At 48.6% G+C, this 57,671-nt stretch carries 51 protein-coding genes, 1 tRNA gene, 1 pseudogene and 1 riboswitch (2 of these 54 cut by a window edge); of the genes and pseudogenes, 31 read left to right on the top strand and 22 right to left on the bottom strand.

Annotated features, from left to right (window positions below):
• From ICL07_RS14165 to ICL07_RS14175, 3 genes are all read left to right on the top strand, one after another.
• Nucleotides 1–146 carry the final stretch of an NUDIX domain-containing protein gene (locus ICL07_RS14165; protein WP_188088544.1) on the top strand. The gene continues 760 nt to the left of window position 1, outside the view, so 146 of the gene's 906 nt are visible here — the last part of the coding sequence; its start codon lies beyond the left edge, outside the window; it ends in the stop codon at nt 144–146.
• An 18-nt stretch (nt 147–164) separates the two neighbouring features.
• Complete coding sequence (locus tag ICL07_RS14170) at nt 165–1,580, top strand: nicotinate phosphoribosyltransferase (RefSeq protein WP_188088545.1); 1,416 nt, start codon at nt 165–167, stop codon at nt 1,578–1,580.
• Between the two features lie 95 nt (nt 1,581–1,675).
• Entirely contained in the window at nt 1,676–3,262 is a 1,587-nt protein-coding gene (locus ICL07_RS14175) for a class I SAM-dependent methyltransferase (RefSeq protein ID WP_188088546.1), read from the top strand.
• Here the strand turns inward: ICL07_RS14175 and ICL07_RS14180 are convergent.
• The 7 genes from ICL07_RS14180 to ICL07_RS14210 form a co-directional block, all read right to left on the bottom strand.
• Entirely contained in the window at nt 3,245–4,129 is an 885-nt protein-coding gene (locus ICL07_RS14180) for an SMP-30/gluconolactonase/LRE family protein (protein WP_188088547.1), read from the bottom strand. The two genes, ICL07_RS14175 and ICL07_RS14180, sit on opposite strands and share 18 nt — an antisense overlap.
• Nucleotides 4,130–4,302: 173 nt before the next feature.
• Complete coding sequence (locus ICL07_RS14185) at nt 4,303–7,485, bottom strand: efflux RND transporter permease subunit (RefSeq protein ID WP_188088548.1); 3,183 nt, start codon at nt 7,483–7,485, stop codon at nt 4,303–4,305.
• Nucleotides 7,486–7,506: 21 nt separating this feature from the next.
• Nucleotides 7,507–8,583, bottom strand: a complete 1,077-nt coding sequence (locus tag ICL07_RS14190; RefSeq protein WP_188088549.1) for an efflux RND transporter periplasmic adaptor subunit — start codon at nt 8,581–8,583, stop codon at nt 7,507–7,509.
• A 66-nt stretch (nt 8,584–8,649) separates the two neighbouring features.
• Nucleotides 8,650–10,008, bottom strand: coding sequence for a TolC family protein (locus tag ICL07_RS14195; protein WP_188088550.1), 1,359 nt, complete (start codon nt 10,006–10,008; stop codon nt 8,650–8,652).
• A gap of 10 nt (nt 10,009–10,018) precedes the next feature.
• The gene (locus tag ICL07_RS14200) at nt 10,019–10,633 is read right to left on the bottom strand and encodes a TetR/AcrR family transcriptional regulator (protein ID WP_188088551.1); all 615 of its coding nucleotides are present in this window, start codon (nt 10,631–10,633) and stop codon (nt 10,019–10,021) included.
• Between the two features lie 12 nt (nt 10,634–10,645).
• A complete protein-coding gene (locus ICL07_RS14205) occupies nt 10,646–11,251 on the bottom strand; it encodes a TetR/AcrR family transcriptional regulator (protein WP_188088552.1) in 606 nt (201 codons plus the stop codon).
• Between the two features lie 423 nt (nt 11,252–11,674).
• Nucleotides 11,675–12,934, bottom strand: coding sequence for a pyridoxal phosphate-dependent aminotransferase (locus tag ICL07_RS14210; RefSeq protein WP_188088553.1), 1,260 nt, complete (start codon nt 12,932–12,934; stop codon nt 11,675–11,677).
• Nucleotides 12,935–13,316: 382 nt separating this feature from the next.
• Between ICL07_RS14210 and dnaN the strand changes: the two genes are divergently transcribed.
• From dnaN to ICL07_RS14225, 3 genes are all read left to right on the top strand, one after another.
• Nucleotides 13,317–14,435, top strand: a complete 1,119-nt coding sequence (gene dnaN / locus ICL07_RS14215) for a DNA polymerase III subunit beta (RefSeq protein ID WP_188088554.1) — start codon at nt 13,317–13,319, stop codon at nt 14,433–14,435.
• A gap of 312 nt (nt 14,436–14,747) precedes the next feature.
• Nucleotides 14,748–15,590, top strand: a complete 843-nt coding sequence (locus ICL07_RS14220; protein ID WP_188088555.1) for a sterol desaturase family protein — start codon at nt 14,748–14,750, stop codon at nt 15,588–15,590.
• Nucleotides 15,591–15,627: 37 nt separating this feature from the next.
• Complete coding sequence (locus tag ICL07_RS14225; protein WP_188088556.1) at nt 15,628–15,879, top strand: hypothetical protein; 252 nt, start codon at nt 15,628–15,630, stop codon at nt 15,877–15,879.
• 7 nt (nt 15,880–15,886) lie between these two features.
• Here ICL07_RS14225 and ICL07_RS14230 read toward each other — a convergent pair whose 3' ends face one another.
• Nucleotides 15,887–16,360 carry a lipocalin-like domain-containing protein gene (locus ICL07_RS14230; protein ID WP_188088557.1) on the bottom strand — a complete coding sequence of 158 codons (474 nt, stop codon included), beginning with the start codon at nt 16,358–16,360 and terminating at the stop codon, nt 15,887–15,889.
• A 148-nt stretch (nt 16,361–16,508) separates the two neighbouring features.
• Nucleotides 16,509–16,613: riboswitch (TPP riboswitch) on the top strand.
• Nucleotides 16,614–16,665: 52 nt separating this feature from the next.
• On the opposite strand from ICL07_RS14230, the gene thiS reads away from it, so the two are divergent.
• The 7 genes from thiS (at nt 16,666) to thiH (ending at nt 22,660) form a co-directional block, all read left to right on the top strand.
• The gene (gene thiS, locus ICL07_RS14235) at nt 16,666–16,869 is read left to right on the top strand and encodes a sulfur carrier protein ThiS (RefSeq protein WP_188088558.1); all 204 of its coding nucleotides are present in this window, start codon (nt 16,666–16,668) and stop codon (nt 16,867–16,869) included.
• 86 nt (nt 16,870–16,955) lie between these two features.
• Nucleotides 16,956–18,812 carry a phosphomethylpyrimidine synthase ThiC gene (gene thiC, locus ICL07_RS14240; RefSeq protein WP_188088559.1) on the top strand — a complete coding sequence of 619 codons (1,857 nt, stop codon included), beginning with the start codon at nt 16,956–16,958 and terminating at the stop codon, nt 18,810–18,812.
• A gap of 10 nt (nt 18,813–18,822) precedes the next feature.
• Entirely contained in the window at nt 18,823–19,413 is a 591-nt protein-coding gene (locus tag ICL07_RS14245; RefSeq protein ID WP_188088560.1) for a thiamine phosphate synthase, read from the top strand.
• Nucleotides 19,389–20,141, top strand: coding sequence for a hydroxymethylpyrimidine/phosphomethylpyrimidine kinase (locus ICL07_RS14250; protein ID WP_188088561.1), 753 nt, complete (start codon nt 19,389–19,391; stop codon nt 20,139–20,141). The genes ICL07_RS14245 and ICL07_RS14250 overlap by 25 nt, the downstream gene beginning before the upstream one ends.
• A complete protein-coding gene (locus ICL07_RS14255; protein WP_188088562.1) occupies nt 20,138–20,767 on the top strand; it encodes a thiamine phosphate synthase in 630 nt (209 codons plus the stop codon). The genes ICL07_RS14250 and ICL07_RS14255 overlap by 4 nt, the downstream gene beginning before the upstream one ends.
• A complete protein-coding gene (locus tag ICL07_RS14260) occupies nt 20,767–21,543 on the top strand; it encodes a thiazole synthase (RefSeq protein ID WP_188088563.1) in 777 nt (258 codons plus the stop codon). Before ICL07_RS14255 ends, ICL07_RS14260 begins: the two co-directional genes overlap by 1 nt.
• Before the next feature lie 10 nt (nt 21,544–21,553).
• Nucleotides 21,554–22,660: a 2-iminoacetate synthase ThiH gene (gene thiH, locus ICL07_RS14265; protein ID WP_223151838.1), complete on the top strand. Its 1,107-nt coding sequence runs from the start codon at nt 21,554–21,556 to the stop codon at nt 22,658–22,660.
• 423 nt (nt 22,661–23,083) lie between these two features.
• Here thiH and ICL07_RS14270 read toward each other — a convergent pair whose 3' ends face one another.
• Nucleotides 23,084–23,545: a ferritin-like domain-containing protein gene (locus ICL07_RS14270; protein ID WP_188088565.1), complete on the bottom strand. Its 462-nt coding sequence runs from the start codon at nt 23,543–23,545 to the stop codon at nt 23,084–23,086.
• A 255-nt stretch (nt 23,546–23,800) separates the two neighbouring features.
• Here ICL07_RS14270 and ICL07_RS14275 point away from each other — a divergent pair, with 255 nt between their 5' ends.
• The 7 genes from ICL07_RS14275 to ICL07_RS14305 all read left to right on the top strand — a co-directional run bounded on the left by ICL07_RS14275 (nt 23,801) and on the right by ICL07_RS14305 (nt 34,867).
• Nucleotides 23,801–23,953, top strand: coding sequence for a lmo0937 family membrane protein (locus ICL07_RS14275; RefSeq protein ID WP_188088566.1), 153 nt, complete (start codon nt 23,801–23,803; stop codon nt 23,951–23,953).
• Nucleotides 23,954–24,036: 83 nt separating this feature from the next.
• Nucleotides 24,037–25,185, top strand: coding sequence for an esterase-like activity of phytase family protein (locus ICL07_RS14280; RefSeq protein ID WP_246485023.1), 1,149 nt, complete (start codon nt 24,037–24,039; stop codon nt 25,183–25,185).
• A 60-nt stretch (nt 25,186–25,245) separates the two neighbouring features.
• Nucleotides 25,246–25,704 carry a copper resistance protein NlpE gene (locus tag ICL07_RS14285; protein ID WP_188088567.1) on the top strand — a complete coding sequence of 153 codons (459 nt, stop codon included), beginning with the start codon at nt 25,246–25,248 and terminating at the stop codon, nt 25,702–25,704.
• Between the two features lie 63 nt (nt 25,705–25,767).
• Complete coding sequence (locus tag ICL07_RS14290; protein WP_188088568.1) at nt 25,768–27,369, top strand: DUF6377 domain-containing protein; 1,602 nt, start codon at nt 25,768–25,770, stop codon at nt 27,367–27,369.
• A 365-nt stretch (nt 27,370–27,734) separates the two neighbouring features.
• The gene (locus tag ICL07_RS14295) at nt 27,735–30,689 is read left to right on the top strand and encodes a SusC/RagA family TonB-linked outer membrane protein (protein WP_246485024.1); all 2,955 of its coding nucleotides are present in this window, start codon (nt 27,735–27,737) and stop codon (nt 30,687–30,689) included.
• A gap of 24 nt (nt 30,690–30,713) precedes the next feature.
• Nucleotides 30,714–32,267 carry a RagB/SusD family nutrient uptake outer membrane protein gene (locus ICL07_RS14300; RefSeq protein WP_188088569.1) on the top strand — a complete coding sequence of 518 codons (1,554 nt, stop codon included), beginning with the start codon at nt 30,714–30,716 and terminating at the stop codon, nt 32,265–32,267.
• A gap of 140 nt (nt 32,268–32,407) precedes the next feature.
• The gene (locus ICL07_RS14305) at nt 32,408–34,867 is read left to right on the top strand and encodes a glycoside hydrolase family 31 protein (protein WP_188088570.1); all 2,460 of its coding nucleotides are present in this window, start codon (nt 32,408–32,410) and stop codon (nt 34,865–34,867) included.
• Between the two features lie 199 nt (nt 34,868–35,066).
• Here the strand turns inward: ICL07_RS14305 and ICL07_RS32430 are convergent, their stop codons facing one another.
• Nucleotides 35,067–39,152, bottom strand: a complete 4,086-nt coding sequence (locus tag ICL07_RS32430) for a glycosyl hydrolase family 18 protein (protein ID WP_188088571.1) — start codon at nt 39,150–39,152, stop codon at nt 35,067–35,069.
• A gap of 379 nt (nt 39,153–39,531) precedes the next feature.
• On the opposite strand from ICL07_RS32430, the gene ICL07_RS14315 reads away from it, so the two are divergent.
• The 4 genes from ICL07_RS14315 to ICL07_RS14330 all read left to right on the top strand — a co-directional run bounded on the left by ICL07_RS14315 (nt 39,532) and on the right by ICL07_RS14330 (nt 41,551).
• Nucleotides 39,532–39,888 (top strand): hypothetical protein, encoded by a 357-nt coding sequence (locus tag ICL07_RS14315; protein WP_188088572.1) that lies wholly within the window; start codon nt 39,532–39,534, stop codon nt 39,886–39,888.
• Between the two features lie 33 nt (nt 39,889–39,921).
• Nucleotides 39,922–40,758, top strand: a complete 837-nt coding sequence (locus tag ICL07_RS14320; protein ID WP_188088573.1) for a helix-turn-helix domain-containing protein — start codon at nt 39,922–39,924, stop codon at nt 40,756–40,758.
• Nucleotides 40,759–40,826: 68 nt separating this feature from the next.
• A complete protein-coding gene (locus ICL07_RS14325) occupies nt 40,827–41,243 on the top strand; it encodes a DinB family protein (protein ID WP_188088574.1) in 417 nt (138 codons plus the stop codon).
• A gap of 11 nt (nt 41,244–41,254) precedes the next feature.
• Complete coding sequence (locus ICL07_RS14330; protein ID WP_188088575.1) at nt 41,255–41,551, top strand: DUF1330 domain-containing protein; 297 nt, start codon at nt 41,255–41,257, stop codon at nt 41,549–41,551.
• Nucleotides 41,552–41,593: 42 nt separating this feature from the next.
• Here the strand turns inward: ICL07_RS14330 and ICL07_RS14335 are convergent, their stop codons facing one another.
• The 5 genes from ICL07_RS14335 to ICL07_RS14355 form a co-directional block, all read right to left on the bottom strand.
• Nucleotides 41,594–42,694: a family 20 glycosylhydrolase gene (locus ICL07_RS14335; RefSeq protein WP_188088576.1), complete on the bottom strand. Its 1,101-nt coding sequence runs from the start codon at nt 42,692–42,694 to the stop codon at nt 41,594–41,596.
• Between the two features lie 39 nt (nt 42,695–42,733).
• Nucleotides 42,734–44,014 carry an NHL domain-containing protein gene (locus ICL07_RS14340; RefSeq protein WP_188088577.1) on the bottom strand — a complete coding sequence of 427 codons (1,281 nt, stop codon included), beginning with the start codon at nt 44,012–44,014 and terminating at the stop codon, nt 42,734–42,736.
• Between the two features lie 31 nt (nt 44,015–44,045).
• Complete coding sequence (locus ICL07_RS14345) at nt 44,046–45,692, bottom strand: RagB/SusD family nutrient uptake outer membrane protein (protein ID WP_188088578.1); 1,647 nt, start codon at nt 45,690–45,692, stop codon at nt 44,046–44,048.
• Between the two features lie 9 nt (nt 45,693–45,701).
• Nucleotides 45,702–49,037 carry a SusC/RagA family TonB-linked outer membrane protein gene (locus tag ICL07_RS14350; protein WP_188088579.1) on the bottom strand — a complete coding sequence of 1,112 codons (3,336 nt, stop codon included), beginning with the start codon at nt 49,035–49,037 and terminating at the stop codon, nt 45,702–45,704.
• A gap of 191 nt (nt 49,038–49,228) precedes the next feature.
• Nucleotides 49,229–50,209 (bottom strand): FecR family protein, encoded by a 981-nt coding sequence (locus tag ICL07_RS14355; RefSeq protein ID WP_188088580.1) that lies wholly within the window; start codon nt 50,207–50,209, stop codon nt 49,229–49,231.
• 84 nt (nt 50,210–50,293) lie between these two features.
• On the opposite strand from ICL07_RS14355, the gene ICL07_RS14360 reads away from it, so the two are divergent.
• The 3 genes and pseudogenes from ICL07_RS14360 to ICL07_RS32805 all read left to right on the top strand — a co-directional run.
• On the top strand, nt 50,294–50,881 hold the full coding sequence (locus ICL07_RS14360) for a sigma-70 family RNA polymerase sigma factor (protein WP_188088581.1): 588 nt from the start codon (nt 50,294–50,296) through the stop codon (nt 50,879–50,881).
• A 62-nt stretch (nt 50,882–50,943) separates the two neighbouring features.
• The gene (locus tag ICL07_RS14365; protein WP_188088582.1) at nt 50,944–51,084 is read left to right on the top strand and encodes a hypothetical protein; all 141 of its coding nucleotides are present in this window, start codon (nt 50,944–50,946) and stop codon (nt 51,082–51,084) included.
• A pseudogene (locus ICL07_RS32805) lies at nt 51,023–51,160 on the top strand (IS256 family transposase); the annotation flags it as partial. The gene ICL07_RS14365 and the pseudogene ICL07_RS32805, both read left to right, overlap by 62 nt.
• Nucleotides 51,161–51,185: 25 nt before the next feature.
• Here the strand turns inward: ICL07_RS32805 and ICL07_RS14370 are convergent.
• From ICL07_RS14370 to ICL07_RS14385, 4 genes are all read right to left on the bottom strand, one after another.
• Nucleotides 51,186–51,353: a hypothetical protein gene (locus ICL07_RS14370; RefSeq protein WP_188088583.1), complete on the bottom strand. Its 168-nt coding sequence runs from the start codon at nt 51,351–51,353 to the stop codon at nt 51,186–51,188.
• A gap of 15 nt (nt 51,354–51,368) precedes the next feature.
• Entirely contained in the window at nt 51,369–51,941 is a 573-nt protein-coding gene (locus tag ICL07_RS14375) for a DUF6934 family protein (protein ID WP_188088584.1), read from the bottom strand.
• Between the two features lie 184 nt (nt 51,942–52,125).
• Entirely contained in the window at nt 52,126–53,412 is a 1,287-nt protein-coding gene (locus tag ICL07_RS14380; protein ID WP_188088585.1) for a DUF3108 domain-containing protein, read from the bottom strand.
• A 278-nt stretch (nt 53,413–53,690) separates the two neighbouring features.
• Nucleotides 53,691–53,764: transfer RNA gene (locus ICL07_RS14385), tRNA-Ile, on the bottom strand.
• A gap of 132 nt (nt 53,765–53,896) precedes the next feature.
• On the opposite strand from ICL07_RS14385, the gene ICL07_RS14390 reads away from it, so the two are divergent.
• Nucleotides 53,897–54,523, top strand: coding sequence for an HAD family hydrolase (locus ICL07_RS14390; protein WP_188088586.1), 627 nt, complete (start codon nt 53,897–53,899; stop codon nt 54,521–54,523).
• A 39-nt stretch (nt 54,524–54,562) separates the two neighbouring features.
• Here the strand turns inward: ICL07_RS14390 and ICL07_RS14395 are convergent, their stop codons facing one another.
• From ICL07_RS14395 to ICL07_RS14405, 3 genes are all read right to left on the bottom strand, one after another.
• Nucleotides 54,563–54,811 (bottom strand): hypothetical protein, encoded by a 249-nt coding sequence (locus tag ICL07_RS14395; RefSeq protein ID WP_188088587.1) that lies wholly within the window; start codon nt 54,809–54,811, stop codon nt 54,563–54,565.
• Between the two features lie 79 nt (nt 54,812–54,890).
• Nucleotides 54,891–55,241, bottom strand: a complete 351-nt coding sequence (locus tag ICL07_RS14400) for a TM2 domain-containing protein (protein ID WP_188088588.1) — start codon at nt 55,239–55,241, stop codon at nt 54,891–54,893.
• 9 nt (nt 55,242–55,250) lie between these two features.
• Complete coding sequence (locus ICL07_RS14405) at nt 55,251–55,535, bottom strand: DUF2752 domain-containing protein (protein ID WP_188088589.1); 285 nt, start codon at nt 55,533–55,535, stop codon at nt 55,251–55,253.
• A 160-nt stretch (nt 55,536–55,695) separates the two neighbouring features.
• On the opposite strand from ICL07_RS14405, the gene ICL07_RS14410 reads away from it, so the two are divergent.
• The 3 genes from ICL07_RS14410 to infB form a co-directional block, all read left to right on the top strand.
• Nucleotides 55,696–56,160 carry a ribosome maturation factor RimP gene (locus ICL07_RS14410; protein ID WP_246485025.1) on the top strand — a complete coding sequence of 155 codons (465 nt, stop codon included), beginning with the start codon at nt 55,696–55,698 and terminating at the stop codon, nt 56,158–56,160.
• Between the two features lie 16 nt (nt 56,161–56,176).
• Nucleotides 56,177–57,424, top strand: coding sequence for a transcription termination factor NusA (gene nusA / locus ICL07_RS14415; RefSeq protein ID WP_188088591.1), 1,248 nt, complete (start codon nt 56,177–56,179; stop codon nt 57,422–57,424).
• Nucleotides 57,425–57,524: 100 nt separating this feature from the next.
• Nucleotides 57,525–57,671, top strand: partial view of a translation initiation factor IF-2 gene (gene infB, locus ICL07_RS14420; RefSeq protein WP_246485064.1) — the 5' end (the start) only. The gene runs 3,441 nt beyond the window's last position; only the first 147 of its 3,588 coding nucleotides appear in the window; it begins with the start codon at nt 57,525–57,527; the stop codon falls past the right edge of the window.

Consider the following 57,671-nt stretch of genomic DNA (forward strand, 5'->3'; position numbering starts at 1 on the left):
TCTACGGCGAACCCACCGCCGGCGACGATCTGGCGGAAGTAAAGTGGATAACGCTAACGGATATACCGGAACTAATGAAAAAACAAGAACTCGCTGACACACACCAACCTTTATTTCAACGACTGGTTGATAAATACCTTCTCTAAGACTTAAAACTTACTGCTATGACAAAGGAAAATCTGATCCTCCTGGCCGACGCTTACAAATATTCCCACCATAAATTATACATCCCCGGTACCCAACATATCTACTCTTACCTGGAAAGCCGCGGTGGTAAATTCGATGAAACCGTGTTCTATGGTTTACAATATTTCCTGAAAGAATACCTGCAGGGCGTTGTTTTCACCAAAGAAAAACTCGATGAAGCGGAAATCACCCTCAAAGAAGTATTTGGCCGCGACGATATATTTGACCGCAGCCGCTTTGAATATATCATCCATAAACACGGCGGGAAACTCCCGGTACGCATCAAAGCAGTTCCCGAAGGCACGGTGGTGCCTGTACGAAATGTACTCATGACCATCGAAAACACAGACCCGGAATGCTTCTGGCTCACCAACTTCCTCGAAACCCTGCTGATGCAGGTTTGGTACCCTTGCACGGTAGCTTCTGTATCCAGGGAAATCAAGAAGATTGTCAAAAGATACTACGATGATACCGCCAGCGCCACCGCTTTCGCAGGAATCGACTTTGTACTGAACGACTTCGGCTTCCGTGGCGCCAGCTCTGTAGAAAGTGCCGGCATCGGCGGCAGCGCCCACCTGGTCAGCTTCTCCGGCAGCGATACCATCGCCGCCTCTGTATTCGCCAAACGTTATTATGACGCGGCCACCGCACCCGGCCTGTCTATCCCCGCCACGGAACACTCTATCGTAACTCTGCTGGGCGAAGCCGGTGAACTGGAAATTTTTAAACATGTACTCAATGCCTTCCCCACCGGTACCATTGCCTGTGTATCTGACTCCTACAATATCTTCCGCGCCTGTGAAGAATACTGGGGCACGGAATTGAAAGAACAAATCCTGAATCGCCAGGGTACCCTGGTCATCCGCCCCGACAGCGGCGATCCGGTACAAACCCTGCTGCGGGTATTCGATATCCTCATGAATAAATTCGGCTACACTGTCAACGAAAAAGGATACAAGGTATTACCGCCTCAGGTAAGGGTGATACAAGGCGACGGTATCAGCTACTCTTCTATTCCCGGTATCTTCGAAGCGCTCAAACAAGCCGGTATCAGCGCGGAAAACCTGGTACTGGGAATGGGTGGCGCACTCCTGCAACGCGTCAACCGCGACACCCAGGAATTTGCCCTGAAATGCGCCTACGCTGAAGTAAACGAACAAGGTATCAACGTTCAGAAAATGCCGGTAGAAATGGACGCCAGCGGCCAGTTACGTACCTCCTTCAAAAAATCTAAAGCCGGCAAACTCAAACTGGTGAAAGAAAACGGCATCTTCCACACCATCGGCGCCGATGATGCACCCGAACAAAAAGACCTCCTCGAAACGGTTTTTGAAAACGGTGAAATCACTAAAACATGGTCTTTCGACGCCATTCGCCAGGCAGCCGCTTTATAAACATATCCTGTTTCTTCCAGTAAAAAGTTACCCCCATTGTAACGCCCGGGACTCAGCCCCCGGGCTTTTTTCCGGAAATCCATTAACTTCATCGTATGTACTTACTCATACCTGGCCGCCACCACCTGCTGACCGACTTTCAGTTCAAATACCTGAACCGCCTGATCAAATGCAGCCTGGAAGGCGAAAAAGACGTATATGGACAACCGTTGGACACTGCTCCGGTAGAAGGAATCATCTTCGCCGTTACTTCCGCCAACCATCTCGGCACCAAACGCAATCCGGTACCGTTTTACCTGCGTGCCATGGTGATCCAGGAGTTCTCCAATTCCCTCGACGTACCGGCCTATGTATATGGCATCGACGATGTAGGCGTGATTCACGATTTCGCGGAATATACCCTCAAAACCATCCGGCACTCCAGCGAAGGCGCACACGCCCTCACACCGGAAAACACAGTGGTGATCTGCTCTACCAGTGTACGGGAAATGTATATGAAACAAGGGTTCCGTATCCTCACGGCGGAATGGGACCCGGCCACCAACCAGTTCACCCAACCCATGCCCTGGGACCTGGTCAATGTGATTGCACAGGCGCCCGACTGGCGCAAAAACCCGCAGGTACTGGAACAGGTACACCCGGCAGCTTTCAAAATATGGTCGTTGTATGGAGTAGGAGAGAAGGTGCAACAGATCCTGAAAGACCCCATCATCGGGGCTGACGGCGATTTGACCGCTACCCGCGACTACAACGTATATGTAAAACAGATGGACGATATCGCGGCGCTCAAATACCGCGAAACCGCCCCTTATATACAACCCGGCAACATCGGCGATATTGGCTGCGCAGCCGGTTCCTGGATAAAAATCGCCTGCGAAGACGATCGCCTCCATGAATGCGATTTCTATGGCATAGAAGTATCCCGCCACCTGTACGATATCTGCCTGCAACGCAAACACAACGGCGAATTCGCCAACCCATCCGTATTTTTCTCCCAGAAAAACGCGGTGACCAGCCTCGTGTTTGAACCCGGCAGTATGAATACTATCCATACATCTTCCTTAACACATGAAATAGAATCTTACGGCAGCAGAAAAGACCTGATAGCATTTATACAAAACCGTTACCAGGAGCTGGTACCCGGCGGGGTGTGGATTAACCGCGATGTAGTAGGCCCTGAAAACAGGACCGAAACTGTACTCCTATGGCTAAACGAAACGGACGGCGCCAACGATGTGCCAATGCCGGAAAATCCGACTACACAGACGCTGGCAGCATGGCTGGGACAATTATCCACCAAAGCGCTGTTCCACCGCTTTGCGCAGGATTTCCGTCATGAGGAAGGCTATCGGCTACACCATGAATGGGTAACTATTGACGGTACTACTTACTGCCGGCTATCTATGCAGGATGCCTGCGAATTTCTTTTCAAAAAAGATTATCACGATAACTGGCTCAGCGAAATGCACGAGACGTTCTGCTTCTGGAACTATAACGACTGGAAACAGGCGCTCGAAGAAGCCGGACTGCGGCTGGACAACCTCTCTCATGCTTACCGCAACGATTGGATTGTACAAAACCGGCTGGAAGGAAGGACCCAACTGTTTCGCCTGAACGAAAACGGAAAACCGGAAACGATGCCGTTCCCGGTTTCGCATATGTTGTTACTGGCCAGAAAATAAAGCCAGCTTTTTTAAAGGCCATATCTGCAGCTTCCCATCGAGCATCACCGGTATGAGCAATGCGTGACGCCGCTTATCCAGTGCAATATCCGCAGGGGAGTGGATGGCCTTTATGCTGCGGGAAGTCGCTGTCTTCAGGTCATACACCTGCAACAAGCCTTCTGTGGGCGCTTTGACCGTTATCCAGTCGGACAGCAGCAAATGGCTGGCATCCAGCTGAACAATACCATCAAATAAACCGGTAGGGGAGTTCTTTACCGGCTGGAAAACATCCTCCTCCACATCTACCCGACGGTGATACAGGTGCCCTTCTCCATTCATACCCGGTCCCATGGTGCAAACATACAGCTGATCCGCCGCTTCATCGTATACCACGCCGTTGGCTACCACCAGGTTGCCTAATAGTTTCACCGCAGCCGTACGGGGATTTACCAACAGTATATCTCCGGTAACGCAATCACTCACCACCAACAGGCTGTCATGTACCACGGTCAGGTCATTGAGCTGCCGGTCTTTCCCTTCCGGAACAAGATCAAATACTTTTTTCCTGGTATCAATATCATATCCTTTGAGATGGTCCATATCGGTCACATACAGGGTATGGCCAATTATTTCCAGGCCTTTGGGCGCATTCAGGGTATCGTTGAAATAGCGGGCAGACTGTACTTTGCCTCCTTGTACCCAGGCAATGCTGCCGTCGCCGTCTTTAGTGAAGGGGTCCGGCTTGGGGCCGATCTGTGAAACAAAATAACCATCTTTCCAGGCCACCGCGCTTTCCGGCGTTGCCAGGCTGGTAACAGTTTGTTGCGCGCAAATACGGGCTGTCACTAACATAGCGGTCAGTAAAAGGGGAATCATTTTTTTCATAAGGGTAGTTTATACTACAAAAATAACTACCCCGCCGCATTGCTGATTATATTCGTCAAAGTATTATCTGTGAATATCAAAGAACCGGGAAAAAATAAGGCCGGAGTATGAATACTCCGGCCACTACCTAAACCTACAACTGTTACACTGTTAGTAACATATCTTTATATCAATTAGTTATTATGCATATCATGCAGGGGTATTTCTTCGTAGGAAGCCACCATCCGCTGTCTGATATAACGTTTGGTAGACAGTTTACCCATGCCGAATTTGGCCATGATCTTATCTACCACCATGTATACCACCGGTACCACAATGAGGGTAAGGAACATGGAGCTGATCAAACCACCGATAATTACCCAGGCCAAACCATTTTTGGTAGAAGCCACACCACCGGTAGCCATTGCAATCGGCAACATACCGATCACCATCGCGATAGTGGTCATCAGGATAGGCCTTAAACGGGCGTTGTTGGCGTGTATCAGCGCATCGTATGTCGTCTGTCCCTGCTCTTTCATCTGGTTGGTAAAGTCGACCAGGATGATCGCATTCTTCGCCACCAGGCCAATCAACATGATCATACCGAGGATGGTGAAGATGTTCAGCGTATTGTTGGTCAGCGCCAGTGCCAGTAACGCACCGATGATCGCCAGCGGAATAGAGAACAGTACCACAAACGGATAGATGTAGTTGTCGTACAGCGCCACCATGATCAGGTACACCATCACAATGGAGATCAGCAAAGCTGCGCCCAGTGTACCGAAGGAGTCGCCCTGGTTTTCTGCATCACCACCAAACACGAAGTTGATACCTGCAGGTTTTTCCATTTTCGCCAGTTTAGCGGCAAACTCCTGGGTCACGGTACCGGACGGACGTCCCATTACCTGTGACTGTACAGACACGGAGGTATTTTTATCTCTTCTTTCCAGGTGGCTGGGGCCGGAGCCTTCCACTACGCTGGCAAACTGTGACAGCTTGATCAGCTGGCCTTTATCATTTACAAACTGGATATTAGCCACATCCTGGATATTCTTTTTATTGAAATCATCAAAGCGGATGTTGATATCATATTCATAATCGCCCTGACGGAATTTCACTTTGGAATCATCTGCTGTTCCGCTGAAGGCCGTCTGCATGGTACCACCCACCATATCGAGGGTGAGGCCAAGCGCAGCCATCTTATCACGGTCCACCTGCACGTTGATTTCCGGGTTACCTTCTTCTACAGACAGTTTCACCTCGCTGGTACCGCTGATGGTTTTCAGCGTGTCCATAGCTTTTTTCGCGAAGTTCATCACACTGTCCAGTTCACTACCCATGACGATCAGCTCTACCGGCGCTCTTTCCGCAGTACCCATGATGCTCACGTCTGTCGTTTTCACTTTCACACCGGGCAACAGCGCTTTCAGTTCTTTCTTCACTTTAGCCGCATAGATATCAGATCCTTCGGTACGTTTTTCCAAGGGCACCATCATGACGGTGATCTCTGATTTGTAGGCAGTAGACTGGGAAGTACCGAAACCGTCCTCACTGGTCTGGCCTACCGTCGTGATCAGCCTTTCCACTTCTGCCTTTTTACTGAGATATTGTTCCGCTTTGCGGGTAGCCTGGTTGGAGGTCTGTACAGACGCGTCCTTCGGCATTTCCAGCATCACAATAAATTGTCCGCGGTCGCCTTTCGGGATAAACTCACCACCGATATACCCTTTACCTACCAGCATGAAAGAAGCGAACAGCAGACCAATAGCCACAATCAACGTGATAGCTTTGTGTACCAGCGCCCATTTGAGGATACCGGTCATCCATTGGGTAAAACGGGTCAGTTGTTTTTCAAACCAGAGGATGAATTTCTCGAAGATATTTTTTCCGGTGATGTGTTCCAGTTTACCAAAACGGGAAGACAGCAGTGGTACAATCATAAAGGATGACAGCAAACTGAGCATGGTAGAGATCATCACCACCACGCAGAACTCACGCAGGATTTTGGATACCAGCTCGTTGGTGAGGGAGATCGGCAGGAACACCACCACAATTACCAGGGTAATGGAGGTAACGGTAAAGCCTATCTCTTTTACACCGTCAAACGCAGCGCGTACGCGGTTTTTACCCATCTCCATATGACGGTAAATATTCTCCAGCACCACAATGGCGTCATCCACCAGGATACCTACCACCAGCGACAGACCCAACAGGGACATGAGGTTGAGGGAGAAGCCCATCAGTTTCATACCAATGAAGGTTGCGATCAGGGAGGCCGGAATGGAGATCATCACGAAGATGGCACTACGAATACTGTGCAGGAACAACAGCATCACGATGGCCACCAGTACTACCGCCAGGATCAGGTCATGTATCACGGAGTCCGCAGATTCCAGCGTAAAGTCGGAAGAGTCGTTGGCCACCAGTATTTTCAGGTCGTTTACCGCATAGTCTTTTTCCACCTGTGCGATCGCCTTTTTCATTTCCTTACTCACGGTTACCGCATTGGCATCAGTTTGTTTCTGCACCTGCAAGGCAATCGCGTTAACGCCATCTACACGGGCAATACGTTCTGCATCTTTCTGGGCATCCTGTACATCGGCCACATCCTGCAGGCGGATCTGTGTCCCTTCTGCCGTGGTTTTCAGCACCAGGTTACGCAGCTGGTCCACATTTTTATACTTACCCGCCAAACGGATCAGGATCTGTTCATTGGCCGTTTTTACCTTACCGGTAGGGAAATCCATGTTGGCGTTGGTCACCGCCTGGCGTACCTGCAAAACAGACATGCCATAAGCCTGTAACTTAGCCGGATCTACGTTGACCTGTATTTCACGTTCCTGGCCACCAATCAGGGATACCTGGGCTACGCCCGGTAACCGGGACAATAAGGGCTGCAGTTTCTTATCTACCAGGTCATAGAACTTTTTATCGTCCATTTTAGCCGTAGCGGATAAGGTCATAATCGGCAGGTCGTCGAGGGAGAACTTATTCAGGGAAGGTGGTTTCGCATCACCCGGCAGATCGGCCAGGATGGCGTTCACCTTACGTTGCGCATCCTGGAGTGCAATGTCCACGTTGGCATCGTTGTTCAGTTCTACGGTGATCACGGAAAGGCTTTCGGAAGATTTGGAAGTAATCTTCTTGATCTTTTCCATAGAGGCGATCGCGTCTTCTATCTTTTTGGTAATGGTACTTTCCACCTCGTTGGGCGAAGCACCGGGGTACACCGTCGCAATAGTCACGATCGGGGAGCTGAACTTGGGCAGTAGCTCATAGTTCAGTGATTTATAGCTCATAACACCCAGCAGCGTGAGGATGGTAAATACCACCACCACAATTGTGGGTCTTTTTATGGAAACTTCAGTAATCTTCATGTTGCAAAAATTGATTCACGCTTATTTGTTGCCATTACCCCCCTGTACTACTACAGGTGTACCGTCGGTAAGGTTGATCTGACCGCTGGTGATCACGGTATCTCCTTCGTTGAGGCCTCCCCGTATTTCCACCTGGTCGCCGATAATCTGACCAGCGATCACTTTGCGTTTTTTAGCTACTTTACCTTCCATCACATATATTTCGTTGCTGCTCACACCACCGATGAAAGCTGTACGTGCGATGAACATTGTTTTGGCGGCAGTCGGTGCTTCGAAGTGGGCCGTGCCGTACATACCGGCTTTCAGCTCTTTACCGGCCTGGTTACCCACTTCCATTTCAACCGGGTAGTTGAGGGAGTTATCTCCTTTCGCCGCGATGAAGGTAATCGTACCTTCGTAGCTGGCTTCCGGGAATACGTTGGAAGTCACTTTTACTTTCTGGCCTTTTTTCAGGGTTACGACCTGTGCTTCCGGTACAGACACGGCCAGTTTCAGCCTGGATACGTCCACGATGTCGAACATTTTATTACCGGGAGAGAGGTAGGCGCCTTGTTCTATATATTTTTTATTGATAACACCGGAGATAGGCGCTTTCACATAAGTATCGCTTACATGGCGGCTGGCGGCTTCGTATCTGGTTTTAGCAATATCATATTGCAGCTTCACGTCATCCACCTGTTTCTGGGTAACGCCGCCCGTTTTGAAAGCGGATTCATATCTTTCTTTATCTACACGCAGTTGATCGAGGTTCGCTTTTGCAGAGGCGAGGTCTGTGTTCACAATCTGTCCGTCGATATAGGCAATAGCCTGTCCTTGTTTCACCACGCTGCCTTCATCTACCAGCAGTTTGGTAATACGGCCGGCGGTTTCAGCGAGATAAGACAGTTCGCGGATAGGAGCGAAATTACCATTAGCCAGGAAGCCCTGTGCAAAATCGTTGGTGGATACCCGTTGTATCAGTACCGGCACTTCGCCGCTGTTGCTTTCTTTTACGAAGGCTGTTTTAGCTTCATTGGCTTTTTTATTGGCGTTAAGCTTCCACATGATCAGTACCACTGCACCTACTGTTACCAAGCCCCAGATAATAAACTTTTTCATCTGCAATAATTTGTGTGTTTATATCCGCCACAGTTGCGGTCTATCGTTTAGTCGTTGATGTTATAATTAGTTCAGCAGGTCGTTTAAGCTGCCTTTGCTTTTGATGATGTCCAGTTCGGCCATCTTATATTGAAGCAGTGCTTCGTTGTAGCTGTTCTGTGCATCTGCCAGGGAGGTTTCTGCGTTGAGCAGGTCTGTCAGGCTGGCGAGGCCCAGTTTATAGTTATTCTGGGTAGAGTAGTACACTTCATTAGCCAGGTCCACGTTTTCTTTCTGGGTGTGGATGGTGGAGAGATTGGTACGTACCTGCAGTTTAGCGTTTTCGTAATCTGTGTCCAGGTTGAGGGCAATTTCCTCTTTCTGTTTGTTCAGCTGGCGCAGGGTTACGTTAGCCTGACTTACTTTGGAACGGCGGCCAAAACCATCGAAGATGGGGATATGTACAGACAAACCTACCGCAGCAGCGCCATACCAGAAAGTATTGTTAGCCGGATCATTTTTGGAGAACAACCATTGTTGGCTCATGCCGTTGTAAGAATAGCGGCCAAAGAGCGACAGGGTAGGGTAGTACTCTGCCTGATAGGCTTTCTTCTGGAACTCCTGCAGTTGCAGTTGTTTCTGTATGAGCTTAAATTCTGTTCTGTTCTCCAGGTTCATATCATCGTATTGCAATACGCCGGCGGCTTTGGTTTCGATGTCTTTCAGCGAAGCACGCGGGATGGTAAAGCTGGACTGCAGCGGCATACCCATCACGCGTTTCAGGTTGTTGGCCTGTGTAGCGGCGTTGTTGAGCAGTTGCACACGTTGCGTTTGATAATTAGTGAGATTTACTTTGATACGGTCCAGGTCAATTTTTTTAGCGAGGCCGTTTTCATATTGTGACTGGGTGGCGTTCACCAGTTGGGTCAATTTTTCGATGTTGCTGTTAACCGTCACGATTTTTTCCTGCAGCACCAGTAGTTGATAATACAGGCCGGATACGTTGTAGATCACATCTTCCGATGTTTTCTTTGTTTGCAGCGTATAATATTCTTCCCCGGCTTTTGCAGCTTTCATACCGGTAAAGACGGCCTTGTTAAAGATCTGCTGGCTCAGTTCCGCGCCTACAGTAGCGGTATACTGCGTACCAAAAGTGATGGTTACGGAGCTATCCGGTTTACCGATAACGGTGCCAGGCAATAGTGACTGCGCCAGTTTCAGGTTGTCGGTGTAGTTGGCGTTACCGTTGATTTGCGGAAGTGCCTGGGAGCGGACTTCCTGGGTTTTGAATTTTCCCATTTCCTCGTCCATTTTTGACCTGGAGAGTTGCTGGTTATTACTCAGTGCAAACTTCAGCGCGTCCTGTAAGGACAGTGGCGCTTGTGCGTAGGCATGAAATCCCCCTATCCCCATTAAGAGGACAAGCGTTAACTTTAATCGTTTCATACGTTAATAGTTATTCTTCTTCTTTGATTTGCAGGTACTGGTTTACCAGCTTATGGCCTTTGATAGTGGCAATGCCCAGTATAAAATGTGCAGTAATTTGTTCCATTACAGCAGACATATCGAATTGGTCCGGTGGGTACTGAAGTTGATCGAAAGCCGCATCCAGTTGTAGTTGGCGCATGCGTGAAATCACGTTCAGGTCGAGGTTTTGCCGGTACAGGCCTTCCGACATTCCTCTTTTCAGGTTCTCTGTAATGCCGTACAGAATACAGTCCCGCTGGAAGTTTTCAATATTTTTCCAGGTGTCCGGATGGTATTTTTGTATTTCAAACAACATGACCGGGTTAAACGATCTGGCCATATTGGTAATGTATTTCATGCTGCGTACCAGTTCATCGATGGCATTTTCCGCCGCGGTGTGTGTTTCCTGGAAATAAGCGCTGTGCGTGTTAAGCAGCTGTTGCATGCCCAGGTCTATCAGCGATTGTTTATCAGAAAAATGTTCATACACGGTCTTTTTAGACATCCCGCAATCACGGGCAATATCGAACATGGTTACTCCTTTCACTCCGTATATGCGAAACAGTTTCAATGCCACATCTAAAATTCTTTCCCTCGCTACCATGATATAGTCCGTTTATGCTTGCATGCCTTTAATGAAGATGTCCAGTAACAGCTTCTGTTTTTCGATCACCCGTTCAAATGTTGCTTCATCCAGTTCTTCATCGTTGGAGAGATGGTCCGGCACAGAAAACCGGAGGCCCATCAGTGATTGTACCAGCAGATCGCCTGTTAGTTCGGCATTGTCTACTTTAAATTCGCCGGAGGCAATACCAGCTTTGATCACATTGGTTGTCAGGCCGATTTCTATCTGTTTCGCACGTTTCACACCTTCCAGGAAAACAGAGGGACCATCTTTCTGTATTTTAAAGATTTCCAGCCGGCAAAACTTGCTGATAAAACCTTTTTTGACTTCGATAATATCATGCAAAGCCTGCGCAGCCGATGTGATATGGCTTGTTACCTTCTGCATTTCTGCAAAATAGGCCTCTGCTATTTTCTCCAGTACAGCCAGGTGCATGGCTTTCTTGTCCGGGAAATAATAATACAGGGATGCCTTGGAACAATGAAGATCATCCGCGATCTCATTCATCGTGGTCTTGGCTGCGCCATAATGAGTAAAACGCTTCAGAGCCGCCTCGAGGATCTTATCCCTCATTTCGTCTTTATTCTCTGTATGCATTAACTTTTTGACTTTTTTAGTTTCAAGGTCAAAATTAGGAAGATTTTTGTAATTCGTAGCGATGGAAGCGTATTTAACAGGTATTTAACTTTTCGATGACAAAAGTCAAAAAGTCAACAATGATGAATTTGATGCCGGCTGATGTCGCTGATAATAAACTTATCCACATGGTCTTTTTTTTGCCCTTCGGGCGATGACCGGCGTCCGTTGAAGCACCTGGAGAACGAGGGGAAACCCGGGGACTTATGCCGGTTTTTAGGGCCAACACCTAATTATGTATAGAAGGGCTGTCTTTCCGCCACATCAGTCCCCACCCACATGGCGGGGATGCAAACCATTTTTTCTCCACAGCACCCTGGGAATCTCCAAAACGCAATAGGGCCGACCTTCCGGCCAGCCCTATCAATCATATAAAAAATTTTATTATTTCAATTTTTCCAGTGCAGCTTTCAGTTTTTCAAACATCTCAGGAATTTCCTGTTTTACGCAGGTACCTACGCTGAGGCGGTACCAGGGAGAATTTTTTGCAGCGCCGAAGGCATAGAACGGCACCAGTGCCAGTTTCGCTTCGTTGAGGATGTAAGAAGTAACAGCGGCCTGATCTTTCAGCACAGTACCGTCGGCAGTGGTTTTGCCGGCCAGGTCCAGTTTTACGGTGAGGTAGATCGCTGCCTGCGGTGCAATTGCTTCTACCGGGTGACCGGCTTTCTTCAGGCTATCGAAGCCTTCATAGATTTTTACCAGTCTCTCTTCGATTTCACCTTTGAAATGCTGGAGGTATTTATCCACATTTTCTTTCTGTACCAGGTAACGGGCGGCTGCTTTTTGTTCAGCCATTGGGCTCCAGGCGCCTACGTGCGACAGGATAGCCTTCATTTTGCCGATAACGTGAGCGGGACCGAGCGCCCAGCCAACTCTAACGCCGGTAGCAGCGAAAGCCTTACTCATACCGTCGATGAAGATCGTATAGTCCTTCAGTTCAGGACGCAGTTGAACCGGGTTGTAGTGGTGTGTTTCACCGAAGGTGAGCACCCAGTACATCTGGTCAAACATGATGTAGAGTGGTTTTTCGTTGGCACCCCTGCTTTTGTTTTCCGCGATCACCAGGTCGCAGATTTCTTCCAGTTGTTGTTTATGGAAAGCAGTACCGGTAGGGTTCTGCGGGGAGCACAATGCCAGGAGGGTAGCACCTTTCAGCAGTGGTTTCAGTTCAGCTGCAGTAGGCATAAAGTCGTTCTCTGCCTTTGTTTCCAGCACTACGTGTTCTGCTTCCAGGAAGTGGGTGTAGTGGTTGTTGTTCCAGGATGGCGTAGCATATACGATTTTCTCTCCACGGTCTACGATGGTACGGAAAGTAGCGTAGATAATGGGGCGGCCGCCGCAGGAAATCACGATTTCCTTAGCCGGATCGTAGGTGAGGCCTTCACGTTCTGCTATAAAATCACCTACCGCTTTTCTCAGGTCAGCGATACCATCTGCCGGCGGATAGTTGGTCAGGTGTTCCTTATAGGCAGTTATGATTTCCTGTTCAAATTCAACCGGGATAGGGAACACCTTCGGGTCAAAGTCGCCGATGGTGAAGTTATAGATCTTCTCGCCCTGGGCCTGTTTCTCCTTGACTTCAGCAGCTAACTTGATGATTTCTGATCCAATCAATGTTTCGGCTAAATGAGACAGTTTCATAACCTGCTATTTTTTGTTGTTTTGGAATATTTTTTTAGCGCGGCAAAAGTAACCGATTTGAAGATAATTTAAAAGAAAACCTGGATTCTTTTTACAACAGTCAATAATGGCTACAAATTATTAGTTTTCATCTAATCAAACAGCTTAATTCCCGCCTTTTATATAGCATTAAACTATTTTGACATGTGATTTTCTTCCGCCTTACCCTGTGTAAAACCGCTTATATTTAGTGTATAAGATGTGAATGAATTTAAGGGAATAACGGAACTTTCTATCTTTGTTTACAGTACATTTACACCTTTTTAGGGGTGCCCCGTGAATGGAGAGGCAAGTAGGCACAACTCCCCGGCAACTAAGAATGACAAGCAAACTAATATAGACCATGAAATTTATTGTTTCTTCCTCTACTTTATTAAAACAATTACAACAGATCAGCGGTGTTATCAATTCTAACACAGTATTACCCATACTGGAGGATTTCCTGTTCCTGATTGATAAAAATGAGCTGACCGTAGTTGCAACTGATCTTGAAACCGTTATGCGGGTGAAGCTGGAGGTGGAAGCCAAAGAAAACGGGCGGATCTGTATCCCGGCTAAAATTTTGATGGATTCCCTGAAAAATTTGCCGGACCAGCCACTGACTTTCCACATTGATCTGAACTCCTACGCCGTAGAAATCACTTCAGACAATGGTAAGTACAAAGTGATGGGAGAAAATCCGGAAAACTTCCCCAAAGAACCAGCTGCAGATGACACTACTTCTTTCACGCTGACATCTACAGCCCTGGTAACAGCTATCAACAAAACGCTCTTCGCCGTTAGCAACGACGATCTCCGTCCGGCTATGACCGGCGTGTTCTTCGAACTGGGCACCGATAGCCTCACTTTTGTGGCAACGGATGCACACCGCCTGGTGAAGTACGTAAGAACAGATGCGAAATGCCCGCAGGCAGACAGCTTCATCGTTCCCAAAAAACCGCTGAACCTGCTGAAATCCGCCCTGCCGGACAACGACACAGAGATCAAGGTTTCTTACAGCCAGAACCACTTCTTCGTGCAACACGAAGGCGCCCAGATGATCTGCCGCCTCATCGATGCCCGTTTCCCGGACTATAAGGTAGTAATCCCGAAAGACAACCCTTATCGTCTGACTGTGGTAAAAAGCGATTTCCAGAACGCCCTGAAACGTGTAGGCGTATTCGCCAACAAAAGCACCAACCAGGTAGCGCTCAATATCACCGGCACCGAACTGCAACTCTCCGCACAGGATGTGGATTTCTCCTTTGAAGGTAACGAACGTATGAGCTGCCAGTACACCGGCGAAGACATGCAGATCGCCTTCAACGCTAAATTCCTCATCGAAATGCTGAACGCTGCGGAAGGGGATGAAGTAAGCATCGAACTGGCTACTGCCACTAAAGCAGGCATCCTCAAACCTTCTGAAAAAGAAGAAAATGAAGACCTCCTCATGCTGGTAATGCCACTCATGCTCAACAACTAATTACCCGCTAAAGCGAACGGCTACACTAAAAGCCATTTGCTTATATTTAAAAACTTATATATAAAGCAATCTCTTCCAAAGAGGTTGCTTTTTTCTTTGCCTGTGGCGGAAAAGAGCGCTTATTTATTCCTTAAAATGTCGTAATTTTTCATCGGGGTAAATAGAAAAATACAGCTTAAAGGACAGTAGGAAAGTTATCTATTCATTTATATTCTCCCCGCATATCCACCCGTTTGATATTGTTGGCCTGGCCGGAAAACCTCGACGTAATTAGCAGAGATCAATTATTCCCTGATATATACCTTACCAGCTATGGTAACGTTTTTCGAACATATTCCGTCTTCTTACCGTACCGCTATCCTGGTAGGCGGTTTACTGCTGCTGTGGATTATCGAAGGTATCATTCCCCGCTTCCGGTTCTCCGGCAGCAAATACCGCCATGCCGGTACCAATCTTTTTTTTACCCTCACCACCATCGTCATCAACACCGGGTTTGCCTTCCTCATCGTGAAAGCATCCCAATGGACCAGTAATACCCATTTCGGGGCGTTATACTGGCTTCGCCTGCCTCTTTGGCTACATGCGGTGCTGGCCATCCTGATGCTGGACCTGATAGGCGCTTACCTCATCCACCTGGTGCAACATAAAATCGCCTGGATGTGGCAGTTCCATAAAATACATCATATCGACACACAGATTGATGCTACCACCGCCTTACGCCATCACCCGGTAGAAAGCCTCTTTCGGGTGGCCGCCCTTTTAGCAGCCATCCTTTCCATGGGCATCCCCTTTTGGATGGTCATGTTTTACCAGTCACTCTCCGCGTTCATGTCGCAGTTCAATCACGCCAACATCCGGCTGCCCAAATGGCTCGATAATAGCCTCAGCTGGCTCATCGTATCACCCGACATGCACAAGGTACATCATAGCCATTACCAGCCGGAAACGGATTCCAATTATGCCAATATCTTCTCGATCTGGGACCGCCTCTTCGGCACCTTTATTTTTATTCCCGATACCACTTCCATCCGGTACGGACTGGACGAATACCAGGACCACCGCTACCAGGAAGTAGGGCCATTGTTGAAAGTTCCCTGGGAACAACACACTGTAGCAGAAAACGATAAGATCAGTGGAGCAGGCAGTAAACTGTAGACAGTCCCATTTACCTGTTTATTAAATCCGAATATATATGCAACACTCAACAACACTCGCAAAAACAACCTGTATCGCAGCTTTGGTGATCGGCATTCTTTCAGCAGCCTTTGCTTTTACTACCAAAACACCGGCCTATTCCATTACTACCGGTGCAGTAGCAACTGTTATCGGCTTCGTATCCCTCTATGTGGGCAGAAAAAATATTGATGATATGCAGCTCGCCGCCGCCGGCATCTTTATGGCAGTAGTAGCCTGCCTGGTAGGACTGTGGCAAATTTATAGCTAAGACATGATTAATTGCTCCGGCGATAACGATCGGTATAACCTTCCGCTGCCTTCAACGGAAACAGTACCAACGACGTGTCGGACAGTTCTCTGATAATGGTGGTATCTATTACGGCAGCCGTATCTTTTACGCCTTCTGAATGGCTCCATAAAAACAGCGTGTCATTGTTTAATGTCCACTTGTCATATATCAGTGTATACATGTTGATAGACTTCGCAGTTCCGTTCCTGCGCAGCTGAAACCCCTGCATTTCCTTATCCAGGCCCGCTACGGGCTGTATCCATTTCCCTATGAGCTTAGCTGTGTCTACCCGCAGCGTATCAGTTACAGCAGCGATGCTGTCGGTAACGCCGGCATTGCTGCTGTCTGTAACAACCAGCAAACTACTGTCATGCGCCGCCTCTTCCGGCACAGACCCCTTCTTTGGCTTACACGCTACCAATAACAATAATAGTGGCAATAGTGACGGTAACTGTTTCATTAGCATGAAACTAAATTACGAATTACCCGTATATGCAACGGATATTTTTTACTGCGTCTGTCTTATAATGCTATCGCCTCCTCCCACTTCAGGCGTACCTCAAAATATACGCTACTTCTTTTTTTAATTATTTTTTTCCTACTTTTACCGCTCACTTTAGGGGTGTTTATCCTGAGAACCAGGATAAGCTGAGATGATACCCTCAGTACCTGAAGCAGCTCATACTGCCGTAGGGAAAAGTAACTGAACTTTCTCATCTTCCACACATCCTTAAAGTTTATTGTTTCACTTAAATTCCAACACGCATGGAAGTGCTTGTAAACAATAAACTTTATGCGGTGCAGCAGGGAACAACCATTGCTGCGCTTCTACAGTTTATTCAACTCCCGGCCCTCAAAGGCATTGCTGTTGCGGTTAATAACCAGGTAGTTCCACGGAACTGCTGGGCAGAACAACCGTTACAGGCTGCTGACAGTATCACAATTATCCGCGCCACACAAGGCGGATAGTTCGTTTAGTACATCATATTTCGTTTAGCCTTTTTCGTTATACTTCATAACGAAGCGGTATTCCCATGTCCACAAAATCTTTTCTCATGCAAAAACAACCAGTGGCTCTCAGCCGCACACCCTTTCCCGCCTCAGAAAAAATACATGTCAGCGGGACTATCCACCCGGTAAAAGTAGCCATGCGCAAAATAACGCTAACGGATACACGTATGCACGGCCGCCATGGTGAAGCTACTCCCAATGCACCGGTAGTAGTATACGATACCAGCGGACCCTATACCGATCCTTCTGTTGATATAGACGTTACCCGCGGCCTGCCCAGACTGCGCGAATCCTGGATCACCGGCAGGGGAGACGTGGAACAACTGCCGCAATATACCAGTCCCTATGTGCGACAACTGCAACAACAAAGTGCCAACATGCCCGGCATGAGCATCACCGCACAACCACTGCGCGCACTCCCCGGAAAAAATGTCACCCAGCTGTATTACGCACAACAAGGCATTATCACACCGGAAATGGAGTACATCGCTATCCGCGAAAATCAATATGCTGAAAAATACTACGAGGAAAATAATCCACTCTGGCATCAACACCCAGGCAACAGCATGGGCGCCAATATCCCTAAGAAATACATCACACCGGAATTTGTACGGCAGGAAATAGCCGCCGGACGCGCGATCATCCCCTCCAATATCAATCACCCGGAAAGCGAACCCATGATCATTGGCCGCAATTTCCTCGTGAAAATCAATGCCAACATCGGTAACTCCGCCGTTACCTCCAGTATAGAAGAAGAAGTGGAAAAGGCCGTATGGTCCTGCCGCTGGGGCGCCGATACCATCATGGACCTCAGCACCGGCAAAAATATCCACGAAACCAGAGAATGGATCATCCGCAACTCTCCTGTTCCCATCGGCACCGTACCTATCTATCAGGCGCTCGAAAAAGTGAACGGCAAAGCGGAAGACCTCACCTGGGAAATATTCCGGGATACGCTGATAGAACAGGCAGAACAAGGAGTAGACTACTTCACCATTCATGCCGGCGTATTGCTGCGGTATATACCGTTAACGGCTAAACGAACTACAGGCATAGTATCCCGCGGCGGTTCTATCATGGCTAAATGGTGTCTGGCTCATCACCGGGAAAACTTCCTCTACACGCACTTTGAAGAGATCTGCGAGATCATGAAAGCATACGATGTTTCCTTTTCGCTGGGCGATGGTCTCCGCCCCGGCAGCATCGCCGACGCCAACGATGCCGCCCAGTTCGCAGAACTGGAAACGTTGGGAGAGCTAACCAAAATCGCCTGGAAACACCAGGTACAGGTGATGATTGAAGGCCCCGGCCACGTACCCATGCACCTCATTAAAGAGAACATGGACAAACAACTGGAACACTGCCACGAAGCTCCATTCTATACCCTGGGTCCACTGACCACAGACATTGCCCCCGGTTATGACCACATCACCTCCGGCATCGGTGCTGCCATGATCGGTTGGTTCGGTACGGCTATGCTGTGTTATGTAACGCCAAAGGAACACCTCGGTCTGCCTAACAAGGAAGACGTACGACAAGGAGTGATTACCTATAAAATTGCCGCACACGCTGCCGACCTGGCGAAAGGCCACCCTGGCGCACAATACCGCGACAATGCCCTCAGCAAGGCCCGCTTCGAATTCCGTTGGGAAGACCAGTTCAACCTCTCCCTCGACCCGGAAACAGCACGGTCTTACCACGACGAAACCTTGCCGGCAGAAGGCGCCAAAATCGCCCATTTCTGCTCTATGTGCGGCCCTAACTTCTGCTCTATGAAAATCACCCAGGAAGTACGCGACTTCGCTGCCCGGGAAGGATTGGATGAGAAAACAGCCCTGGAGACAGGCATGCAGGAGAAAGCCCGGTCATTCGCTGAACAGGGTGGGGAAATATATCAGTAAAACCAGCCCTATGATATGGATCATCACCTCTCCCGAACGCATACACGAAGAAGAAAAGATACTCGCCGATCTGTTGCTGGCAGGCGCACACCATGTCCTGTTACGCAAGCCTTCCTGGCAACAGGCAGATTATCTGGCCTTCCTGGATAAAACCGATCCGGCCTGGTACCCGCGTATCATCATCCGCGATTACCCGGAAGCAGCTGCCCGGTTTGGGGTAGGAGGCCTGCACCTCAGCGCCGATGTCCGTGATAACATCAGCCAGGGTGACCTGCAACGCTTTCCGCTTTGCAGCACCGGGATACACGACACCGCTGCTATAGCAGTCATGCCGCCATCTTTTACCGTACTGCTGCTCAGTCCTGTTTTCAACAGCATCTCCAAGGCAGGCTATCATGGCCGCTTCGCGCAGCCGCTGCCCGACAAGAACGGGAAACTGGTACTGGCGCTGGGAGGGGTAGATGCATCCAATATTCACCGGCTGAAAGCCTGGCAGTTCGATGGCGCCGCCCTCCTGGGCGCAATCTGGGAGAATCCAGGCAAGGCCGTCAATACTTATCAGCGAATACAATCACAATGGAACAGCAACGACCAGTCGTAATGAGCTTTGCAGGCCTCGACCCCAGCGGGGGAGCAGGCCTGCTGGCAGATATCAAAACGTTTGAACAGCACCGCGTATACGGCCTGGGGATATGCACCGCCCTTACCATACAAACAGCCAGCGACTTCATTTCGGTGGACTGGCTGTCATTGCCCCGTATACTCGCACAGGCCAGGCCGCTCCTGGCAACAGAACAGGTGAACTACTGCAAAATAGGGATCATGGCCGATGTACAGGCTTTGCAGGAACTGGTATACACCATCAAATACCTGTCGCCCGGCATCCGTATTATACTGGACCCCGTACTGAAAGCCTCCGCAGGACATGCTTTCCACAACAACATACCCCGGCAGGCCTGGTTGGAACTGCTGCCGGAATTATATCTGCTCACGCCTAACTACCCCGAAGCCCGGTTGCTAACCGGCCTCGAGGATGGAGAGGCTGCCGCACAACAGCTCGCCACCCGCTGCGCCGTACTGCTCAAAGGTGGTCATCATAAGGAACGCCCTGGCGTAGATACCCTGTATGCCGGCGGCAAACTACAGCGTTTCCCCGCCGGAACACAGACAACCTTTCCCAAACATGGGTCAGGCTGTGTGCTGTCTGCCGCCATCACGGCCAATCTCGCATCAGGACAATCACTACCGGACGCCTGCGCTAACGCAAAAGCATATACGGAAAATGTATTGTCCAGTCATTCATCTTTAACCGGATATCATCACATATGATCAGCAAACTACATTACATATCCCAGCAAACAGGCCAGCGCAGCCATCTCGACAATATCCGGGCAGCCTGCGAAGCCGGCTGTCAATGGATACAACTGCGTATCAAAAACGAAACACCCGAAAACATACTACCCGTAGCCACCGCCGCCAAAACCATCTGCGATGAATACAACGCCTCGCTGATCATCAACGACTATCCGCATATAGCCGTTGCCGTTAATGCCGCCGGGGTACATGTAGGGCTGCAGGACATGACCGTAGCCGAAGCCAGGGCCATCGTAGGGCCTGGCAAAATAGTGGGCGGCACCGCCAACACCTTATCCGATGTGCTCTCCCATGTAAAAAACGGCGCCAGCTATGTAGGCCTGGGACCTTTCCGTTTCACGACCACCAAACAGAACCTCAGTCCCATTCTGGGCGTGGAAGGTTATCATTCCATCATGACCGCTTTGCGGGAACAACAGATCAACACGCCGGTAGTGGCCATCGGCGGAATTATGACAACAGATATTCCAGCCATTCTGGAAACCGGTATTCACGGCGTAGCCGTCAGCGGTCTGATTACCCAGGCGCCCGAACAGCAGCCGCTGGTACAACATATTTATGAACTTCTAAACAAGCAGTGATGACACAACCATTAACCATCGCAGGCCAGACCTTTCACTCCCGCCTGTTTACCGGCACCGGCAAATTTGCTTCCGCCTCCCTGATGGAAAAAGCCCTGCTGGCCTCCGGCAGTGAACTGGTAACCGTGGCCCTCAAAAGGGTAGACCTGCAACAACAGGCAGACGACCTGTTGCAACATCTTAACCATCCGCAGTTTCAGCTGTTACCTAATACATCCGGCGTACGTACCGCCAAAGAAGCCGTATACGCCGCACAGCTGGCACGCGAAGCACTCGAAACCAACTGGATCAAACTGGAAATACATCCCGATCCCCGTTACCTGATGCCCGATCCGGTGGAAACCCTGCAAGCCGCCACCGAACTGGTGAAGCTGGGGTTTGTGGTACTGCCTTATATCCACGCAGATCCCGTACTGTGCAAACGCCTGGAAGAAGTGGGTACCGCAGCCGTTATGCCGCTCGGTTCACCGATCGGTAGTAATAAAGGCTTGCGCACCGCCGATTTCCTGGAAATCATCATTGCACAAAGTAATGTGCCGGTAGTAGTAGACGCGGGTATAGGCACCCCTTCACATGCCGCCCTCGCTATGGAAATGGGCGCCGATGCAGTGCTTGTAAACACCGCACTGGCCGTCGCCAAAGACCCGGTAAAAATGGCCGCAGCCTTCAAAGCAGGCGTAGAAGCAGGCCGTATGGCCTATGAAGCCGGGCTGGCGCCTACCAGTAGCCATGCTATCGCCTCCAGCCCGCTGGTGGCTTTTCTTGATGAAGAATAAAACAGCCGTTATGTTTAAAGACATTTTTGAACAATATCAGTGGGAGGAAGTAAAAGCAACCATCTATTCCAAAACAGCAGCCGACGTAGAACAGGCACTGCATAAGCAGCGCCGTACCCTCGACGATTTTGCCGCGCTTATTTCACCAGCGGCCGCAGCTTACCTCCAGCCTATGGCGGAAATAAGCCACCAGCGTACCCTGCAGCGCTTTGGCAATACCATGCAGCTGTACATACCGATGTATCTCTCCAACGAATGCCAGAATATCTGTACCTATTGCGGCTTCAGCCTCGATAATAAAATCAGGCGCAAAACACTCAGCCCGGCGGAAATACTACAGGAAACGGCTGTCATCAAGGAGATGGGATACGATCATGTACTGCTGGTAACCGGCGAAGCCCATCAACTGGTAGGACTGGACTATTTCAAAAAAACACTGCAGCTGCTGCGTCCGCATTTCTCTCATATCTCTATGGAAGTGCAACCCATGGATGAAACAGATTACGCAGCCCTGATACCGCTTGGTTTGCATGCCGTACTGGTGTACCAGGAAACCTATCACCAGGAAGATTATAAAAAACATCATCCTAAAGGGCGCAAATCCTCCTTCCAATACCGGCTGGAAACGCCTGACAGACTGGGCCGCGCCGGTATTCACAAAATGGGGCTGGGCGTGTTAATCGGCCTGGAGGACTGGCGTACCGATAGTTTTTTCACGGCCCTGCATCTTCAATATCTTGAAAAAAAATACTGGCAAACACGCTATAGCATCTCCTTCCCGCGCTTGCGGCCTTTCTCCGGCGGATTACAACCCAAAGTGGAAATGAACGACCGCGAGCTGGTACAACTGATCTGCGCATACCGCCTGTTTAACCAGGAAGTGGAACTGAGTATGTCCACCCGTGAAAGAGAATCTTTCAGGGACCACATCATTCGCCTGGGTATTACCAGTATGAGTGCCGGCTCCCGCACCAATCCGGGCGGATACGCCGCCGACCGGCAATCGCTCGAACAATTTGAGATTTCCGACGAACGAAGCGCCGCCGCCATTGCTGCCATGCTGAAACAAAGTGGTTATGAGCCGGTGTGGAAAGACTGGGACCAGGTATTGGGCTAATATAAAAGAAGGTGGCACTGATGGCCACCTTTATTGTTTTTCATAGCTGGTTAAAAGCAATATTACAAAGGGTATAACTTCTCTCAATCCCCTTAAAGATAAGCTGAGCAGGTATATCAAAAATCAGCAGAAAGAAAATGAATAAAATGAACAGATTTTCTCAACGATGAACAAAAACACCCGGTTTTAACCGGTTAGTTATATTGTCCGGCAGATCGTTCAAATCACCGGCAGACATAAAAAAGGCTGCTTCAAAATGAAGAAGCAGCCTTGTACCGAAAAATCCCGTAGTTGCCATATTACTTATAAAAATAAGTATGATTGGAATACCGCTATCCAAATGTAAATAGCTATTCCTGAACAACCGTATTTAGCTTCAGTTTGAACAAAATGAACAATAGTCATTTCGTTGCACAAAAATGTTTAATACACTACCTTCTGCATATCCCTATAGGTCTTAATGATATCATGGTCATTTCGTAACGCTTTCTGTTGATCTGCAATCAACTCCCGAATGCGATAAGGCATAGTGACATTTACTTTCAAGGCGGCGCTGTAAGCGCTTTGCGCCGCGTCTTCCCCATATTCACAAAAAGACAGGATGGCGTGCCGGTCATGGCCTGTAAAAACTGTTTTCACCTCCATCCAGGCACGGTATAATTTGCCGGCAGCGGTAGTGCCGAAGTGCCTTTGCTCGCCCAATGCCACCAACTCATCGTACAACTGGGAAGCATAACGACGGCTGTCATCGATCATCCGTTGGAACAAGGCCTTCAAATCTATGTCATCAGTAGCATCTATAGCCTGTTGATATCCCTCGACCCTGTCATTATTGATTTTGACGAGGTCGCTGATTACTTCGGCGAGTACTTCTTGTTGTTGCATAATCCGGTAAATTTTAGGATTAAAGAATAGTATCAGTGAACAAAGGACCCAAAAATGCGACCATTTCGCATACCCCTTATTACCAGCGACTTCAGTAATCCGTCATGCTGGTGTCCGTCCGTTTTTTTCGCCGTATGGTGGAAGCGATTCCACACCTTTCCCGCCTCATACTGGTTTGCTATATATTGTATATAAAGGGTTTATAAGCGTTGGCATGTATTTTTTAGGAAGATAGATGAACCAAATCCTTAAGACATGAACAACCTGTTATATTTAATCGCCGTTATACTTATAATCGGATGGATATTGGGATTCTTTGTTTATTCCGCCGGCGCCCTCATCCACGCCTTGCTGGTACTCGCTATTATAGCTATTCTCATTAATATCATCAGAGGGAGAGCAGTATAATCATTTACGAGTTACGAATTACGAATGAACGAAATATTATTTCATTCGTAATTCGTAACTCCTAATTGTTTTAAATTGCCGCCATGAAATTATTCCGGTTTTTGCCAGCCATCTTAATGGCTATTGTTACCAGTTGCGCCAGCACGCACCCTACCACCCGTACTGCCACTACCAGCTTTGGCAAGCTCCGTTTCATCGGCGAGCAAATCATTCCGCATAATATGCCCTTCATGGGCGCCGTTACCGGCGGTCTTTCCGGCATCGATTACGACGCCAGCCGGCAACAATACTATCTGATCTGCGACGATCGCTCGGAACTGGCGCCAGCACGGTTTTATACTGCCAAACTATATTTCTCCGGCCAGTCATTTGACAGCGTTCGGTTTACTGGTATGACCACCCTGCTCCGGCAAAACGGGAATCCTTATCCCGGCGCTAAAGTAAATCCGGCCCTGACGCCAGACCCGGAAGCGCTGCGGTACAATGCTAAAAAGAACTGTCTTGTTTGGAGCAGCGAAGGCGAACGTATCGTTAATACAAAAGATACCATCCTCACCAATCCTGGTGTATACGAGATATCCCTGGATGGGCATTACCGCGATTCCTTTGCCCTGCCATCCCAGTTCCGGATGCAGGCCACGGATAATGGTCCCCGCCGCAACGGCGCTTTCGAAGGACTCGGTTTCACGCCCGACTACCGGTATACTTTTGTCAGCCTGGAAGAACCCCGTTATGAAGACGGTCCCCGGGCAGACGTAGGCGATACCACCGCACTCACCCGCGTTATTAAATATGATAACCGCAACCTGCAACCGATAGCACAATATGCTTACCGGCTGGAACCGGTAGCCTTTCCCCCCAAACCGGCCAATGCATTCAAAGTAAATGGCATCTCCGATATCCTGGTATTATCCGACCACCAGCTGCTGGCAATAGAACGATCGTTCTCTACAGGTGTAAAAGACTGCACCATCAAGGTTTTCCTGGTGGACCTGCACCATGCGACGGATATCAGCGGGGTCAATTCCCTGAAAACCGCCACCGGTATAAAGACCGTTACCAAATCTTTACTTTTTGACTTTGCTTCCCTGGGGAAATATATCGATAACATTGAAGGGGTAACTTTCGGGCCCGTATTGCCCAATGGCCATCAAAGCCTGGTGTTTGTGGCGGACAATAACTTCTCCGCCGCAGAAGAAAGCCAGTTTTTTGTCTTTGAGTTGATTCCCTGACCTACAGGCATTAACTAAATGCCGGGCCTGGTTGTTATACGGGAAAAACCATTCATCGTTATGAAATACCTCCTGTTACTGTCTGCCATGGCCCTTTTTGCCTGTCAGCATTTACGCTCCGGCCAGCAAACCGGACATATAGACAGCACAGCCACCACATCCGGCAGCCCTACCTGGGTAACCTATACCGGTACTTTACCCTGCGCCGACTGCAGCGGTATACTCACCTCCCTGAGCCTCGAAGAACACGGACCCGATGGAGAACAGTTGTTTAAACTAAAAGAAACCTATCTGGGAGTGGCCGGAAAAGACCAGATCTTTAACAGCGAAGGCAATTATACCGTGTTACACGGCGATGCGGAAGATAAAGACGCCGAAATCATACAACTCAATCCTGATAAAGACCGGAACCTGCAACGTTTTTACAGAAAAGCAGGGGATATACTCCGTCAGCTGGACAAAGACCGGCAGGATGTTCCCACCTCCCTCGACTACAGTCTCAAGCGCGTCGCGGAATGACCAATATGTCAAAAAAGTCGCTTAAATTGAGCCAAGACCAGTGACTTTATCATTCCAAAATTTATGACGCGTATCTTAGGCTGCCTGATGGCTTTGTTGATGTTGCAGATGTATGTGTTTGGGAAATCTCCACAGGACAGTTTGCTAAAGGAGTTAAACCGCAGCATCGAAAATGCTCCTGTCTATGATGCCCTGAAGATGAAAGGCATAGACAGTATTAAACGTACCCTTGCCGCTGCCGGCGCCAATCCGGGCGCCCGCTACCAGGTTTATCAGCTGCTGTACGAGCAGTACAAAGTCTTTAATTTCGATTCCGCCTTTGTATATGCGCGGCTTATGGAGAAACTGGCCGAAGATATGCAGGATCCCTCACGGCTTACCTATGCCCGCACCAGGATCGGCTTTATCCTGCTCTCTTCCGGTATGTTTACCGAAACGGCTTCTTTCCTCAGCAATCTGGATGTAACCGGTATGCCCGACAGCATCCGCGTACAATACTACCTGATGAAAAGCCGGTTCTACTACGACCTGGCCGATTATAACCAGGACCGGTATTATTCCCCCATCTATATCCATCAGGGCAGCCGGTATATGGATTCCGCCCTGCACCTGCTCCCGCCATCATCATTTGAATACCAATACAATAAAGGGCTACAGTACTATAAAATGGGAGACCTCGCCGCCGCCCGCAATAGTTACCCCAACCTGAACCAGCCCGGACTTAACTACCGGCAACTGGCGGTTGCCGCCTGCACGCTGGGCTATATATACCTGCATGCACACCAGACCGATACCGCTATCGAACTGATGTACCGCTCTGCGATTGCAGATATTAAGTCCTCCACCAAAGAAACCATGGCTATGTATACCCTGGCCACCCTGCTTTTTGAAAAAGGAGACATTAAAAATGCTTCCCACTTTATTGAAAAGGCCGTTTCGGAGGCTGTATTTTATGGCGCCCGTCAGCGCAAGGTGCAGGTTAGTAGTATTTTACCCATCATTGAAAAGGAACGGGTCAATACCGCAGAAGAAAGAACCAAATCATTGCTGATCTATGCTTCCATTGTTACGCTGCTGCTGATAGCAGTCGTTATCCTGGCCGTCACTGTTACCCGGCAGGTACGTAAGCTCAAGGTAGCACAGGAGATCATTACCGCCGCTCATCTCCAGCAACAGGAAATCAATAACCAACTGCTGGAAGCCAATAAAATAAAGGAAGAATATGTTGGTTACTGTTTTAATATCAATGTCAACTATATCAGCAAAATTGAAAAACTGAAACAGACCCTTGAGCAGAAATTAACCGAAAACAAACTGAATGAACTAAAATACGTAGTAAATAACATCAATATCCGGCAGGAGAGGGAAGACCTTTTCTCCCATTTTGATAAAGTGTTTTTGAAAATCTTCCCTCATTTTGTGGAAGAATTTAATGCATTGTTTGAACCAGGCAACCGGATCGTACTCCGGGAAAATGAATTATTAAATACTGATATCCGGATTTTTGCCCTCATTCGTATAGGCATCACTGATAATGAAAAAATCGCCCGTATTCTCGAATATTCGGTGAACACGATTTATGCCTATAAAACCAAAATCAAAAAACGTTCTTTAGTGCCGAATGAAGAGTTTGAAAACCGGATTATGACCATTAAAGCCCTTTAAAAAATGGATAAAACGGGTTGATACCGTCGATATATGTAAAAAATATATTTGTTTGTAATGGTTTGTATTTCAAAAAGATATATTCATATGATACTCAAAATAGCCCTTTATTTTCTATATTTACCTTGTATAAGTTGTTCACCTGAACATTGCTCTCTTACTTTGACAAAAAAGAAGCGTAAACCAAAAATCTGAATTTAAAAGCCAATAAATCCAGGCATCATTTGCCGCCCACGTAAATCAGTTTATTTATAAGTCCACGTTGTCCGGTATGTCGGGTCTACCTCTACATTTCAGCAACCAATTGTAAGTATTTAAATCCACGGTAAACAGAACAGTTCATTCACTGCTCAAAAATCCACATTATGATGAAAACACGACTTTTCAGGCATCTCCTCCTGTGCACCTGTTTCATGTTGATACAGGGTTTGCTCATGGCCCAGAACAGGACCGTGACAGGTAAGGTAACAGATGACAAAGGCGCTCCTATTCCCGGTGCCTCCGTGCAGATTAAAGGCACACATACCGGCACCACCACCGATCCCGAGGGTAACTTTAAAGTATCTGTTGGCCCTGGCGCCAACGCGCTGATCATTTCCTTTATCGGCCAAACCGCCCAGGAAGTCAGCATTGCCAACAAAACCCATGTCGACGTAAAGCTGGTCGCCGAAAATACCACGCTGACCGATGTAGTGGTGGTAGGTTACGGTACCACGCGAAAAAAAGATATTACCGGCGCCATTGCGCAGGTGAAAGCCGCCGAATTTAACCGCGGTATTTCCACCGCCCCTGATCAATTGATACAGGGTAAAGTATCCGGCCTGATGGTGCTCAATAACAGCGGCGCTCCCGGCGCTTCCGCCACGGTGCGTATCAGGGGCGTGTCTTCTGTAAGGTCCGGCAACCAGCCCCTGTACGTGATAGACGGAGTTCCCCTTGATGGCCGTGTGGCCCGTCCGGCTATCAATGTCAGCGGCCTCGGACAAACACCGGATGCCAACCCGCTCAACTTCATCAATTCCAACGACGTAGCTTCCATGGACGTGCTGAAAGACGCCTCTGCTACCGCCATCTATGGTTCCCGTGGCGCCAACGGCGTTATCATTATTACCACCAAAAAAGGTACACCCGGTGCTACCCGTCTGGATGTCAACTATTCCGTAGGCGCCAGCAACATTATGAAACAACTCAAAGTGCTCGATGCCGATGAATACCGCTCCGCCCTCAAAACCTATAACCTGTCCGGCGGCGATTATGGCAGCAGCTCCAACGGCATGAATTCCATCCTCCGTACTGGTATCACCCATAACCTCAACGTAGCCATGAGCGGCGGAAATGAAACCAGCCGGTACAGGGCAGCCTTCGGCGTACAGGACCAGGAAGGGATCATTAAAAAATCCGGCCTGAAAAAATACACCGCTACCCTCAACGGACAGAGTAAATTCCTGGAAAGCAGAAAACTGGGCATCGATTATAATGTCATGGTGGCACAAACCAGCGAACAGCTGGCTCCTATTACCAACGATGCGGGCTTCACCGGTAGCCTCATCAGCATGGCCCTCCAATGGAACCCGACCATGCCTATCCGGAAAGCTGACGGCTCCTTTAATATCCTCGGTGAAGGCAGCTCCGTAAACCCGGCAGCAATGTCTGAAGCCTACGACGATAAAGTGAACATCACCTATGTGCTCGCCAGCATCTCACCTTACTATAAATTCAATGATAATTGGGAATACCGCGCTCTTTATAGTATCAACCACCAGGTAGGTAAAAGGGAATCACAGGTCGCTTCTTTTATCAATATCCCCGGGGTGATGAAACAGGGCCAAGCCTATTACGGCAATGTGGAACTAAACACCCAACAACTCACCAACACCCTGAGCTTCAACAAACAACTGACATCCGCCTTCAACCTCAACGCTGTAGTAGGTCATGAATACCAGAAATTCGATTACTTCGGTATGGGACTCGGCGCCAGTGGTTTCCCGACTTATGCCGTAAAATATACAGACATCCTTCAGGCGCCCACCCAGGTGAATACCAACATCAGCTCCTTCCGGAATCCCACTTCCGAGCTGCAGTCTTTCTTCGGAAGAGCGACCTTTAACCTGTATGATAAATATATCATCACCGGTACCCTGAGGGCCGACGGTTCCAGTAAATTCGGCTCCAACAACAAATACGGTTACTTCCCGTCTTTCGCCGCCAAATGGAACCTCACCGGCGAAGAGTTCCTGAAAAACAATAAATCCATCAGCAACCTGGCACTGAGAGTAGGCTATGGCGTTACCGGTAACCAGGAATTCCCCGCCGGTGCTGCACAGGAACAATACGGACTGGGAGCCTCCGGATCAGCGGCCCTCACCAATGTGGCTAACCCCGACCTGAAATGGGAAACGTCCAAACAGTTCAACGCCGGTTTGGACTTCGGCTTCGTCAACAACCGCATCTACGGTAGTGTGGATTACTTCTATAAAAACACCAATCACCTGCTGTTCAACTTCCCCGCTATCCAACCAGCTCCGGCATCTACCTACTGGATCAACCTGCCGGGCAACGTGATCAACAACGGGGTGGAAGTATCGCTGAAAGGAGATATCATCCGTAAAAAAGATTTCACTTGGACATTGGGCGTGAATGGTACCGCCCTGCATAATGAACTGAAAAACTATAGCGGTCCTCCGGTACTGACCGGCGCTATCAACGGCCAGGGTGTTTCCGGCGCCACCGCACAACGACTGGCCAACGGCTACCCCCTGAATACCTTCTACGTACGCAAGTTTGAAGGTTTCGATGATAAAGGTCAGGGCATCTATACCGATAACGGCAATACCCTGTATTATCTCACCAACCCGAACCCTAAAGTACTGCTGGGCATCAACACAGAACTGATCTACAAAAAATGGGTCCTCACCGCCAGCGGTCACGGTGCATTCGGACACGAGATATACAACAACACCGCCAACACTGTGTTACCAATTGGCAACCTCGGCTCCCGCAATATTGCCAAAGCATTGCTGGGCAACGGAGAAGCACTGTCCAATCCTATCACCGTGTCTTCCCGTTATCTTGAAAAAGGCAACTTCTTCAAACTGGATAACGTTACGCTGACCTACAACCTCGGTAATGTAGGCCGGGTCCTGAAAAATGCAGCGGTATATGCTACCGGTCAGAACCTGTTCGTAATCACCAAATACAGCGGCTTCGACCCGGAAGTGAATACCGATAAAAACGTGAATGGTGTGACTTCCTTCGGCATTGAATACGGTCCGTATCCAACCGCCAGAACGGTAATGCTCGGCATCACCTTTTCGCTCTAAACCATTCACCTAAAAACTATTATCATGACCAAACATATTTTCCGATCCGCTATCATCATTGCTGCCATTGCAGGCCTTCAGTCCTGCGGACTGAATGAGCAACTCGGCTCCACCCTGACGAGGAAAGACGCCGACTCCGTGATCACCGTACCATTGCTGTTAAGAGGTGCGTACGACAACCTCCAGCTTCCCTACCAGGAGTTTAGTAACAGCTGGGGGCTCTCCCAGATGTCAACCGATGAAACCCTCGGGCCCACCCGCGCCGGTGACTGGGACGATAACGGTGTATGGCGCTCACTGCACGAACACAGCTGGAACGCCGACCACGCGCATATCCAGGCAACGTTTACCAACCTGCTGACCCTGCAGTTCAGCGCTACCAACGTGCTCAACTTCAAACCCAGCAACAATGAAGCAGCACAAGCCCGTTTCCTGCGCGCCTTCTCCATGTTCACCGTACTGGACCTCTGGGGCCAGGTACCCTTCAGAAACCCTACAGATACCCTGCTGAACAAACCCAGGGTAATGAAGGCCAATGAAGCATTGGATTATATCATCGCGGAGCTGACCGCTATCATGCCCGATCTGGGGGCCCGCCCTGCTACTGCTGCTTATGTAGCCAACCAGGACGCCGCCCGCTTTCTGCTGATGAAATGTTACCTCAACAAAGGCGCATTCCTCAACAGAGCCGCACCTACCTTCGACGCCGCCGATATGCAAAAGGTCATTACCCTCGCCGATCAGATCAAAGGTACCGGCGCCTACAGCCTGGCCACCGATTACTTCGATAACTTCGCACGTGACAACGATGTGAAATCCACCGAAAACATCTTCACCCAGCAAAATGGCCCCGGCCTCAGCACCGTACGCAATGGCAACGCCACCTACGGTCGCTGGAAGTTCACCCTGCATTACAACCAAACACCCAGCGGCTGGAACGGATTCACTACCTTATCTGATTTCTACAATAAATTTGAAGCCTCCGACAGAAGAAGAGGCGGCGCTTATACCGGGGTAACCGACACCAGTGGCCTGCTGGTGGGCTTCCTGATTGGCCAGCAATACGATGCGCATCATAATGCACTGAAAGACCGTAATGGCAACCCGCTCATCTTTACGCCTGAAGTACAGCTCAAGGAAACCAATAAGGCCACCCTGGAAGTAACCGGTATCCGTGTAATTAAATATCCACCGGACTTCTATACTTCCAAAAAATCTACAGAAAACAATGAAGCCAGCAATGACTATGTTTTCTTCCGTTATGCCGATGTGCTGCTGATGAAAGCGGAAGCATTACTTCGTACAGGCGACGCCGGTAGTGCGCTGTCATTGGTAAATGGTATCCGGACAGCACGCGGCGCAACAACCCTGGGCACACTGGACCTCAACGCCCTTCTGGATGAAAGAGGCCGTGAGCTCTACTGGGAAGGCTGGAGAAGACAGGACTTGATTCGCTTTGGTAAATTCCTGCAACCATGGCAGCTGAAGCCGAATGATAACCCGAGGAACCTGCTGTTCCCAATTCCTACCAGCGATTTGGCTGTTAATACAAACCTGGTACAAAACCCGGGTTACTAAATTATATTTCTTCCTGCCGGGAACAGTACCGTAAGCGCACTGTTCCCGGTTAATCCTCTGGTTTTTTATCTGTTACCCGCTACGGTGCCTGGCTTGACCAGGCGCCCGGGAGAGGATTTTTTTCACCAAACCATCCTATTATGAACAAAGTTCCACTGCCGGCCTTTTTTCTATTGTTACTCCTGCTGATACGACTCCCCTTGATGGCGCAAACACAGGTAGTGCCGGTAGGAAATGTAAATAACGTCAGCATCTCCGGCCAACAGGTAAAAATAAAAACCAATAATGCCTTCGCAGAAATTACGGTTTACAGTCCGTCGGTTGTCCGGGTGCGGATAGATAAACATCCGTTGCCTGCAGACTTCTCTTACGCCGTTATCGCCAAACCTTTGCCCACCAAGGCGGAGATTACACAAAACAACAGCGAGATCAGCATCATCACAGATTCTTTAAAAGTGCGCATACAAAAAAGCCCTTTTGCTGTTAGTTTTTTTAGCCCTTCGGGCGATGTGATCAGCGAGGATGAACCAGGCCTCGGTACCTCCTGGATCGGCGATGAAGTAACGACCTATAAAAAGATGCAGGACAACGAGCGGTTTATCGGGTTGGGTGAAAAAACCGGCAACCTGGATCGTAAAGGGGAGGGCTATACGAACTGGAATTCCGATGTGTTTGGTTACGCTACCAATCGCGATCCCATTTATGCTACCATCCCTTTTTATATCGGTATCCATCACCGGACCAACTATGGTATCTTTTTCGATAACAGCTACCAGAGCGACTTTAACTTCGGCGCCAGCAACAATCGTTTTTCCTCTTTCGGCGCCAGAGGCGGGGAGATGAACTATTATTTCATCTATCATCCGCAGATAACAGATATTATCCGGTCTTATACCGGCCTCACCGGCCGTATGCCGATGCCGCCCCTATGGAGCCTGGGCTACCAGCAGAACCGCTACAGCTATTACCCTGACACCGAAGTATACCGGATCGCACAAACCCTGCGTGAGAAAAAAATTCCGGCAGATGGTATCACCCTCGACATCCATTACATGGATGCCTATAAGTTATTTACCTGGAACAAGGAACGTTTTCCGGACCCGGCACAACTCACCAGCCGACTGAAAGACATGGGTTTTCGTATAACCGTTATCGTAGATCCGGGCATTAAAGTGGAAGATGGTTATCATGCTTATGAAAGTGGCAAAAAGGAAAACATCTTCCTGAAATATGCCGATGGTCAGAACTATACCGGGCAGGTATGGCCCGGCTGGTGCCATTTTCCGGACTTCACCAGCGAGAAAGGCCGTAACTGGTGGAAGGGCCAGGTAAAATCGTATATCCGTGACGGTGTCAGCGGCATCTGGAACGATATGAATGAAATTGCCACCTGGGGCCAGAAAATGCCCAATAATGTGATCTTTAACTACGAAGGTCAGCCTACTACACATTTGCAGGCCCACAACATTTATGGTTTGGAGATGGTAAGGGCCAGCTACGAAGGCGCCCGAGAATCCCTGCAAAAACGGCCCTTCCTGCTAACAAGGGCCGCGTATGCCGGCAGCCAGCGCTACAGTGCCTTATGGACCGGCGACAATCGCGCCGAAGAAGACCATATGCTGCTGGGCGTACGGCTACTGAACAGCCTGGGCGTTAGCGGTTTTCCTTTCACCGGTATGGACGTAGGCGGATTCACCGGCAACCCGTCGGTAAGTCTCTACACCAGATGGATGCAGATAGGCGCCTTCATTCCCTACTTTAGAAACCATACCGGCGTTAATACCAAATCAGCCGAGCCATGGGCTTTCGGCGAAGAAACCCTGGAAATTACCCGCAATTATATCAATCTGCGCTACCGGCTGTTGCCCTACCTGTACAGCACGATGTATACCGCTTCCCGTACAGGCGTTCCTGTTATGCGCACATTGGCGCTGCAAAATACGTTCGATGCTCCCGTTTACGATACCCGTTTTCAAAACCAGTATCAGTTTGGCGACGCGTATATGGTCGCTCCTTTCGAGAGCAGCAAAGAATTTGGCAGCATTTATTTCCCGCAGGGAAAATGGTACAACCTCTATACAGATGCCGTTACCACCGGCGGACAAGACACCATCACTTCCCTCAACATCAAAACCTTACCGGTATATGTAAAAGAAAGCAGCATTGTTCCCATGCAATCACAGGTACAGTCTACCCGCGACAAACCGGTCGACACGCTTTTCCTTCACCTCTACAAAGGTAGTCAGCCTAACACCTTCGTATACTATGAAGATGATGGTGAAAGTTTCGCGTACGAAAAAGGTGATTTTTATGAAAGAGCCATCACCTACGACCCGGCACAGCGCCTGCTGACGCTGCAAAAGCCACGGGGTAGCTACTCCAGTGAGTTTCATCACATTCAACTGGTATTGCATGGGTTCGACAACCAACAGCGTGTAACCGTCAACGGTAACGCCGTTTCGGTTGACGTTCACCCTTTTTCTTTTTTATCACCCATATCCCGGTTTGATCCACAGGGATCATTTATACCGGCTGAAAGCTGTCCGGTACAAGTGGCCACCTTTGCCAACAGTAACGAGCTTCTTAACGTGGGTTTATAAGAAAAGAACGGCACCCCTGGATTTTCCAGGGGGCCTTTTTTTCACGCGAAGGCGCAAAGCAGCAAAGCGCGCAAAAATGATATAAGCGAATATAAGAAAGCAAAGGAGCGAAGATCAAATGATCTTCGCTCCTTTGCTTTCTTATTTAAACATAACAAAACACCTTTGCGTGCTTTGCTGCTTTGCGCCTTTGCGAGAACTAGAGCTTCACAATTTTGCTACGCCAGATTTTTCTGCTCTGCTGGCTGGTCACCCGGATGATCCAGGTGCCATTCGGCACTTTAGATACATCCACGCGCAGCGGCTGGGAGCCTTTGGCATTCGCAATATGTATCTGTTGCAGTACCGGGGCGCTGCCTTTCAGGTCCAGCACTTCTACCAGCAGTTTATCGCCGGCGTTGGCATTTACCTGTATCTGCAGATCCGGACCGGTTACCGGGTTCGGGTAAGCTATCAGTTGTTCAGGCTGTGAGGAAGCCATCGTAGCAGACATCGAAGCAGCAGCAGCGGTACAGTTACGCACAAACTGCCATGGCTGGCTGCCACTGGTAGCATCCGGCTGATCGCCCTGTGTCCACCATTTAGCTCTGTACACTTTACTGTTATATACCGCCGAGTCACCGCCGCTATAAGCTTTGGAAGATGACCAGAGCTGTATTCCGTTACAGTCTCCGCCACCGCCCGGGTTACCGCCACCACTACAATCACTTACATAATCCCAGGGTTTGCCGCCGCCGGTGTTCTGGTCCGGACGATCACCCTGTGTCCACCATTTCGCCGTATATATTTTGCCGTTATACACCACTTTGGCGCCACCATTATAGGCTGTAGTGGCAGACCATTCAGGGATACCGTTACAACCACCGGTAGAGCCATTCACTGTAATGCTTACCACACCGGAGGTAGTAGTTGCGCCAGCATTATCTGTTGCTTTAGCAGTAAGGCTGTAAGTACCCGCTGCTACGGTGCTCCAGGTCCAGGTGTAAGGCGCTGTGCTGTCCACACCCAGCAGGGTACTGCCGTTGTAGAAGGCTACGCGGGTCACTACGCCATCGCTGTCAGAAGCTGCGGCTGTTATATTCACAGTAGCCGGCGCGGTGAAAGTAGCGTTGTTAGCCGGTGAGGTGATATTTACCACCGGAGGTTTGTTGCCCGGGGAAGTCACGCTGATATTTACCACAGCAGAAGTAGTGGTAGCACCTTTGTTATCGGTGGCCCTGGCAGTAAGACTGTAGTTGCCGGCAGCTACGTTGCTCCAGGTCCAGGTATAAGGCGCTACGCTGTCTACGCCCAGCAGGGTACTGCCGTTGTAGAATGCTACGCGGGTCACCACGCCATCGCTATCGGAAGCTGCAGCCGCAATGTTCACCGTAGCCGGAGCTGCATAGGAGGCGTTGTTGGCCGGAGAAGTGATGCTTACTACCGGGGGCTTATTACCTGGTGTAGAACCGAAGAAATAATCGTAGTAGTTATTGGCAAATTCGTCGTTATTGGCTTTGTCCCAGTTGATAGACCAGGTCATGATACCGCGTAAATTAGGGTATCCTGCCGGGTTACGCAGCTGGTAAGCACCGCCGTAGGTCTGACCTTTCATCAGGTAGTCCAGTGCTTTTTTCACATTGGCCGGTGTGGTGTAACCACCGCCGGCAGCGCTGGGGGTAGCCGGAAGACCGAATGCCACCTGATCCTGGCGCAGTGCCGGGAAAGTTTGGCTGGTACCCGCTACCGGGAACCCTTTCATCAGCATTTCAGACATCGATACGATGAAGTCGGAAGTACCCTGGTTGTATACGCCGTTATCAAGGCCCATCACGGAACCGGTATTATAATATTGCGTCTGGATGAAAGTTAACTCATTACGCAAGCCATACACAATAGGCAGGTAAGCACCTACCAATGGTGCATAAGTAGAGCCATAGGCCGTTTGCACGTAGTAGGTTTCCGGCGCCATGGTGAGCCAGCAGTTTTTGCCCTGTCCTTTACGATAGGCAATGATTTCTTTTACGCCGGCTATCAGGTTTTGCACCTTCGGCGTAGTAGGATTGGTGAAATCCTTGTCGCCATTGTCCAGCTGCAGATTGGTACCGCCTTCAATGTCCAGGTCGAAGCCATCGAAGTTGTACTGGTCCAGCAATGCTTTCATGGAAGTCACAAAAGCCGTTTTCTGCGCGGCAGTGGTAAGATTGAGATTGCCGTTTTCCCCACCGATAGACAACAACACTTTTTTGCCTTGTGATTGCAGGTATTGTACATCGGACAGGAACTGCGCAGCCGTTACGTTTTCAGGCACAAAGGAAATGGTAGCCTGATCTGTACCACTGACAGCAAAAGCAATTTCTATTACATTGTATTTGGGATTGACATTACGGAGAGGGATATACGGAGAAGCATCTGTGGGAGATCCCCAGTTTTGCCAGTAGCCCACGATTACCTTACCGGAATCACCGCCGTTGCCGGGACCGGAGGTATTTACCACCAGGTTCACCAGGGAAGAAGTGGTAGCAGCGCCTTTGTTATCAGTAGCAATGGCTTTCACCGTGTAATTGCCAGCCGGCACATTATTCCATGCATAGCTGTAAGGGGAGGTACTGTCTGTTCCCAACAGGGTAGTACCATTGTAGAAATCTACTTTAACCACCTGTCCGTCGCTATCACTGGCGTTAGCCTGAATGGTGATATTGGCCGGTGCGGTAAATGTCGCATTGTTGGCCGGAGCAGTGATGCTCACGGTAGGCGGCACATTGGTACCACCGCCGCCGGTAGCAAATACCTGGTTGATTTTATTCACCAGCGGATTAGTGGTATTGGGACAATAGATCAGTTTTCCTTTGGGCACAGTGCTGCTGGTCATATTGGTCATATCGCCGTACACCTGCCAGATGATCACACCAGCCAGGTTGTTGTCTTTAATATATTGTGCCTTGGCAGCAACAGAGCGTTCGTTATCGTAGCTCAGGAAAAAGTTGCCTTTGGTTTTATAGGGCACTTTCGCCACATCATCCCAGTTGTCGGTCCAGCCGGAGCCTGCGCCGGTAGTGTTCTGTATGTAGCTGTAGTTCGGTGTACCGTCCCACACATCTTTGGTCCAGTTGGTATAGTCTGCGCTGGTCTGGATAGGACCATCCGGTTGCACCGTTTCGGCACGTTTTACGGTAGCGGCGTTCAACGCAGCATTACCGTTCGTGATCACGCCACGGCCATAGAAAGGAGCGCCCAGGTTTACTTTGCTCATATTGATGCCCAATGCGCGTAACCCTTTGGTAGTGGAGTCAATAGAAAAACCGGGAAACTCCTGACCAGGGTACTCATACAAGGGAGAGTTGTGTCCTGCCTTATCAGACCAGCCACCGTTGTAATCGTAGGTCATCATGTTAAAGTAGTTCAGGACGTTGTTCAGCCGTGCCCAGTCAAATCCGGGAAGCTTTTTGAGAGCAGGGGAGAAGCAGCTGGTCATCAGTTTATTGGGACCAATAGCAGCTCTCACCTGTTCCAGCAGGATAGCGAAGTTGGTGTAATCCGCCGTGCTGTAATGTTCGATGTTCATACCCGCATCGTTGGGGTATTCCCAGTCGAAGTCGATGCCATCAAAGCCCATGCTGATCAGCTGTTGGCAGTTAGCCACAAATTTGGCTCGTTTAGTAGCATCCGCCGCTACCTCCGGGTAGTGTTTACACATGCTCCAGCCGCCTACAGAGGCGAGTACTTTCACGCCTTTCTGGTGGGCCAGGTCAATTACGCCGGGAGCGCCGCCCTGTTTGGGTACAGACAGCGGGAAGCTACCGGTTTTACCGGTGTTGACGTTCGTCCATCCGCTGCCGCCGTTGCGGTACCCGAGAGAATAGGCATAGCTGTTATCCGGAATATAATACAGGACATCCAGTTCGCCATACAGCAGGTACATATCCCAGCTGCTGTAGATGTCCTCATTTACCAGTGGGGCGGGGTCCTGTACAGCGCCGGCCTGGTAAATATTTTTGTTGCGGAAATCCCCGCTGTGCAGGGAGCCGTCTTTCGCCACACCAAAGAACGAAAAGTTCAGGATGGTGTACTGCGAATAGTCCACATTAAGATGATTGTAACCGCCCGCCGGGACGGTGCCTGCCACATTTTTCCAGGCATCCCATTGGGTGATGTAACCGATCACCTGTTTGGTGTGTTGATGAGTGGTGGCCGGAACAGTTGGGCTTACCTGGGCAACGCCCCTGGGTAATAGCGACAGTAACAGCCAACAGACGAGTGCGATACAGCGAAATGCTGCGCCTTCATTGGTAGATTTTGGTGCCATTGCAATTGTTTGTTAGATAATGGTTATTAAATACTAGTGCTCGGCTGACAGGGAATTACATGTACGTTCGGGTTAATGCTGGGCTATCGTTATGTAAGGTTTTCAGATCTTTCAAAAGGGTATTCACGTAAAAATTACAGCACGATGGGAGAGTCGGGGCAGGTCCTGAAAAGTACCATGCAAAAAAATATTTTTTTCAGCGATACTGCCGTATAGTTACTGCCGGAATAATTATACCGCATATTGTGAGGACTCCTTTTGTGGTAAAAATCAGCACGCAAATACCTTGCGCAATGAAGGTGTAACTTTGTTGTCAGCATCATGTGATTGTTGTTTCCGGAGTGGTTATCATTTTTCTCACCTCTCACAAAAAAACTGCATGATATCAGATCCTAATTTGCTCAGGGATGTTTACTCCATTTTTAACCTCTTCTGTGGAAAATTCCGGCAGATGGTATGTACCTCCTGTAACTGGAGCGAACCTACGTTTTATCGCAAAATGCGCTGCGATTATCCGGCAGCGGGCAAAAAAGGCCGGAAGTCTTTTCTTAGCAAAGCAGAAGAAGAAGCTATCCTGAGGGAGGCGCATATAGCTTCAGAACGCTTACTGTTATTGCTGCAACAGCATTTTAAAACCCCGGACACGGGGTCTCACTGGCTGGACGAACCGGAGGGAACGGCAGAAATCTATTTTTTGAGCGATGTAACAGTACCGGTGGAGGAAATTCCTTTTTAATTTACCCAATGGGTAATACCTTTATACTACCATATGGAAGCCATTATTCAACATATTTATCAGTCTCCCATTTGTGAGGTACATAATTTTTTATGCCAGTGCCAGGATTGTAACGTGTCTGCAAGGGAGCACCACGATAAATTTTCCATTGCCTTCATCCGGCAGGGGAACTTTATTTATAAAGTATTCCGGAATGACCTGGACGCTTTCCATGGCCTGTTCCTGATTTCCAAACCCGGCTATGAACACCGGGTAGGACATGTACATGATATGCCCGACCAATGTACCATTTTCTCTTTCCCGGCCGCAAACACAGAACACCTCGAAGCCCAGGGGGAGGAACTGGCCTGGTTTCTGAAAAACCCGGACCTCCATGCCCTGCTGATCAAAGCAACACCGGAAATGGAATATCTTCATCATCGTATCTTCAACCTGTTGCAACAACCGCACTTTCCGCGCCTGTGTGCTGAACAGCTGATGCTGGAGTTGTTTTCCCTGGTACTGTCCGGAGGCCAGCAAAAAATGATTACCCCGCTTACCGACCGGCAAAAAAGGCATCATCTTCCCCTGATATCAACCGTTAAAACATTTATCAGTGAAAATATTTCGGAAGACATCTCCCTGCCACAACTGGCAGACATCAGTCATCTCAGCCCCTTTCATTTTAATCGCCTGTTTAAGCAGATGACCGGCATCACGCCCTATAACTACCTGCTACAGGTAAGATTAAAGGAAGCGCACCTGCAACTACGACACAGCCGCCAATCTATTACCCATGTGGCTTTTGAGACAGGCTTCAACAGTCTCGAACATTTTTCTGCAGCCTATAAAAAACAATACGGCCTTTCTCCTTCTCAATCCCGACGGTAAAAACAGCAATTTTCCTTAAATCCACCCCCGCAACGTGGAATAGTTTTGTGTCATCAAACAACTTGTTTATGAAAAAACGATTATTGGAAAAACTGGAGAATGCCCGTCAATACACCCTGAGCGTGGCCAATGCCATGCCGGCAGATAGCTATACCTATACACCGGATGCAGCTATTTGGAGCTTTAATGAACTGCTGCATCATATCGGCTATGGTATCATGTGGTGGAACGAAAACTATATGCTGCAACAACAGGCCGACTGGAACCCGCCGACTGTGACCAAAGACCCCGCGGCCACAAAAGCATATCTGTCCGAATGTTTCGATGCGCTGCAACAGAGCGTGGAAAAAGCAACACCGGACGAGAAGATTATTGACGGGTTTTATGCTACCCTGGACCATGTCACACATCATCGCGGACAGGCGACTGTTTACCTGCGCTGTAAAGGCATCACCCCACCTGATTATTCTGAATACACCTACTAAAACATAATCAGATGGCAGCCTATTATATCAACAGCTATGATATCATTGACATGGCGCTTTTTAGCCAATACCCTCCAAAAGTGATAGTGCTACTGGAAAAATACGGGGCAACCGTGATTGCTTCCGACCTCGAAGGTATTGCAGTAGAAGGTAGTCCCCGCATGATGAACGCCATTATCCGGTTTCCTTCCACGGAAGCAGCGCTTCAATGTTATCAGGACCCGGATTATGAACCATTGAAAATACTCAGACAGCAAGCAACGCGCAATTGCACCATGGTACTGGTAAAAGCCTTCAATCCATCATAAAAAACGGGGCGCTCTTTTAATAAGAGCGCCCCATTTGCTGTACTATCTTTTGGCAGCATCCCGGATACCTTTAAATAACGCCTTAAAGGTATCAGCATTCGCTTTGGCGCCGGGAGTAAAATCGCCTTTGCCATAATAGGCATTGATAAAGTCTTTTGAGTTGATCCACATCGTTTCAAACACACCTTTCATCCGATCTGCTACCGGCAACGCAAAATCGGCACGGGTACCGTCTTTCCGGCCCGCCAATATCTGATCCAGCTGCGCCATCGCCACATCTGTTTTGGCGCAGGCGCTGGCCAATACGTTAAACCCTTTCAGCGCAAAATAAGCCGGGGTAGGAGGTGCACTCTCATACTTCCAGTCGCAGATCATAATATCTTTCGGTATCCGGTCGATAGCCCGGTGCGTATCATTCATACTCGCCTGCCATGCCAGCAGATTAGTTGTTTTGCCGTCAATCAGCCGGTCACTCCACATCCACATCTCACAGCCCTTTTGTTTCAGGTGAGCATGCAACAGGTTGATGTACTCCGCCAGTATTTCAGACTTATCACGGCCACCGCAACGGGGACACTTATCATATCCCACGATCCAGGCCTCATCCAATCCAACATGCATCGCGTCTGCACCACAAACATCAATCAGTTCATCCATAATGGGAAACAGGATCTTTGGCAAATCAGGGTGCGCCGGACAAAGGCTCTTACTGTAAAAATCAAACATGCCGCCGTTTTTCCAGGGTACCGGCGGATTATAATCCGGTGACTCATCAAACTGCGGATAGTGCTTCAACAAAGGACCTATCTCCGTTTGTTCGCTCTGGTGCGCCAGCAGGTTCATCGTTGGGATGAAGCGTATTTTGGCATCCCGGCAAGCCTGTACTATCTGCAACAGGCCTTCTTTGGAAATAGCATTCGGCTCCGCCAGTTCCGGGTGTGATTCAAACTGATACCAGTACTCAATCCGCAAAGCCAACGTGTTAACGCCTTCTTTGGGTAATGCTTTCCTGATAAAATCACACAACAAAGGAATATCCTGTTTGGCAGGTACACTCATGAGCAGTCCTCTTACCGGTAGTTCCTGCCATTTAAAATTCTTGTAATCCTGTGTTTTCCCCTGTAGGGAGATGAATACACACATCCCTAACAACATCCATTTTAAAGCGCTTTTTACCATCATTTATTCTGCAATTACTTTTCTGATACGATTATTTTTTCTGTCCAGGATATACACCGTACCGTCGTTACCTACCGTTACGCCCGTGGGAGCATTGAACAGGGCCGCTGATCCGGCGCCATCAGCAAAACCAGCGGAGCTGCCGCCAATATAGGTGCTCACGTCCCAGGTGCCGGCGGCAATGAAACGGATACACTGGTTGGTATTGGTAGAGGAACCATCCCAGGTGCCATTGCCGGCTACATAGAGATTGTCTTTAGCATCAGTGGCGATACACCAGGGATTTTCAAACCTGGCCGCATTAGCCGGCCCGTTTACCAGTCCCGTTGCACCGCTCTGACCAATAGTAATACCCTTTTCCCAGGTACCGTATTTATATTCCTGAATAATGGAACTGCCATTTACCACCACGAAGAGATTGCCTTTACTATCTACCGCCACATCATTGGGGAAGGAGAGTCCGGTGATGATCTTGTCGGCGCTGCCATCCGGATTAACCCTAAACACACTACCATTGGCTCCGGCATCTGTATAGTACAGCGTACCATTCCTTTTATCGATACCAATGCCCCAGGCTTCGAACCAGCCAATGTGGGAAGTGGTGCCATCGGCAGCGACTTTACGGATGGTCCAGGCGCCGGGATCGGAAGTATAAATAGTACCGTCCTTATCCACCGCCATATCTATGGGCGCCATAAACGAAGCCGCCGTGCCTTTGCCTTCTGCATATTCATTTCTGCCACTACCGGCCAGGGTGGTAACAGTACCATCCGGCGTGATTTTACGGATACGCCTGTTTTCTGCTTCTGCTACATAGAGGTTGCCATCCGCATCGATATCCAGGCCACAGCGGTTCCCAAAGTTAAAAGAAGCGGCGAGGCCTTTCCCATCGGCATATCCGGCAGAACCGTTGCCCGCCAGCGTTGTCACCACATAGGATGTTTTGTAATCAAAGTCGTCTTTGCTGGCGCTTTCCTTTCCGTCAATGGTGACTTTTATCTTTCCACTACCGGCCTTACGGGGAACTACAATCAGGATACGGTCTTCTACCACTCCTTCTACATAGGCTTTAACCCCATTCACGGTAACGGATACACGACTGGTATCCAGACTGAAGTTGCTGCCATAAATCAGTACCTCGGTACCGGCGCTGCCGGTAGCGGGGGTAAATTTGTCAATCACAATCGGGGCAGCAGCGTCGTGCTGGAAGGTTTTATCTTTTTTGCAGCTGCCGAACGCCAGTACGGTTAGCAGCAACAACATATAATATCGGATCTGTTTCATGTCGTCATTGTTTTTTGGGATGAAGCCTTTATCACCAGCCTGGGTTCTGTACAAACTCCGGATTACGGCCGCTCACTTTGTCCATTTCTGATTGCGGAATGGGCAACCAGTAGGCGCGCTTAGAATCGAATACACGTTTTTCCACCACGGGATAACTGTAGGTGACGTTACCCGTACCTGTGACAGTGACACCGTGTATTTCTTTATTGTCGGTGACTTCCGCGATTTTCCAGCGGCGTGTATCCCAGAAACGATGGGCTTCCAACGCCAGCTCTATTCTTCTTTCATGACGGATACGTGCACGCAGCACTTCTTTGGTACCCCCGTTGACAGCAGGGATGCCGGCACGGCCTCTTACCGCATTCAATGCCCCCAATACCGCTGCATCCGGACCATTCGCCTCATTCTGTGCTTCGGCATAGTTCAGGTACAGTTCAGCAGTCCGGATCAGCACCCATTTACGATCGGTAGCACCGGTATTGGAAAACAGATTCACACCCTCCAGCAAATATTTACGGGGCCAATAGTTGGTGGCGCTCTGTCCGGGGCGCGGGGCATCGTCTCCGTTGGGATTCAGCGGGCGGCCTTTCCACATACAACCAGGATATAGAATGGTGGCATAAAAGCGAGGGTCGCGGCCCTCATAGGGACGTTGCGGATTATAACCCGAGGTCGGGTCCGTAATCGGTAAACCGGTGCCTTTCATTTCGTAGTCATCTACCAACTCCTGAATAGGATTCACGTTACCGTAACCATTGGCGCCACGGGGGTTCATCTCTCTGTCTATTCCTCCATCGCCATAAGCAGGGGGCGCTGGCCTGCTCCAGATCACTTCTTTGTTAAAATACTGGGTGAAAATTTCCCCATAGTTATCATTCAGCGTATAGCCGTTTGTGAGAGCAGAATCGAGCGCTGCTTTACAGGCATCCGCAGCTCTTGTCCAACGCGATAAATCATTGGCAGGGTTATACAACGCGCTGGCATAATATAGCAGGGCGCGGCCTTTCAACGCCAGGGCAATCACCCTGGATGCACGGCCCCAGTTGTTGGGACGTTCCGCATAAGTAGGCGGTAACAATGCCATGGCATCATCCAGGTCCTTGACAACAGTTCCCATTACTTCCGCAACACTATTCCGTTTGAAATAAATACCATTCGGATTGTCAAAAGGATTCTCTACCTCCTGCAACAACGGTACATCTCCCCAGCGGATTACCAGCTGGAAGTAATAGAAAGCCCGCAGTACCAGCACTTCACCTTTCAACCGGGAACGGCGTTGGGGATCATTGGGATCATGGGGTATTTTATCATAGTTCTTAAGGAAAAGGTTACAGGAACGTATTTTACCATAAAACTCGCCCCACAGCCCACTCATTGGAAAATTGGACGGGCTCATGGAACCGGTATTAAAACTACCGGCATCGGCACCGGAGTTGTCGATAGCCTGATTGGTTTCGTCGGTAGCACTGCTCAAAGGCCAGCCCCAGGACTGAAACATATTGGGCAAACTTTGATAGGTAGTATTTACAAACCGTTCCGCATTCTCGATATTTTTGAAAACCTCCTGTTCCGTGATCAGGTCACTGGGCTTTCTGTCGAGGTAATTTTTTTTGCAGGCGCAGGTACACAGTATCAGCACTGACAGCAGGCCTGTTCTTATTTTCACCGTTAGTTTCATGGTCGTGGTTTAAAGGTTGATGGTAATACCGGCATTATACACGCGCATAATAGGGTAGGGCTGCCATCCCCAGCGGTCTGCGGTATTGGATTCCGGATCTACGCCCAGGTCTTTCAGATTATCCCAGCTCACCAGGTTCATACCGTTCACGAATACACGCGCACTTTTCAACTTGATTCTTTTTACCCATTCATGCGGCATGCGATAACCTATTTCTACGTTTTTCAACTTGATATAATCCGTTTTCCGGATCCAGTAGGTAGAAGAAATGAAGTTGTTGGCCATATTGCTCTCTGCCAGGTGCAATGCCGGGAAGGTAGCCTTGTCGGCGGTTTCCGGAGTCCAGCGGCCTTCGTGTATGGGCCGGTAGCTTTCGCGGTAATTGTATACCAGCTGTGCAGAATACATCTGGCGGCCGCCGGTAGCGCCCTGGAACAGCACGCTCACATCCAGTCCTTTGTAGTCTACGCCCAGGGTAATACCGAAATAGCCGGTAGGTACGTTGAGCATCGGCAACATCACCCGGTCAGCTTCATTAATGATGCCATTACCATCAATATCCTTGTATTTGATATCTCCGGGAATCAGGGGAGCAAAGGTCTGCTGAGGACTTTTGGCAATTTCTTCTTTGCTCTGGAAAAGCCCTTCTGCTATGTATCCCAGGCCATATCCGATAGGATTTCCCACCTGGCTTTGATAGGCATAGGCCAGTTTGGGTTCGTCCATTTCCAGTATTTTATTTTTCACATACTGATAGTTGGCCTTTGCAAAAATGCCCACCTGGTTGATAGCGGTGTTCACATTCAGCTCCACTTCCACACCTTTATTTACTACACGGCCCAGGTTACGGTTCAGCGCTGCGGTAATACCCAGGTAAGCTGGTATCGATCCTGCCTGTGTGAGGATATCGCTGCGTAGTTCCCGGAACAGGTCCACGTTCAATTTCAGTTTGTCTTTCAAAAAGCCGGTTTCCACGCCAAGATCCGTCTTGGACGCCTTTTCCCAGGTGATAGCGGTATTACCGATCCTGTTCTCCACATAACCGCCTACGCCAGAGGCCACATTACCAAACGTGAAGCCGTCTGCCTTGGCGAAGTCTGAAATATAAAGCCAGCGGCCATTGCCCACCTGATCATTACCTACATAGCCGTGAGAGAAACGCAGTTTCAGGTAACTGAGCGCTGAATGGGTGGGCATAAAGTTTTCATTGCTCACCATCCAGGCTGCTGATACGGCAGGGAAGAAACCATATCGGCGGCCGGGAGGGAAATTCTCCGAGCCATTGTAACCGGCGTTGAATTCGAGATAGTATTTTTTGTCGTAGTTGTAGGTTAAACGACCCACGTAACCTTCGTATACCCTGGGCAGATCACCGGATTGAGAGCGGTAGTTCCGGTTAAACAGCAACAGGCCTCCCAGCGAGTGTTTGGCGAAATCGCGGTCATACATCAGTTTCAGATCGTAGTAATAATAACGTTCACCGGAAGAATAACCGGAACGTTGTAAGCTGGTGGCTGTGCGATGCTGGGTATAAATACCGCCGCCAGTACCGGGTATCGACTTATAACGGTAGGAGTCGAAGTCCTGATCAAACGCCACATTAATGGTACCATAGTTCTCGAAAGTAAAAAGCCCTTTTACTTTCAGGCCGGGTGTAATGAAATCCAGCTTGCGGGTGAGCGCCACACTACCATTTGTACTGTGCCAGTAGGCATCCAGGTAACCTTTCTGGGTAAGCAGGCCATAGGGGTTGTAGAAATCTTCCCGCATATTACCGGAGGCGATACTGCCATCCGGATTCTTTACCGGTGTGAGATTGTTGGTCATCTGCGACAATACCACCCACAGAAACTCGTCATCAGCCCTATCGGCGGAAGGGCTGGTACGGTTTTCCAGGCGGGAAGCCAGGTCTACCTGCAGGTCGGTGTTTTTGTCCAGCGTGATGTCCACATTAGAGCGGAAGTTAAAGCGGTCATACTTGTATTTGACCCCATAAATATTATCATCTGCATGTTTATAAACCGGTTCCTGGCGTAGGTAAGAGCCTGAAACAAAATAGCGTACATACTTAGAGCCACCGCCAATGTTGACATTCAGGGTTTTTTGAGGAGAAAGGTCCCGGATTAATTCGTTGTACCAGTCGGTATTGGGATAGTCGTAGGGTTTGAGACCGGTGCGGAAATATTCCAGCTGCTGATCGGTCCATACAGGTTGCATGCCGTCATTTTTAGCTGCTTCATTTTGCAGGAGGCCGGAGCGATAGGAATCCAGGAAACGGGGAAAAGCTGTCGGCTGCTGTAGCGCATATTGCCCGTTGACTTGAATATTGGGAGGACCGTTTTGTCCACGTTTAGTAGTCACCAACACGATGCCGTTGGCACCCTGGATACCGTATAATGCCGTAGAGGAAGCGTCTTTCAGGATAGACACAGATTCTATCTCGTTGGGGTCCAACTGTCCCAAATTCGCATCGCCACGGGGCAGACCATCAATCACGATTAACGGGTTGGTAGCGCCGGTAGTATTGATACCCCGGATAAACAGCTGGGAGTTATCAGAACCCGGGCGGCCGGAACGTTGTGCGGTGATCAAACCCGGCAAACGGCCAGCCAGCGCGTTCGTCAGGTTCGCTACCGGGCTTTGTTTCAGCTCTTTTGTCTGAATGCTGCTCACCGCTCCGGTAATGCTCTGACGTACCTGTTTCTGGCCGTAACCCAGCACCACTACTTCATTCAGCCCGGCATCAGCAGATTTGAGCGTAATAGTATTCAACTGTGATCTTCCGTTGATCGGCACTTCCTGTGAGGCATAACCCACATAGGAAATGACCAACACGCCATTTCCCGGCGCGTTGATGGAGAAGTCCCCGTGTTCGTCGGTAGAAGTACCGCGGCTGGTGCCTTTCACCTGTATGTTCACCCCAATCAGCTCTACATTATTGTCTCCCATGACTTTACCTTTCACGACGATGTCCTGGCGCCTTTCCGCCGGGGAAATCACCACCAGGTTATCTTCCAGGATGCGGTAGGTGTAGGATTGTTTCAGTACGCCGTCCAGGATGACCGGCAGTGTAACATTGTCAAAATTCACGTCTACCTTGTCCGTAGCCGGAAACGTCTTAAAGTTGTAGAGAAAGCGATAACTACTCCGGGTTTCGATCCATTCGAGCAGCCGGCGCATTTCCATCTGTTTGCTGTTGATGGAAAAGCGGGTTTGTGAATAGACTTCCGCTCGCAGTTGCAGCACAAAAGCAGTCATCAATATCAGGCAAAGCTTCATACACAATAGTGTTTTTCTCAATAAAGACCGGGGAATGGCTGGTTGTGGACACAGCTTTTTTTTCATACATTTGGTTTGAATGTTAGACAATTTGAAACACATAGCTTTCCCGCACGGAAAATGTTGTTTCTCTCCATGTTTGACAGTAAAGGGGAGTGTAGCCGCACTTCCCTTTTTTTATTGACGTATAGGGGGCACTGTTAGCCCGGCAGTGGAATAGTAGTGGATATTAGCATTGTTCTGTTCTTTTTGGTTGATTATTTATAAATGATGACGGTATCTCCTTTGATTTTGTAGTTAAAGTCGGCGGTCAATTGCAGGGCTTTCAGTGCGCGGGTAATGTCTTCCCGGCGGAAAGAGCCGTTAAACCGGTTACTGTTAAGCGATGCATTTTTTATAATGATTGTTTTATCAAACCACCTTTCCATAATCTTCGCCAGCTCGAAAAATGATTTATCGTGGAACTCTATTTTGTCTTTTTGCCAGTCAGTCTCCGCTGTATTATCTTCTTCAATAACTCGTACATCTGCCACAAATTCGCCCCAGTCTGTTCCTTCAGCCGCTTGCTGGCCTGATTTACGGGTGAGCGTCAGTTTCTGCAAGGGCGCCAGCTGCATCGATTTCTCCGGCTGGCGGTTCAGGCTTACCGCCACCTTGCCCTGTAATAATGAGGTTTCCAGCGATCCGCCGGCATAAGCCTTCAGGTTGAACCGGGTACCCAGCACCTTTACGGTAATGTCTTTGGTATGGATAATAAAAGGGGAGTGGTCATTAGCCGCTACGTCAAAGAAGCCTTCGCCTTCCAGGTACACGTCCCGTTTACCGTTTTTCATGCCAGGGCTATATTTCAACGTGCTGTTAACATTGAGCGACACCAGGGTACCATCCGGCAGCGTCACTTTCAGATGCTGGTCTGCCAATGCGTGTACTTCCTCCATCCGGGGCGCACGCAACACCCATACCAGCAGGCTGCCGGCCAGCAATACCAGCACCGCAGCAGCGGCTTTCCACCAACCCAGGCGCCTTCTCACCGGCGCTACCCATTCCTGCTCTTCCTGTAATTGTTGCACCATACGGTCATAGAACTCCGGCATCTCAGCGGGCTCTTCGGCCGCCAGCCGGGATTCGTAAGTCTCATACCAGGATTCCAGCTGCTGCCGTTCCTCCGCTGTACAGTCGCCTTTCAGATATTTATCCAACAGCTGGATCAGCTGCTGATCGGTTGATTCTGGTCGCATGCCTATATAAGACACATAACTTTTTACCCACCCTACCCCCTCTTTTTTCTTTTTTAGGAAGATATTACTAACTTTTGCCTCTGAATGACCGCGTATTCCATCTTACCAGACCAAGAGCTCATAGCCCTGCTGGCCCGCGATGATAACAATGCCTTCCAGACATTGTACGATCGCCATGCCCGTGCGCTGTACCTGGCCGCTTTTAAAAAGCTGCCCGTGCCTCATTTGCTGGAAGATTTGCTACAGGAAGTATTCCTTAACCTGTACCGGAAACGCAGTAGCCTCGGCACGATTACTAATCTGCGGGCCTACCTTCACAGCGCCCTGCGCAACCGCATTCTCAACGAGCTACGCAACACGCTCATTCATGAACAACACCATCAGCAGCTGATCATCCCTGAAAGTACAGAAGCACCGTGTAATTACGACCTTCAGTTATTGGAAAAACGTTTCGGCGAAGCACTGGACAGACTGACCTCCCGCAGTCGCGAGATCTTCCTGCTCAGCAGGAGAGAGGAGCTGTCGTATAAGGAAATAGCAGATCGTTTAGGCATTTCCGTGAAAGCCGTGGAAAAGCATATGGGGAAGGCGTTGCAGGTAATGCGGAGTGAGTTTAAGGATTATGGAGTGATGGCGGTGGTGTGTATGGCGGTAGCGGAGCGGTGGATGTAAATAGAATGAGACTATTACATAAAGTGTATCAGTAAAAAGTTTTTTACCTTTAAACTGACAATATGGAAAAGCAAAATTTTGATTTTGAAGCCTTCAAGAAGCAAGGGGCGAGCCGTTTGAAGAACGGAGATACGCTTTTAGGAAGACACCCTTATGAAGCTCTTATTCCTTGTCCAGGGGAATATATGTGCCAAATGGAATAAACCCGTTCACAATTGGAATCAGACATTGGCCCAATTATCTATTATCTTTAGTGAGCGATTAAAACTTAATCTTTAATCACCCTAACACACTTTTTGTAATACTACCAAGAAACCTGTAACCCTTTAAAAAACGCTTTTGCTTTTTCTATTTTCTGTGGGAAGAGCTCTTTCCCTTGCAGACGCTCAGCTACATCATTAAGGAGTTTTTTGGTTCGCAACTCCTTAACTGTTCTAGTTTTTATTCTGATAATGGAAGACGATTTTGCCATAAAATCAAAATTAACTCATATTATTTTATATACCAAAACGGCATTATACCTCTTCCCGACTACATAATTCTCCACCCGTGTTTTGCCATTCACAGCAGCCACACCACCCATAAAAACATATTTATCAAAGAGTAACGAATAATTTTTATCTATAAATCCTTGATAGATAGAAATTCTCCTATCTACCTTTTTACATTTATCAATACAGTTCTTATGGCAAGTCAAAATACAATTCTCTAAATAATCAGGACTACTATCACTTCCCTGCACAAATAACAATCCATTGGGAATATGGTTAAAAAAGATGGAAACAGTATGTAAAACAGTATTAAAAACCTTATACACATCGCCGTTATTACTGACTCCTATATCGCAGATTTCCTCTGTAATGGGATTATAATTTCCAAATCCCAGGTTGTAAACAGGTTTGTCAAGAAAATAATAATCCAGATACGAATATTCGATAGCCTTTATCACTTTTTGGGTACCAACACTTTCAAAATAAAACTTTACCTTCTGGGCATTATTTCCTATATCTGTATTTATGTCAGTGTCGATTTTTATATCATAAAAATCTGTTGAACTCATTCCTGCTTAATTCAAAACCAGTAATAAACAAACGTTAACACTAACTGAGCTTATATTATAATAGCCCGGTTTCACTCCCATAAACAACTATCCTATCAACAAATGGTATAAGGCCAACAAAATTCATTCAAAATAAAAAGGCCTCCAGCATCACACTGAAGGCCTTTTCATATAAATACATCCATTAAGCGCGTGTCTTCTTCAACTTCACCTCCACCTTCTCTCCGGGCTTATCTATCGTCACCACTTTCTTCACAGTAGCGCCGGCGCCTACACTATAATTCCGGCTCACCGTATTAGCGGAAGTACCCTGAAACATACCGTTGATATAATGGTCTGTATACCCCACTACTTCACTTTGACTATAGCCATGAGAAAAATTAAATTCGGTATACAGCAGGTATTCTCCCGGCATCAGGTTTACAAATTCAAAGTGCCCGGCATCATCGTATACGGTAGTACTTTTAATACATTGGGCGGCATCGTCTGAAAGGGCGATTCCTTCCCGGCCTTTTTTCCGCTGGTCTTCATTGACTTTAATCCATTCTTTAAAGTAATCGTTGTAAGGTATCAGGATGACTTGTGTACCACGACTGGCCACCTGTTTGGCTTTTATATTCACCACCTGTAATTTGTTGCGCTCATCGAAATCACGGGCAAATACCTGACCGGTGATGACAGCATCACCGCCTTGTACCATTTGCAGGGTCTTTGTTTTATCGAAAGGCGCTTTGATAGAGTTGAAGTCTGTTTCCATATCTATCATTTTCACCTCCTGACCATTGGCGAACATATCTGTCCTCCAGAGGCGGCGGGTCTTTTTATCGATAAGAGAGATCATCCTGTCATTGGTAGAAGGCTCTACGACGGTTACTTCCCATACGTCATGTTTACCGGTGAATTTGCTGACATAAACGTTGCTCTTCACTTCTGTTACGAGGGCCTTTTTCACATTGTCAGTATTGGTAGGTTTGTATTCGTACACGGAAAAATCGGTCTTATAACCGGTAGTGAGTGGCAGGAGCGACAAAATAAAAGGATAGGTATAACTGTCAACGAAGGACCTGTTGCCGGCTTCTTTGATTTGTTTTTTCTCACCTGTTTTTTTGTCGATGTGATATCCGGTGATATCAGAGCCGAAGTTCACCACCAGGTCTTTCATGGTGTTATGAGAGGCAAGATAGATCGGTTTGAAGGTATTGAGATCTGATACGGCAGTGTCTTTCCACGGCTCCAGTCCGATGATAGCAGTGGTAGTAGTAAGGGAAAGCCTGTTACCGTCGGTATTAACACCAATGGTAAAGGTGCCGATGGGTAATTCCTTGCCTTCATGCTGGGCAAAACAAGCTAAGGTTTGTTGACCGTTCTGCAGCAGCTTCGGGTCGAATTTACCTTGAGCCAGGACTTTTCCTGTTATGATCGCCAGCAATGCAGCGGCTATGGGTATGAGTTTACGAAATGGAGATTGCATAGTGCGGATGGTTTAACTAACCTTGCAAAATTAGGTGTTCGGCTGCACAACAAAAAAGCGCGCAGCCCAAATAGTTGAAAACCTTATGGGTTTAAAGGTACTCTGAACATGGGCAATGCTGTTTTATCTGACCATGCAAACTAGGTTTTTCAATAAACAGGACCTATACCGGGAAACCAGTAAATATAATTCCAATAGCCCCCGACACAATGATTGTAAATTGTATGCAAATGAAAAAGGCTCCCAACGCATCCGCGCTGAAAGCCTTTAGTGTAGTGTGCTCCCACCAGGGCATGATCCTGGGACCCCCTGATTATGAGTCAGGTGCTCTAACCAACTGAGCTATAGGAGCCGTTCCGAAGAACTAAAATTCCCCTTTTTCAAGGGACGGCAAAGTTAATTATTTCCCGGAATTATCCTAAATTTTTTTTATCCGTGCCCACGTATACGCCTATACTTAAAAAAACTGCTTTCTTTGTATACTATGAAAGGCATTAAAAACATCATCTTCGACCTGGGAGGTGTCATCCTCAATATAGATCATCAATTGACCCGCGAGGCTTTCACGGCCCTGGGGGTGGAGCATTTTGAGCAGCTGTATAATCAGTTCAAGGGTTCCCGGCTGTTCGACAACCTGGAAACGGGGCATATTACGCCGGAAGCGTTCCTGGCGGAAATGAAAAAACACGTGGCGGAAGGGGTGACGGACGAGCAGATCATCGCTGCCTGGAATGCTATGTTGCTGGATTTCCCGTTACAGCGTTTACAGTTGCTGCAGCAGCTGCGGCAGCATTATGGCCTGTACCTGTTGAGTAATACCAATGCGATCCACCTGGAAACGTTCAATAAGATATTGCAGGAAAGCCGGGGTATCCCGTCGCTGTCGGTGTTTTTCGACAAGGCGTATTATTCCCATTTGATGGGCTACCGCAAGCCTGACAAGGAATCTTATCTGATGGTGCTGGAGGAGAACGGGCTGAAAGCGGAGGAAACGTTGTTTATTGATGACACATTGCCCAATATAGAAGGAGCGAAGATAGTGGGGCTGCAAACGCTGCATTTACAGGCGCCCAAAACGATACTGGATATTTTCAGGCCGCAGAACGGCTGATTATAAAAAATAAAAAAGGCCGCGATGGCGGCCTTTTTTTTATTTGATTTCTTCAAAGTCGATGTAGTCATCCTTACGCGGCTTCGGTCCCTGATGCTGGGACGAGCCGGGCGGTGTATATCCTCGTTGGGCAGCCTGCTGGTCTTCGTACTGTTGCCGCATGTGCTGCTGGATGTCACTCATCTGTTTACGAACCGCCTTGGTGGACCTGTAAACCGGTATGATAAAGTCAAATACCAGCTTATACAGCAGCCACGCAAAAAACACGTATAGTATAAGTTTCAACATAGTGCGACAAAGGTAGCAGATTATCTTTCCGTTAACCGGATAACCCGCTGATTTTAAGGTTTCTTTAACGTTGCCGGCGCTACAATCCCAGCAGGGCAGCGCTCGTCAGCGCTTCCTTTTTATTGTACTCCCAGGTAAGTTTACGGTGATTGATAGCGTCGATGATGGTGCCGATGGCACAAAAGCCGAGGGTCACGAAATAGAGAATGCCCATGCCGATCTGGCCGAGCAGGAAACGTTGCACACCCGCGGTGCCTATCAGTCCGATCAGGCTGCAGATGAGTATTACCTGCGGATCTTTCCGCCGGGACTGGTACAGCGCCAGAAAACGTTGTTTGTTTTCGGAGTTGTAGCCTTTGGTTAATTCCTGCAACCACATCATTTCTTCAGGTTCGATGCCGGGTAACATGGCAAATGAAAAATCAGACATAACGATTATTTATAATTTTAATTCTAATCGGGCGAGTTGAATGATACGATACATTAATATAAGGACGGCGACCGGCGACAGCCAGTGATGCTGTATGGCCTCCTGCCAGTGGCCGTGCAGCAGAAAATGGATACCGTGGCCTAACCCGCAACCCGGGCAAAACGGGATACCCGCTTGTTTAAACAGGCACAGGGAAGATTGGCCGGCAGCCGGGTCCAGCAAAAATAAACACAGCAGACCTGCCGGCCAGGCCAGCAATTCCAGGTTTACTTTGCGGAAAAAGGCAAATATCATTAAAAAAAATTAAATATGTTGTTCTGATGGGGCTGCTTCGCGGTATCAATTCCCTTCAAGTTAAAGAATTTGTTTTTCAATCAAAATAATTTGTAGATTTGCATCAGGAAAAATGATTCAAACGAAGGGGACGAGAGAACGTCCCCTTCTCGTTTTTTGTATGGCAAACGAACAAGTGATAAAAGCTATCCGGGAATTAGCAGAAGGACTGCTTGCAAATGATCCCGACAATTTTTTGGTAGAAATCAGGATAAAACCCACCAATAACGTAAAACTCTTTATAGATGGGGATAAAGGGATACCGGTAGACAAGCTGGTGTCGTTTAACCGTAAACTCTACGCACTGCTGGAAACCAGCGAGCTCTTTCCCGACAACGATTTCTCCCTGGAAGTTTCGTCCCCCGGGCTGGATGAGCCCCTGAAACTGCACAGACAGTACCTGAAAAATATTGGCCGCAAAGTGGAAGTCACTCTCCTTGACGGTGCAGTGAAAGAAGGTACATTGCTGGAGGTTACGGATGACTCCATCACCATTGAGGAAACTATCGGCAAAAAGAAAGAAACCAAACAAACGGCATTAAAACTAAATGAAATAAAGCACACCAAAGTGTGCATCGTGTTTTAAAACATAATAAATAAACATGGCTAGTATTAACCTGATTGAGTCATTCACCGAGTTTAAGGAGGCGGAAAACATTGACCGCCCTACGTTGATGAAGGTATTGGAAGATGTGTTCAAAACACTGCTGCGGAAAAAGTATGGCTCAGATGAGAACTTTGATGTGATCGTAAATACAGAGAAAGGTGACCTTGAAATATTACGCCGCCGCACTATCGTGTCTGACGGTGAAGTGGAAGATGATAATACACAAATCGCCTACACGGAAGCCATTAAAATTGAACCGGACTACCAGATAGGGGAAGAACTGTACGAAGAAGTGGAAATCCTCGACTTCGGCCGCAGAGCCATCCTCGCCGCTAAACAAACCCTTTCCGCCCGTATCGGCGACCTGAAAAAGAACATCCTGGTTAAGAAATATGCCGATAAAGCCGGCGAAATTGTTACCGGGGAAGTATACCAGGTTTGGAAAAAAGAAGTTTTATTGCTTGATGATGAAGGGAATGAGTTAATTTTGCCCAAATCGGAACAAATCCCGACAGATTATTTCAAAAAAGGAGAAAATGTAAGAGCGGTAGTAAAGAAAGTGGAAATGAAGAACAACGCACCACTCATCATTCTTTCCCGTACACATCCATCCTTCCTGGCTAAATTGCTGGAAATTGAAGTACCTGAGATATTTGACGGCCTGATTGTGATCAAGAAAATCGTCCGCGAACCCGGCGAAAGAGCCAAAGTGGCTGTTGAGTCCTACGACGACCGTATCGACCCGGTAGGCGCCTGCGTTGGTATGAAAGGCAGCCGCATCCACGGTATCGTGCGTGAGCTCAGAAACGAAAATATCGATATCATTAACTATACTACCAACATACAGCTGTTGATTCAGCGCTCCCTCACACCCGCCCGAATCAGCCGCATGGAAGTAGATGGCGAAAATAAATACGCTTCCGTTTACCTCAACCCTGACCAGGTATCACTGGCCATCGGTAAAAAAGGCGTTAACATCAAACTCGCCTGTGAACTGACAGGCTACGAAATTGATGTCTTCCGCGATGAAGCCCAGGAACAGGCTGAATTTGATATCGATCTGGAAGAATTCTCTGATGAAATCGAAGAATGGATCATTGACGAACTGAAAAGAATAGGTTGTGACACTGCCCGCAGCGTATTAGAGCTGACCACTGAAGAACTGGTTCGCCGTTCGGATCTGGAAGAAGAGACAGTGCAGGATGTAAGAAGAATATTACAGGAAGAGTTTGACAAAGAATAAAGCCCAACCAGAAACCTTCCCAGGTAAAGGGCTTATTAGAAAGGGAATTGATTTTTTCGAGTTATTGTTTAAACGTAAAAAAACATCCCATTTGGAAGAAATGGGAAACAGGGGAGGCCCGAAATACGATATGCCTGAAACAACAAACAACACACCACGATTGCTGGCTGCAGCCAAGGAGTTTAATATTGGTAAGGAAACTCTCATCGATTTCCTTAGCAATAAAGGCTTTGATATGGACGGCTTT

Origin of the sequence: Chitinophaga qingshengii (genome assembly GCF_014529935.1) — a bacterium.
Lineage (GTDB): Bacteria > Bacteroidota > Bacteroidia > Chitinophagales > Chitinophagaceae > Chitinophaga > Chitinophaga qingshengii.

What these genes read in the sequence shown, in the direction of transcription:
- ICL07_RS14170 (WP_188088545.1), top strand. Translation starts at nt 165, where the DNA reads ATGACAAAGGAAAATCTGATCCTCCTGGCCGACGCTTACAAATATTCC.
- ICL07_RS14175 (WP_188088546.1), top strand. Translation starts at nt 1,676, where the DNA reads ATGTACTTACTCATACCTGGCCGCCACCACCTGCTGACCGACTTTCAG.
- ICL07_RS14180 (WP_188088547.1), bottom strand. Translation starts at nt 4,129, where the DNA reads ATGAAAAAAATGATTCCCCTTTTACTGACCGCTATGTTAGTGACAGCC.
- ICL07_RS14185 (WP_188088548.1), bottom strand. Translation starts at nt 7,485, where the DNA reads ATGAAGATTACTGAAGTTTCCATAAAAAGACCCACAATTGTGGTGGTG.
- ICL07_RS14190 (WP_188088549.1), bottom strand. Translation starts at nt 8,583, where the DNA reads ATGAAAAAGTTTATTATCTGGGGCTTGGTAACAGTAGGTGCAGTGGTA.
- ICL07_RS14195 (WP_188088550.1), bottom strand. Translation starts at nt 10,008, where the DNA reads ATGAAACGATTAAAGTTAACGCTTGTCCTCTTAATGGGGATAGGGGGA.
- ICL07_RS14200 (WP_188088551.1), bottom strand. Translation starts at nt 10,633, where the DNA reads ATGGTAGCGAGGGAAAGAATTTTAGATGTGGCATTGAAACTGTTTCGC.
- ICL07_RS14205 (WP_188088552.1), bottom strand. Translation starts at nt 11,251, where the DNA reads ATGCATACAGAGAATAAAGACGAAATGAGGGATAAGATCCTCGAGGCG.
- ICL07_RS14210 (WP_188088553.1), bottom strand. Translation starts at nt 12,934, where the DNA reads ATGAAACTGTCTCATTTAGCCGAAACATTGATTGGATCAGAAATCATC.
- dnaN (WP_188088554.1), top strand. Translation starts at nt 13,317, where the DNA reads ATGAAATTTATTGTTTCTTCCTCTACTTTATTAAAACAATTACAACAG.
- ICL07_RS14220 (WP_188088555.1), top strand. Translation starts at nt 14,748, where the DNA reads ATGGTAACGTTTTTCGAACATATTCCGTCTTCTTACCGTACCGCTATC.
- ICL07_RS14225 (WP_188088556.1), top strand. Translation starts at nt 15,628, where the DNA reads ATGCAACACTCAACAACACTCGCAAAAACAACCTGTATCGCAGCTTTG.
- ICL07_RS14230 (WP_188088557.1), bottom strand. Translation starts at nt 16,360, where the DNA reads ATGAAACAGTTACCGTCACTATTGCCACTATTATTGTTATTGGTAGCG.
- thiS (WP_188088558.1), top strand. Translation starts at nt 16,666, where the DNA reads ATGGAAGTGCTTGTAAACAATAAACTTTATGCGGTGCAGCAGGGAACA.
- thiC (WP_188088559.1), top strand. Translation starts at nt 16,956, where the DNA reads ATGCAAAAACAACCAGTGGCTCTCAGCCGCACACCCTTTCCCGCCTCA.
- ICL07_RS14245 (WP_188088560.1), top strand. Translation starts at nt 18,823, where the DNA reads ATGATATGGATCATCACCTCTCCCGAACGCATACACGAAGAAGAAAAG.
- ICL07_RS14250 (WP_188088561.1), top strand. Translation starts at nt 19,389, where the DNA reads ATGGAACAGCAACGACCAGTCGTAATGAGCTTTGCAGGCCTCGACCCC.
- ICL07_RS14255 (WP_188088562.1), top strand. Translation starts at nt 20,138, where the DNA reads ATGATCAGCAAACTACATTACATATCCCAGCAAACAGGCCAGCGCAGC.
- ICL07_RS14260 (WP_188088563.1), top strand. Translation starts at nt 20,767, where the DNA reads ATGACACAACCATTAACCATCGCAGGCCAGACCTTTCACTCCCGCCTG.
- thiH (WP_223151838.1), top strand. Translation starts at nt 21,554, where the DNA reads ATGTTTAAAGACATTTTTGAACAATATCAGTGGGAGGAAGTAAAAGCA.
- ICL07_RS14270 (WP_188088565.1), bottom strand. Translation starts at nt 23,545, where the DNA reads ATGCAACAACAAGAAGTACTCGCCGAAGTAATCAGCGACCTCGTCAAA.
- ICL07_RS14275 (WP_188088566.1), top strand. Translation starts at nt 23,801, where the DNA reads ATGAACAACCTGTTATATTTAATCGCCGTTATACTTATAATCGGATGG.
- ICL07_RS14280 (WP_246485023.1), top strand. Translation starts at nt 24,037, where the DNA reads ATGAAATTATTCCGGTTTTTGCCAGCCATCTTAATGGCTATTGTTACC.
- ICL07_RS14285 (WP_188088567.1), top strand. Translation starts at nt 25,246, where the DNA reads ATGAAATACCTCCTGTTACTGTCTGCCATGGCCCTTTTTGCCTGTCAG.
- ICL07_RS14290 (WP_188088568.1), top strand. Translation starts at nt 25,768, where the DNA reads ATGACGCGTATCTTAGGCTGCCTGATGGCTTTGTTGATGTTGCAGATG.
- ICL07_RS14295 (WP_246485024.1), top strand. Translation starts at nt 27,735, where the DNA reads ATGATGAAAACACGACTTTTCAGGCATCTCCTCCTGTGCACCTGTTTC.
- ICL07_RS14300 (WP_188088569.1), top strand. Translation starts at nt 30,714, where the DNA reads ATGACCAAACATATTTTCCGATCCGCTATCATCATTGCTGCCATTGCA.
- ICL07_RS14305 (WP_188088570.1), top strand. Translation starts at nt 32,408, where the DNA reads ATGAACAAAGTTCCACTGCCGGCCTTTTTTCTATTGTTACTCCTGCTG.
- ICL07_RS32430 (WP_188088571.1), bottom strand. Translation starts at nt 39,152, where the DNA reads ATGGCACCAAAATCTACCAATGAAGGCGCAGCATTTCGCTGTATCGCA.
- ICL07_RS14315 (WP_188088572.1), top strand. Translation starts at nt 39,532, where the DNA reads ATGATATCAGATCCTAATTTGCTCAGGGATGTTTACTCCATTTTTAAC.
- ICL07_RS14320 (WP_188088573.1), top strand. Translation starts at nt 39,922, where the DNA reads ATGGAAGCCATTATTCAACATATTTATCAGTCTCCCATTTGTGAGGTA.
- ICL07_RS14325 (WP_188088574.1), top strand. Translation starts at nt 40,827, where the DNA reads ATGAAAAAACGATTATTGGAAAAACTGGAGAATGCCCGTCAATACACC.
- ICL07_RS14330 (WP_188088575.1), top strand. Translation starts at nt 41,255, where the DNA reads ATGGCAGCCTATTATATCAACAGCTATGATATCATTGACATGGCGCTT.
- ICL07_RS14335 (WP_188088576.1), bottom strand. Translation starts at nt 42,694, where the DNA reads ATGTGTGTATTCATCTCCCTACAGGGGAAAACACAGGATTACAAGAAT.
- ICL07_RS14340 (WP_188088577.1), bottom strand. Translation starts at nt 44,014, where the DNA reads ATGAAACAGATCCGATATTATATGTTGTTGCTGCTAACCGTACTGGCG.
- ICL07_RS14345 (WP_188088578.1), bottom strand. Translation starts at nt 45,692, where the DNA reads ATGAAACTAACGGTGAAAATAAGAACAGGCCTGCTGTCAGTGCTGATA.
- ICL07_RS14350 (WP_188088579.1), bottom strand. Translation starts at nt 49,037, where the DNA reads ATGAAAAAAAAGCTGTGTCCACAACCAGCCATTCCCCGGTCTTTATTG.
- ICL07_RS14355 (WP_188088580.1), bottom strand. Translation starts at nt 50,209, where the DNA reads ATGCGACCAGAATCAACCGATCAGCAGCTGATCCAGCTGTTGGATAAA.
- ICL07_RS14360 (WP_188088581.1), top strand. Translation starts at nt 50,294, where the DNA reads ATGACCGCGTATTCCATCTTACCAGACCAAGAGCTCATAGCCCTGCTG.
- ICL07_RS14365 (WP_188088582.1), top strand. Translation starts at nt 50,944, where the DNA reads ATGGAAAAGCAAAATTTTGATTTTGAAGCCTTCAAGAAGCAAGGGGCG.
- ICL07_RS14370 (WP_188088583.1), bottom strand. Translation starts at nt 51,353, where the DNA reads ATGGCAAAATCGTCTTCCATTATCAGAATAAAAACTAGAACAGTTAAG.
- ICL07_RS14375 (WP_188088584.1), bottom strand. Translation starts at nt 51,941, where the DNA reads ATGAGTTCAACAGATTTTTATGATATAAAAATCGACACTGACATAAAT.
- ICL07_RS14380 (WP_188088585.1), bottom strand. Translation starts at nt 53,412, where the DNA reads ATGCAATCTCCATTTCGTAAACTCATACCCATAGCCGCTGCATTGCTG.
- ICL07_RS14390 (WP_188088586.1), top strand. Translation starts at nt 53,897, where the DNA reads ATGAAAGGCATTAAAAACATCATCTTCGACCTGGGAGGTGTCATCCTC.
- ICL07_RS14395 (WP_188088587.1), bottom strand. Translation starts at nt 54,811, where the DNA reads ATGTTGAAACTTATACTATACGTGTTTTTTGCGTGGCTGCTGTATAAG.
- ICL07_RS14400 (WP_188088588.1), bottom strand. Translation starts at nt 55,241, where the DNA reads ATGTCTGATTTTTCATTTGCCATGTTACCCGGCATCGAACCTGAAGAA.
- ICL07_RS14405 (WP_188088589.1), bottom strand. Translation starts at nt 55,535, where the DNA reads ATGATATTTGCCTTTTTCCGCAAAGTAAACCTGGAATTGCTGGCCTGG.
- ICL07_RS14410 (WP_246485025.1), top strand. Translation starts at nt 55,696, where the DNA reads ATGGCAAACGAACAAGTGATAAAAGCTATCCGGGAATTAGCAGAAGGA.
- nusA (WP_188088591.1), top strand. Translation starts at nt 56,177, where the DNA reads ATGGCTAGTATTAACCTGATTGAGTCATTCACCGAGTTTAAGGAGGCG.